The sequence below is a fragment of the Dialister hominis genome, assembly GCF_007164725.1.
GTDB lineage: Bacteria > Bacillota > Negativicutes > Veillonellales > Dialisteraceae > Dialister > Dialister hominis.
Map to the genome: position 1 here is coordinate 1,968,474 of NZ_AP019697.1, position 49,027 is coordinate 2,017,500.

Here is a 49,027-nt window from a genome sequence, read left to right on the forward strand (position 1 = left end):
GAGCCGTGAAAACGAGTGATCGTCATTCACAGCTCCTTTTGTGTTAGTCTTTTGGCGAAAAGGATCTGATATTTTGGAAACCCGTGTACTCCGTTATTTTCTTGCCGTCGCGCAGGAAGGAAGCGTGACGAGGGCGGCGCGGGCGCTGCACCTGACGCAGCCGACGCTTTCCCGCCAGATCAGAGAGCTTGAAGAAGAACTCGGGCAGACGCTCTTTTCAAGAGGCGGGCGCGAGCTGTCTTTAACGCGCGAAGGACTGCTCCTCCGGCAGCGGGCTGAGGAAATCGTGGGCTTGGCTGAGATCACGGAGAAGGAATTCCGTTCCCTTGGCGAGAAGACAGTAAGCGGCGATCTTTCCCTCGGCTGCGGGGAAAGCAAAGCGCTGTCCTTTGTGACAGATGCACTGAAAGTTCTGCAGGATGAGCACCCGCTGATCATTCCCCATTTCTTCAGCGGAAACGGAGAAATCGTCATGGACCGCCTCGACAAGGGCCTTCTTGATTTCGCCGTCCTCATGGGCGCGGAAAATACCGAGAGGTACTACTCCCTCCCTCTTCCAAACCATGACACATGGGGCCTTCTCATGGATAAGGATGATCCCTTCGCCTTCCGTCCCCTCACCTCGCCCCTTTCCCTCGTCTGGAAAAAACATCAGATCCTCTCCGCCCCGGCAGAAGCCTTCCTCGCAAAGATCCGGGAAGCAGGGGAGAAATAGAAAAATGCTGTGAAATCACGATTCGATTTCACAGCATTTTTTAGGCTCTTCACGGAAATTTGGGGGATGAATAATTTTTAGGTAAAGAATGGAATCGGATAAGGGTAAAGAAATAATCCATGTTTCGGTACCCATATCCGATTCTTTTTAGTACCTTGATCTTATTATTGAATCCTTCAAGCTTCCCCGTATTGATAGGATACAGGGCATGAGCAGCCAGTCCCTTGATTCGCTTCTACTTTTGCCGGGCAAACTTTACCAGGGCAGGAATCCCGCTCTCCAGTCCAGCCTGAATCCATTTTGTTTATCCGGCGAGAGCTTCTTCATAGTCAGTCAATGTGAACAGATGAGTCATCTCCTGCTTCATGGCATAACAAATCGCCAAAGCCCTATGCTCGCTCAGGATATCCAACAGATGAGTTTTCTGCCTTTCATTCAGGTGGTCGTCCTTCTTTAACAGTATCCATCGGGATTTCTTCAATTCGGTATAAAGCTTCCTTTCTTCATGGCTCTTTTCCCTGGACATCTTCTGGAGCTCTGGATTATTAGTTTCTTTCGTATATTCCTTTAATGCTTCTGCTTCCTGCCTATGCTTTTGTGCTTCCTCCAGGCGCACGGCTCCCATAACATCACGCCCAAACTGTGCCTGCATATGGTACCGGTCATAAACGATGGGGGCCTTCGGACAATATTTCTGGAACAGCCTGTTAAAGGATGCGTTCATATCCATGGCCACCGCTTTTAGCCTGGAAAGAAGCGAAAGGCCAATGCTCTTAAAGAAGTGCTCAAAATCTGCCATGGAGCGGCCCAGGCCGGCCCACAAGATGAATCCCGTTTCCAAATCCATAACGCAGGTGGCATAGCGATGGCCCTTATGGATAGCGAACTCATCTACGGCCAAATACCGTGGGCGATAGTTACTTTTCTTCAGGCAGGTTTCAAAGGCAGCCAACGCCTTATCCATGATATGCTTTTGTATTTTCTGTATGGTACTCCAATGTACAGAGAGCATGGCCGAAATGGCAGAAATGGATGTATGACACTTAAGCAGATGGATAATCCACAAGGCCATATCCCCAGTAACGCGTGTGAAAGGGCATTGGCAGGGGATATCTTCCGTTATGGTCTCCCCGCAGGATGTGCAGCGAAATCTGTGCCCCGAGAACTCTATATACTTCTTTTGCTTAGGAAGATCTGGAAAATCCTTGATGAGTACAGAAAAAGCCCCATAACTATACATACGGGAGTGACAGTGCGGACAGGAAAAATCTCTGGCAGTCCGTAGACTGGTAACTCGGGTATGGCAATGAGGATTTGGATGGTTAGTGATATTTTCTGTGCGATAATATTGACAATTAAAAGTGATTTCATTATGGTAATAAAAGAGCATTATTCGACCTCCGTGCGTAGTTTTAGGCAACTTACATTTTGGAGTAGATAATGCTCTTTTTCAATGCCAATTTTATATGTTATTATTTTTATCCCACAAGAAAGCGTGAAGAACCTAAAAAAAGAGCGGATCCAACGGCAAGAGCTTCCCCCGCCCTCACCATCAAAAAAAGACCACATCTCTGCGGTCTTTTTTGATTGATTTTATTTTTCTTCGTCTTCCGCTGCTTCTGTTTCAGCTTCTGCGAAGGATTCCTGTGCTGCGCCGTCGCCGAGGGGGGCTTTCATGCGGTCGAGTTCATCGATTGCTGCGAGGGCGAGTTCGAGGTCTTTTCTGATCTTGCCTACGTAGGATTTCATGTTGCCTTCGGTCTGCATCATGTTGTGAATGAGGGTGCGGCGGTAGTCCTGCGCGTCTTTGATCTGCTTTTCGCTGTCGGCCTTGGCGTTGGCGATGAGGATGTCTGCGTTTCTGCGCGCGTTCTTCTTCACGTTTTCAGCGGTGTCTTTGGCGAGCTGCAGGGTGGCAGTCATTGTTTCGGAGATCTTTTCATAATTGGCCAGTTTTGCTTTCATCTGGTCAAGTTTTTCTTCCATTTCGCGGTGTTCACGGTAAATGCGTTCGTAGTCAGCGACGATCTGGTTCAGGAAATCATTGACTTCCTCTTCGCTGTAACCACGGACGGTGGCTTTCGTGAACTGCTTATTATGGATGTCCATTGGTGTAATCATAATTTGCCTCCTTGGGGGGAATTCTTTCCCCATTTTACTGTCTATCCGGCGTTTCGGCAAATTCTTTTTTGTCAAAGCGTAAAGATAGCATGAAAATTACCCATCCCTTTTGCTTTTTCCCTTACAGAAATGGAAGTACTGTGCATTACTGTATTTATCGTCTTTCCAGGCGACAGCGCATGAAGATTTTCCCGAAGAGCCATGCGGTAGCGGCGGTATAGATCATGCCAGGAGCGGCTGCGATGAGCATGACTTCAAGCCCCTTCCCCAGGAGGAAGTACATGAGGACGCGGGCAGCGGCGCTTCCCACGGGACCGGAAATCACGTAGAATACGCGGCTGTCTCCAAGCGCCAGCCATACAAGGCCGACGACGACGCGGAATGTCATGGCGACGGCGACGTTCAGGATGGTCGCGGTCCCCATCGTCATGCTTAAGAGGGATGCGAGGATCCCTGCAATCAGGTATTTCTTAAATCCAAAGACGCCACAGATGGCGACGGCAATCGGGGCTGAGAGCTGGAACTCCGTCCCCGGGACAAGGCCCGGGATGCGGAAGACTCCGCTGACGGCTATGAGAACGGCGAGCATCGCTGTCTCACAGATATCCACGATCCATTGTCTCTCTCCTGTCACGGTCATAAGGTGCTCCTTTCGATGGCTAGGGCAGGGGGAAATGCGCTTTCATGACCGCAACGGCGCGGTCCAGTTCTTCTTTCGTGTGAGCCGCGGTCACGGTCAGGCGGATGCGGCTCGTCCCGGCGGGCACCGTCGGCGGACGGATAGCAGAGAGAAGGATGCCTTCCTCAATGCATCGGGAGGCGTATGCGAGCGTCTTTTCCTCTTCGCTCAGTATGATGGGAATGATCGGAGTGTCGCTTGGTTCTACGGGAATCCCCGCTTCTGCCAGCTTCTCCTTCATGTACCGGGTATTCTCCATCAAGCGTCCCACGAAGCGCTCCGGCTCGCGCTCCAGAAGGCGTAAAGCTGCCAGCGCCGTCATCCCGGTCACGGCTGAGATGGACGTAGAGAAAATGAACGGCCTTGAAACGTTCCTCAGGTAATCGCAGATTTCCCTTGAAGCAGCTGCATAGCCGCCCTCAGCACCGAGCGCCTTGGACAGCGTCCCCACCTGGATATCTATGCCAGAGACGTGGAAATGCTCCGCAGAGCCTCTTCCCGTCTCGCCGATCACGCCGACGCCGTGCGCATCATCGACGATGAGGCAGGCATTGTATTTTTCCTTAAGGCGGATCAGGTCCGGGACCGGCGCGATGTCCCCGTCCATCGAGAACACCCCGTCTGTCACGATGAAACGCTGCCCGCTCACAGGCGTATTCTTCAGAAGTTCTTCCAGAGCAGCCATATCCGAATGCGGATAAATGACCGTGCGGGCGCGGGAAATCCTGCATCCGTCGACAATGGAAGCATGGTTCAGTGCGTCCGAGAAAATGATATCGTCCTTGCCGCCGAGGGCATAGAGGACGCCCAGGTTTGTCATGTAGCCTGTATTGAAAATGACGGCATCTTCCGCATGCTTGAAGGAAGCGAGCTCCTTTTCCAGATCCGAGAGTTCAAAGACAGCACCCGATGTCAGACGCGCGCCGCCCGAGCCCGTGCCCCAGCGTACGGCATCCCTGGCCGCTTCCTGGACCTCCTGTTCATGCGTCATGCCAAGGTAATCATTCGAATTAAAGACAATGCACTCCGAACCGTCGCGGCGGACGCCCTTCGACGCCGTCACCATGCGGAGATCCTGCACTTTGCGGAAGCGCCCACCTTCGCGGATTTCATCCAGCACCTTTCCCATATTTTCAAGTTTCATTTGATAACCTCACCAATACCGTCTGATTCTGCATATAGTCTTCATAAAGAGCAACATCTGTCCCGTGCTTCACGAAGAAAACGCGCCCGCCGACCGGGTCGCCCTTGTCCTTCATCACCGTAATGCGGCCATAGCCGTGAAGCGGCGAGCCGACGTAGCCCGTCACATAGTCCGGATCATCCGACCAGCAAAGCTCGGCTACCGTGCCGGGTCCGTGAGCCACCTTCGATGCCAGGACAAGCGCTTCACGCGGATGATCGCCGCCAAGACCCTTGCCGCGCATCTTTGCTTCATACTCAGCCGTGTCAGCGCTGTCCATATTGCTGCAGCGGACCCCGCGCTCTCCGCGGCCATCGAGCCTTTCGCCCGTCTCCGCATCCATCACGATTGCGCCCCTCATGCTGTCTTCCAGTGCTTCCAGAGAAGCGATGCCCCGCCTGGCCGCCAAAGGAGAAACACCCGCGCGGATGAGCTCAGCCTCCGCTGCCCTGTGTCCCTCGGACTTCTCGCTCGTGTCGATCTGGTAAAGCGGAAGCATCAGGCAGTACGAAACCGCCGCATCCGGCACCTCTTCCACCTTCACCTGAATGAAATCCGCGCATCCTCTCTCATGCTCCCTTGCACGGCGCATCATGGAAATCACCGTCTCATCCACCAGATCCTCAGAAACAATCCGCTCCGCTCCAGAAATGTGGCGCCCGCCCTTGCCATGGGTCCCGCCCAGGCTCGAACGCATCTTCACACTGTACAACATTTACGGTCTCCTTTGTCAACTTGCATTGTTATTATTGTCAACCTTATGGGTAAAAAAATATGCCGAAGCATCGCTCCGGTTCCATATATCTACTTTATTTCTTTCTATTATTTAATAGTAACAGGACTCTTTTGTCAAGGTGTTTGAATGTGCGATGTTAACAAAATAACTAAAACGCATGTGCAGGGATTCAAAAGAGCCTCCATGTAAAAAGGACTTCCGCAGGCGTAGGAAGTCCTTTTTAAGGTGTGTTGCAGGCACCTTTGCTGCCCAGCCCTGGGGGAGGTTCTCCCGGCCGCGTCTCCGCCCTCGAGAAGGGAAGTGAAGCGAAGACCCCGCCCGGTAGATAGGGATGGACTTTATAGAATGCCCTTCAAATCCAGCGGGGATCGCCGCTGGATTCATTGGACTCATTCCCTGTACCAGTTTTTCTATTTCAAGAAATGAGCTTTCGCCATTTCATCATGTCATCTTCCATCCGCTGCATAGAACAAGAGCTTCCATGACAGCCGCTCTCATTCTGCAGGAACCGTCCCCCGCGCGGCGCATCCCCCGATGCACGCCGCGGACGATTTGTGGATGTTCTCCTTCTGACTAACGAAACCCGCTGGCAGGAAACAGTCGGCGCGTCCTTGCATGACACGGCCCGCCCCTGCCGCCTTCCCCCGGGATAAGCAGCAAGGCCATGTCTTGACGCTTCGTTGATACTAAGTATACATTTTCTTTACAAAAGCAGTCAATATGATATACCATACATTAATATTTGATTTAAATCTCCCCTTTTTTCATCATTTCCATGCAAGAATACGCATGTTAGAAATAAAATTCCCATTCTCAATAAAGTCAAAAATCGAATTATTTTGTTTGAATTTATTCTGGATAAACAGTCAGAAAGTATACGGCTTTATCAAAATGACGTTGCCTTTTAAATCTATTTTAAAATTATGTTTTAGAATAAAAGCCAGTATTCCCGTTATAGTTTGAAATATTTCCTTGATATTCCTAAATGCAGCATATTCTATATAGGCTCTTTTAAAAATAAGAGTACCGAATCATTTTTATCAAAATATCAATTAGAATCAGACATTTCGCGTAAAGTCTATGCCTCTTAGCCCCGTCTTTACCGGACTTTATCAAAAAATCAGATCAAAGTCCCCATTTTCATTTAGGTGAATACCATCGACTAAAACTCGTGTATATCCTGCAACCTATGAAATGAGAGGGATTGATAGAAGAAATCACAGAGCTATGAAAAAAGCAAACGATATTGGGAATGGGAGAGGAAGATGGAGGAAAATGCATTTCCACGAGCGAAGCGAGGTTTAAGGGTGTTAACCTTGCTCCGAAAGGAGAAGGTGGCAGCGTAGCTGACGAATGAGATGTAGTTCCATCAGCCGCCAGGCTGGTTTTGCGGTTTTTATGAGGTGGTTCATCTCCCAGGCTGCAAGCCGGCTGTATGGTTTTTCATCTTTTTCATATAAAATGCTAAAACCGCACAACCTCGCTCTGCTCGATGAACCTTTTATAAAAACCAATGAATACTGCACCCCTTTCGTCAGCAACAGTTAAATGATAGGCTGACCGCCCTTCCCCGCTGAGGCAGGGCAAAACCTTCCGCACCGGCACGTACCGCCATGTTACTGCGATGTACTGAGTTTTGATTTCCACGAGCCTTCCGAAATGAAATTCCACACAAAAAAGCCTCCCGCGCACTTGGGAGGCTTTTCTGCTTTTCCTTTGTTCAGAGTCAGGCTTTTTATTATTTTATACGCCGACTTTCGCGGCAAGTTTTGCGATGATCTGCTGCTGTTTTTCGTTGATTTCCTTCTGTTCTTTGAGCATGGTTTCGAGCTGGCCGATTCTCTGATCCTGGGAGACCAGTTTCTTGTCCTGTTCAGCGACGTGTTTCTTGAGGCTTGTCAGTTCTTTGGCTGCTTCACCTGGGTAGACCTTCTTTACATTTCCTCTTTCACCGACTTTGAAGGAGGCGCCGACGGTAACCATGTTATCGTTGTAACCTACGGTCGTTCCCAAAGAGAGAAGCGTGTCGTCATTCGGATGGTAGAAAGCGCCGAGGGCGAGGGCCTGCTGGTCTTTGTAGGAACCACCGGAGACGGCGACGTTTTACTTGCTGTCCGGATCATAGTCGACCGGATGAAGGCCCGCCAGAGCGGCTGCACCTGCGCCGACTTCATTGACACGGTGATCGAGGTCGCCTACGCGGTTGTCGAGCTGTGTCAGGTGGGTCGTGTTATTGGTAATGCTGCCCTTGAGTTCATGAATCTGCGAGCCGTTGACGGCGTCCGTGGACGATGCGGAAATTTCTCCAGTCGCGACGTTTGTCACTTTCCTGCCGCCTGCATTGATGCCGCCCGACGTCATGGACGGACCGCCCTTTATGGTGACGCCATCGTTATTGATGGTAGTATTTCCTGCTTTGACGCTGTCGACGGTGATGTCTTTCTTGAGCGATACTTTCAGCGAATCTCCGGAAATACTGGTTTCCGTATTCGTGCTGTCCCCAAGGATCGAGAGGGTGCCCTTCGGGGAAATCGATGCGCTGTTCCCGTCGTCTGCCTTGAAGCTGGTCGGGTCCGTGACGTTCCTGATCACGACGACTTCACCATTATCGACACTTGTATTACTGTCCGAGGTAATTGGAAGAATCGTCGTCCCGCCGGAATTAGCGCCCGATGTTCCTGTATTTCCTGCGCCCGCAGTGCCTGCCGTGTCTGCAGTGGCCAGGCTGGAATGCGTCGTGACTGCTGTTTTCGTATTCGTTCCTGCGGCCGTATTTCCTACGCTGGCGGATGTATGGCCCGTCTCGGATGTGGTGCCTGTGATATTCGCGCTGATGGTGTACATACCGTCAGACGTCTTGATGACCTGGATGCCGTTGCCTGCCTTGATATTTGGCTGCGTCGCATTCTGCCGGGCGAAGACAACCTTCTTCAGCTGCGCCACGTTGACGGCATCGGTGTCCTGCGTGCCAGCTGCGACGCCCGTGATCTGACGGGTGATGCCTTTGGAAATATCGCCGACAGAAACGGCGCCTCTTGTCGATTTCCAGGCCGGGGACGTATTCAGGGAAAGAAGATTTGTCAGCGGATCATAGCCTGCATAACCAGCTGCCGTACCTGCCACAGAGCCCGAACCGAAGGCCGCGCCGCCAGAGGCTGTCGCATAGGAATTGTAACCGACAGCGACGATATCATCGCTTGTCATCTGCGTCGCATTGCTGTCTGCCGACCCGATGACGACGGAACGGTCAGCGTTGGAAAGGTAACGGTTGTCGCCGATGACCTGCGACATCTTCGAAACAAGAACAGTATTGGCTGAACCTATAGAAGTGACATTCTGCACATTGATGGCTGAATTACCATAACCGATTTGGATATCTTTTGCATTTTCTGCTGCACCATCCGTAGTGGACAAAACATTATTCACGCCGAACATCTGCGACAGGTTTGTATTCGTTGCACGGTTCCTATCGCCCAAAACCTGCGTCTTATCTGCATTCGTCACGCCATTGACAGCGCCGAGGGCAGAAACATGCTGCACGGCGGATGCCGTATTTCCCACACCGGACAAGATATTGGATGCGCTTGGCGTCTTCTCTGTCCCGGTGATGGAATTCTTAGCGCCTGCTATCAGAGAGGAATTGACATAAGAAGCGCTGTTTGTATCACCAATCATGACGCTGCCTTTGGTGTTCTCCACATTGGCGTTGTCATCCATGACAATGGAGCTTGTTACATAGCTTCCCTTGCTGCCCGTTCCGATGACCGTCGTATTGTTTGCTCTCGTGAAACTATTGTTGTATCCGTCGATCATGACATACTTGTCGCTATCAAATAGGCCGTTTTGGCCCTTAAGTTCATTCCCTGTACCAAGGACCTGGGCAAAGGATACGCTGTCGACCTTGTTCCCATTTCCGATGGCCATGACAGCGCCGCCTGGATTTTTTTGGCTCCGTCAATGATTGCATCCTGCATGGCTTTTGGAGAATCAAGCGGCTGGCTCAGAATCATCGTTGCCGAAGTGACTCCCCATGTATTTTTCACCTCATTGCCCGTGCCGATGGCGATGGTTCCGCTGCTGTTATTGACACGGTTTCCCGTCCCGATGATGGAGTTTTCCGCGCCGGAATGAGGAAAGGCGGCAATCGATTCATTGGAGTTCAAGGAACCGACGACAGTGCCAAATGCATTCTTATATCCATCAAGAATGGTATCGACCACATGGAGTTCCTGATACTGGCTCGACTGCACATCGTAGCTGCCATAGGTCGTCGTGAACATGCCGTTTGCATACGAATTCGTGCCGACCGTCGTCGAGGCCACACCTAGCTGCCTGCCGGCTGCAGGGCTGAAGCCGTACGTGCTGAATTCCGATCCCTTCGTATCCCCGATCTCCACATCCGCTCCCAGATTATGCGCGCCGATTTCAATCGATCCTGCCCTTGCGAAAGAATTCGTGCCGATGGCAATTCCTTCCGGCAGATTTTCCTTCGCTTCCGTGTTGCCAGCTATGGTGTAACCAAATCTGTCATCATCTTTGCCTCTCTCCTTGCCATATCCGAAGGAAAGAAGTGCCTCCTCCGTTCGTGTGCTCAGATCGATCTTCGCATTATTTCCAATGGCGATACTCATGCCCTTCGGGCGGGTATTGACCGGATCCATGCCATATTAGATAAATGCCCCCTGGCCCTTTACGATATCATTGGAGGGTGCAGCCTGCGCAGGCAGCGCCGCACTCGTACAAAGCAAAAGGGCGCAGACAGAAGCAAGGAAAAGGCGTACCTTTTCCCCCTGACATCTGCTGCGTCTGGAAATACGTGCATTAAAACTACTCTTCGAAATCATAGTACATCCCCCCGGCGGTCCACAAACGATACCTTTCCAAATTAAGCAGCCGCCATGGACCCTTTCCCCCGAAAGAGTCCTTTCAAGGCGTACTGCCGGATCGGGGCGCCGCGTTTGCCAGTGACAAGCTCCATGAACCGCCTGAAATTCCCTGGTTCCAGGCCGGCCCATTCGTTGATAGAGAATCCCCCTCAAACGCGCGCTTTTAATCTCCCGTTCTCGTCTTAAATATATAGTAATTACGATATTAAGAGGAATACGAGTCAGAGATAAGAGGTTGACACTTTTGTTATAGGTATCAAGGAAATCAGGGTAAATTAAGTGTCCTATCCTATTCCGTTATATGCTTCCCATCGTTCCGCGATTGGATTCGGCACTTTTTGTAAAAAATAACTCGGTCTTATGAGAAACCCTCAAGAACGGACGCACTCTTCTTTTAAGAACATATAGAAAACTTCATGGACACATCCGCCCTGCTGTACGTGTATCTTATGTGATTCCTTGATAGAGTGATAAAGGAAATGAATAGGATACTAGAGGATATAAAGGAAATGGATGGGAAGATGATCTGACGAATGGTACACCGCGCATTTCCCAAGCGCCGCTAACCTCGCCTTCCCAGACGGGGAAAAAGGGCCGTAGGCCGGTCTTGACCTTGCCCTGGGGACGCGGACAAAAAGTTGGACCAATTGACAGAGGTGTCAGGAGGTCAATTTATGTATTCGCATGAAGAGCGCTTAAAGGCAGTCAAACTGCACGTCGATTCGGGCATGGGGCTCAAAGGCATTATGAGAACGCTCGGCTATCCTCACGACATAAAAGTGTTGCGTCAATGGTGCCGGGAATTCAAGTTCTCCAGAGAGATTCACGAAGTAGACGGATTTGATGACGGATATTCTCTCAAACAAAAAACATTAGCCGTCAAATACTTCGTAAATTGCGGCGATCTGCGGCGCACCATCAGGGAAATAGGCTATCCCAGCAGCACGCAGAGATTGAAAATATGGGTTGAGAAATACAACCTTAACGAAAACGATCATTGGCAAGCTGACCAGAACCCTGTAAAATGGGGGCAAGATCGACAGACGGGAAGCAGTCCACTGATTCAGGAGAATCCATTCGAAGAAATTGAGATAGCCTCTAACGCTATCTACAAGGACTTAGGCTTCCTCGAGGAATTGTTCCAAAGGAGGCTGGCAACAATGTCTAAAAAGGACTCGGAAGTAACGATTGAATCTTTAAAAGAAGAAATGCAAGTACTGCTTAGAAATATGGAAAACCTCCGCAAAGAGAATAAAGCATTGCTGAAAGCCAATCAGTCACTGGGAGAGAAGACGAAGTCTCTTGATGAAAAGTGCCAGACACTTGCGAAAGAGTATAAGGAGCTTGGCGAGCAGACTCTTATTAAACGGATCGAGTACGAAGCCCTCGAGATAGCTGCAGAAACAATAAAAAAAGAAGAGGGCATCAGTCTAAAAACACTGACCAATCGGGAAAAAGCCATCGTGATTGATGCCCTTCTGAGCCGCAGCAAGTATCCCCTGAAGAAACTGCTGACGGTGCTAAATATGGCTAAAGCCTCATATTTCTACCAGAAATCCGCTATGAAGGCGGGAGATAAATATGCGGAAATACGCGAAACCATCAAAGACAAATTTAAGAAGAACCGGTCGGTTTATGGTTACCGGAGAATCTGGTTAGCGCTCAGAAAAGATGGGAAAATTCTTTCTGAGAAGCTCGTCCGCCGCTTTATGAAAGAGGATCATCTGGTTCCATACCGCAAAAAAGCTAAAAAGTATAGCTCCTACAAAGGAGAAATTTCACCTGCCCCTAATCTCGTTAACAGGAATTTTCATGCCGACGAATTAGGAAAGCTGCTTCTCACAGATATTACGGAATTCCACATATCTGCAGGGAAAGTATACCTGTCAGCTATAACTGACGTCTTTGACGGCAAGATTGTCGCATGGACGATCGGCACGTCGCCGAATGCCAAACTGGTCAATACCATGCTGGTAAAAGCGAGAGAGGCCCTGGGCGATGACAAGCATCCTATCGTTCATTCAGACCGCGGTATACATTACCAATGGCCTGGATGGATCGCCTTGATGAAGAAATTCGGCTGGACAAGATCCATGTCGAAAAAAGGGTGCTCGCCGGATAATGCTGCTTGTGAAGGTGTCTTTGGAAGAGTAAAAAACGAAATGTTCTATAATAGAAGCTGGATAGGTGTATCCATTAAAGAATTCATAGCTTACCTAGACGATTATCTTCATTGGTATAATGAAGACCGAATTAAAATTACCTTGGGCGGCATGAGTCCAGTAGAATACAGAGAAAGCTTAGGGATAATGTAAGTACTACCAGAATGGTCCAAAAAAATATCCGCACCCCCCCTGGAAGGGAAGGTGTCGGTGGAGCCGACGGATGAGTTGCATTTCCTCGGACAGAGTCCGGTTGTATGGTTTTTAAAGGTGCAATTTCTAAAATCGGGGTGCAGTATTCATTGGTTTTTAAAATATGAAAAGGTTCCACGCGCAAAGCTGCGGTTGTATGGTTTTTCATGGTTTTTCATGTTTTTCCATGCTCCCCATCCCACGCAAAAAGGACTTCCTTGACGAGAGAAGTCCTTTTCACTCGAATAGGCCTGAATAGCAGGTTCTGCCTTTCGACTGTCCGTCATGCGGCCATCCGACTAGTATGGGAAGGGGGTCGGACCGGTCTTTAATTGGGAAGGTCATGACGAACTATATGGAATGCCCGATGAGAGGGGAAGGTTGGAGTTTGGAGATAGATGTGCCCCCTCATGCGATGCTGATTCCCGTATGGGATGAATGAAAAATTTCCTTAGAAAGTTCCCGGTACATGCCGGCAGCCGATCAGCCTGGGCTGGCGCTCTGCCGTAAAAAACAAAAATCGCAGTCAAACGCGGGGAAGAAGACGGACTTCCTTGCCTGGCGTTCGCTGCGAAAAAAGGTGCTTTGAAAACGTTTCAAAATCGTAAGAGCCCCCCTTGCGGCTTGCGAGTATATCGCCGCAGTGGTTACGGTGATTCCCTTTCCCCCGAAAGAAAATTCACGTCCGTCCCCCGGACCACTGCTTGATCGAGATGCTGATGCAGGATCTTCCGGCCGTTCCCTGGAAACTCCCCAGTCTCCTCGGATCTGCCTTGATGAAAGATCTCCGTTAATTATCAGCGTATTTAAATCTCCCGTTCTTTGACTTCAATATATAATAAAAGGGAAATTATAAGAAATACTAATAAGAGATAAGAAGTTTATACTTTTATTATAAGTCGATCGGTTTGTTCTAACTTCCTTTACTCCTATGCATTCCTGCGATAGGTTTCCTCTTTTCAGCTGCAAAAATACACTTGTTTTCCCTAAAATCAGATACTAATTCCCTATTTTCCCTAAAGGCAGACACTCGTTTTGCGATCTTCTTTCAGCAGATCATAGAAATATTTGTGAATGAGCCCGTCATTTCATACGCGCATCTTATAATCTTCCCTTACTCGCTTATAACAGATTCTGATTAGTAACGGCAATTTCATGGATATCAGAAGTATCAGAACTTCAACGAAAAAGGCCCTCAGGTAAGCTGAGGGACAGCGATATGACAAAATGTACAATCATTTCTCCACAGTCCTTTTTCTATTGGAATATTCTATTATCGGATTATCCAGCACTTATATGCGCCGGCTTTGTCTGAATACCAAAAAACCTCGCTTCGCTCGAGGAAATGAACCTCCTCAGGCGACTCTGTCGCCAGCTCCCCCTACGGGGCAAGCTCAAAAAAACCCTTAAACCGAACTTCGTTCGAGAAATGCTAAAGGTAGTATTTACATAATTTTGTCACAGCTTTTTTTTTGATGGCCATATTATGGAAAGCCCAAGAGAATGGAAATCTGGAAAAATCTTCCTCTCAGGCGTTTTCCCTTATTCCGTCACTCCGGTCTTTGCCATAAGTTTCCGGATCAGGATTTCCTGTCTGGCGAGTTTAATATCTGAAGCAGCATCCGTCTTTGAGTGTACGGAAATTTCCAAATCTTGCTGTCAGTATAAATGAAATCAGTCTCCAAGAGAAATCGTAATCACCAATAGGTTCTTCCCAGCCTGCTATAAGCGTTTGTGCCATCTTCAAGAAATCCCAGCAAAAAAGACTCCTAGTCGGAAACCAGAAGTCTTTTTCACCGCCGTCGTCCATGATGGAGAGTGGGACGATGGCACACCCGTCTGCAGCCGGGATTACGGGCTGCGCGGTATGGAGACGCAGCCGTCAAGGCGGAAGGTTCATCCAGGGAGGGAGCAGACGGGCAATATGGATGGTCCCGCAGCGGACCGGGGAGTGAAAACGTAAGTTTAACTGTCCTGCCGCGGGGCGGTCCTTCGGCAGGGCGCCTGACCCGGGAAGGATGCGCTGATAGATGCACTTTGTTTGCATCTCCTGCCATCTATAGTATAAACCAATTTTTTATTTAGATAAAATCGCAGTATTTCATAAGGTCCCCTCTCTTCTTGAATAAGCGTTAAAACCTAACGATTTTCACCCTATTTCTCCTGCTAAAGGCCAGAAAAGAGTGTATAATAAAAGGGATAATTTCTTCAGAAAGAGGGCTCACCATGAAAATCGCAATTGCAGGCACAGGCTACGTTGGCCTCTCCAATGCCATCCTCCTCTCCCAGCACCACAAGGTTACTGCCGTGGACGTCATCCAGGAAAAAGTGGATATGGTCAACAGGAAGGAATCCCCGATTGTCGACGATTACATCGAAGACTACCTGGCGCACAAGGATCTCGACCTCACCGCCACCATGGACGGTGACAGCGCATACAGGGAAGCAGACCTGATCGTCATCGCCGCTCCGACGAACTACGACACGGAGACGAACCACTTCGACACATCGGCCGTCGAAGCCATCCTCTCCCAGATCCAGCGCGTCGGTTCCAAGGCCATCGTCGTCATCAAATCCACCATTCCGATCGGATACACCCAGGAAATTTCTGCCGTCTATCCTGACCTTTCCATTCTCTTCGCACCGGAATTCCTCCGCGAAGGCAAAGCTCTCTACGACAACCTCTACCCGTCCCGCATCATCGTCGGGATCCCGAAAGGCAAAGAAGCCCTCCGCCCCGAAGCAGAAAAATTCGCAGCCCTGGAACAGGAAGGCGCCGTCCGCGAGAACATTCCGGTCCTCATCACAGGATCGTCTGAAGCAGAGTCCATCAAACTCTTCTCCAACACCTTCCTCGCCATCCGCGTCGCCTACTTCAATGAAATCGACACCTATGCCGAAGAAAAGGGCCTGAAGACCGCCGACATTATCAAAGGCATGGGCTACGACCCCAGAATCGGCGATTTCTACAACAATCCTTCCTTCGGCTACGGCGGATACTGCCTGCCGAAAGACACCCGCCAGCTCCTCTCGAACTTCGAAGGCATCCCGGAAACCATGATCCGCGCCGTCGTCGATTCCAACGAGACAAGGAAATCCTTCATCGCTGACCGCATTGCCGCCAGAAATCCGAAGAAAGCCGGCATCTACCGCCTCATCATGAAGAGCGGCAGCGACAACTTCCGCTCCTCCGCCATTCAGGGCGTCATCGAGCGTCTGAGGGACAAGGACATTCCCCTTCTCATCTACGAACCGTCTTACAAGGGAGACTCCTTCATGGGCATCCCCGTCACCAAAGACCTTCAGCAGCTCAAGGATGAATGCGACATCATCCTCACCAACCGCGAAGAAAAAGACCTCGAAGACGTCAAGGATAAAGTCTACACCAGAGACCTCTTTACCAGAGACTAAGGAACCCTATAGTAAAAGCAAAAAGAACTATTGTGAAATGAAAAATCACTTCGCAATAGTTCTTTTTATTGTCCAATCTTTATTTCTGCGTTTCTTCCTTTTTCAGCCTGTCATATTCCTTCTTCAAGGCCGCAAAGGTTTCATCGCTGATATCATGCTCGATCTTGCATGCATCGTCGAGGGCGTGCTTTTCGGAAACGCCCATGGATTCCAGAATGTAGGAAAGGACCTGATGCCTTTCATAGATCCGCTCGGCGATCGTCTGTCCTGCCTCCGTCAGATGGATGCAGTTGGATTCATCCACCGTAATCAAGCCTTCCTGGCGAAATTTCTTCATGGCAATGCTGATCGTGGGCTTGGAATACCCCATTTCATTGGCCACGTCGATGGATCTCACTGTTCCAAGGCGCTTCTTCAATACAAGGATCGTCTTCATATACATTTCCGTTGCTTCATGTACTTCCATGAGATCACCTGCTTTCGTCAAGAATCATTTTATCATCCATGCTGTATTTTACCATACAGTGTATCTATTATAACTTTTCGCCCCCTGTATAGCAAACCGATGGGCATGGGGCTTGGGCATGGAAAATCCCGGAAAATGCGCGTTCCCTAGTGCCGCTAATACTTGCCTTCCCAGACGGGGAAGGTGCCCGAAGGGCGGATAGGGTTGATTACCTCGCAGCGGAGCTGCGGTTTTGTGGTTCCCCTTCAGCTTATCATCTGCCTTCCAAGTTGATTAATTGGCTGAACGCTAGAATATATCCCATCAAAAAGGACCGCGGCAAAATGATGGCACATTTTGCCACAGCCCCAATTTTATGTTTCCAGGCGAACCGCCTGTCAGGAAACAGCACTATCCCTGTGCGGCGATTCTCCTGTGCTGGATTTCCGTTTCTTCTCCCATGAGATGGTTCACGCTTTCAAGGAGTGTCTGCGTCATATTGACCTGCCAGAACTGATTGGCTTCGGTCAGCTGGTACAGGTAGCCGTTATGCTTCCAAAGGCCGTAGTCTTCCCACAATGGTCCCAGGAATTCCATGCTGGCCAGTTTTTCTTCCCTCTGGATCAGTTTATCAAGGTCGAGCCTGCTCTGATTCATCTGCCCCTGGATATCTTCTTTTAGATGGGCATTGGGCGACTGGTTCATCAGGAACATCATCGGTTTTCTTCCTTCATCGATGGCCTTTTCATAGGCCGGAAGCCTGCGGTCGAGCATGGTGGAAAGACCGTCGACATGGCCGCCAGCCCCGCAGCCAAAGGGGAAGAGGTGCGTACCGAAGCGGGCCTGCGTATTGTAGAGGCTCCGCTCCCTGTTGTTCCTTGCCCAGTGGCAGAAACTGAGGCGCTTGTATCCCTTGTGCGTCGAGGTAATTCTTGCCGAAGGAGAACATGGCAGACTGCACCTGCGTCGGTGCGGCCGGAGGGAGTTTCCCTCTCTGGATGGCCAGATTGAGGTCGCTGTGTTCAAAGACATTCAGCTGGTAGAGATCAGCACCGTCGATGCCCGATTCCACGAGCGTTTCCACGTCCTTGTGCCACACGTCCATCGTTTGGTACGGCAGCCCGTACATGAGGTCGATGACGACAGCGCACTGGTTGTAGGACAGAAGCTCCTGCAGGTGGGAGAATACCGTCTCCCCGTCGTCGATGCGGCCCACGGCCTGACGGACCTTCGTATCGAAGGACTGCACGCCGAGCGACATGCGGTTCACGCCGTTTCTGAACCATACGTCCATCTTCTCCGGGACGAGGTCATGCACACGGCCTTCGAAGGTGAGTTCGTAGTCATTGGCAAGCGGCAGACATCTCTGGATCGTGGAAAGAAGGCGGCCTGCATTTTCAGGAGAGAGGGAGGTCGGTGTGCCGCCTCCGATGAATACGGCCTGAATCGGCGCGCTGGAGAGTCGCGGGGAATCCGCACCCATCTCGATGTCCTTTACCAGATGGTCGATGTAGCGGTCTTCTTCGTCCTGGTTCGTCCCGTTCTGGAAGAAGGGGGCAGTAGAGGCATTTCGTCTTGCAGAAGGGAATATGGATATAAGCCATCTGCGTCGGATGCCCTTCCACGGGCTTTGCCATGATATCCCGCCAGACCTTCTGCGCCATGGGAGGCGGCACCATGCTCCCTCCCATGGCGGCATGGACGACCCTCTTGCTGTCGAAAGCCAGACGGAGCGGCTCATCCGTCTTCCTTCCGAACTGCATCACCCTCTTCTCGGGCGTCAGCTGGTCAAAATAATTTCTTAAATCCATCGCACTCTCCTTACTTTTCAGCCTGGATGAAATTCATCACATTCCGGGCAAAAGCGGCTGCATTTTCAAGGTCTGCTGCATCCGGATGCGTGGAAGCTTCCTTGTGGCGCGCCTCGCTTTCCGGATTTCTTCCATGCGGATTGTCTGCCGGGAAACGCTTGTACATCGCTTCGATCAGCTGGGGATCGACTTTGCCCTGGCAGATAAATGTGCCTGCCGGTTTCTTTCCTTCCGGAAGAAGGGAGGCGCCGTTCTTGAGGCAGTCCTGTGCATGGCTGCTGGCCGGATTGACGCCGGCCGTCGCGAAGACAGCCACATGGCGGTTATGGAGATTTTCCAGAACCTTTCTGGATGCATCATCGGCCGTGCCCTTGTCGACCCAGAAGCCCATGAAGACGCAGTCATAATCAGAGAGAGACTCATTCATCTCGCGGATATTGCGGCAGGGCGTCCCCTCCGGCAGCGCAGAAGCGATCGCCTCTGCCACCATCTTCGCATTCCCGGTCCTTGTCGAATATAAAACGATACTTTTCATGAAGTCCTCCCTTAGAATTTAAATGTCACGCCGGTTCTCCAGGTGCGTCCGTAAATGGAGTAATCATCGTCATCGGAGAATGTCTTGTCGAAAATGTTGTCGACGCCGGCATAGATCTGTGTCGACTTGGAGATGTCCTTGGTAACGACGAAATTGGTCGTGCTGTAGGTGTAGTTCTTTCCTTCGCCGTCGAGGTAATCCTTGTACCAGAGGTTGTAGAGAGATGCGGTCCACGGATTTTCCTTCGCATCGGTCCAGGAAATCTGCACGAGGCCGTTCATGCGCGCGTTTTCAGAAATGCGGGCATTCGTTTCCTTGTCTCTGGCATCCAGGTAGGTCAGGTTCACCTTGGCATCCCAGTGCTTGTTGAAGCGGTAGCTGTATTCCCCTTCGACGCCGTCCATGACCGCATTGTCGATATTGACGTACTGGTAGCGGACGATTCTTCCGAAGCGGCCGAGCAGCTGGGAATTGATCATGTTCTTGATCTTATTGTGGAAATAGGTCACCTTGCCAGCGCCGTTTCCTCTTTCAAATTCAAGGCCGATATCAAAGGTTCTGGACTTTTCTGCCTCGAGATCGCTGTTGCCCCAGACCTGGATGTGCTTACCATCCATGCCGACGGCACTAGTCCTTCCTTTATGCGGAGCCGGGATGCTTCGAAGAGCGACCTGCTGGTGGCGGTGACGGCCATGGATGAGGTCAATATTATCGCCTGCATGCTGGCGAAGAAGAACGGCATTCCCCATACCATCGCCCGCATCCGAGATCCGAAATTCCTCTCGGAGCCGGTGGACTACATCAAGGAGAATTTCGACATCGACCTGGTACTGAGTCCGGAGCTCATTACGGCCCGTGAAATCAGCCGGCTGGTGATGACGCCCTCCGCCATTAACGTGGAGGATTTTGCAAAAGGCCGGGTGCGTCTTCTGGAAATGAAACTCAGTCCCCGCTCTCCCTTTGCCCATAAGGAATTAAAGGACATCACCCTGCCGCCATCCGTTCTCATCGCCCTCATCCTCCGGGACCACCACATGATTATCCCCCACGGCAGTGACAGGCTGCTGCCGCTGGACAACGTGTATTTCCTTGGAAATCCGGAATCCCTTGCAGAAATTTCATCCCACAGCCATGCCAAGTACCAGCGCCGAACGAAGAAGGCCCTCATCATCGGCGCCGGCCGCACGGGGCAGGCCCTGGCTCCCATGCTGGAGAAGCAGGGGATTTCAGTGAAGGTCATCGACAATAATGAAGACCACTGCCAGCAGATGGTGGAAAGGCTGAAAAAGGGCATGGTCCTCTGCGGCGACGGCACGGACATGGACATGCTTACCCAGGAAGGGGTATCGGAGGCGGACACGGTTATCTGCACCACCAAGGACGAAAGGCTGAACCTCATGATGGCCCTTCTGGCAAAACATCTGGGCGCCGGACAGACCATGGTGCGGGTGACCCGCACGGAATACATCGCCCTCATGCAGCAGGTGGGCATCGACATCGTCCTGTCCACCCGCCTTCTCGCGGCCGGTGAGGTGCTTGCCTTTGTGCGGAGCGGAAGCGTGGTTTCTGTGTCCCTGCTGGAAGGGGCCAGGGCAGAGGCTTTGGAAATCGTCATTCCCGAAGGTTCCAAGGCCGCCGGAAAGCCCCTCATGAAGGCGAATCTCCCCAAGTCCTGCCTGGTAGGCGCCTATGTGCGGGATGGCAGGGTTTACATTCCTGACGGCCATTCCGTCCTTGCCGCCGGTGACAGCGTCATTCTCATTGCAGAGGCGGACAGGGCGCAGGACGTGATTTCCTATTTCAAAGGCAGGGACTAGTATGAACATCCGCATCATCCAATCCATGCTCTCCCGCATCCTTCTGGGCGCCGGCGCCGTGCTCCTTCTTCCCCTCCTTCTGTCCCTTTATTACGGAGGGCCGGTGCTTTCCTTCCTCATCCCTGCCCTGCTGTCCCTTCTTCTTTACCTTCTTCTCCGCAGAAGAAATCTATCTCCCAATGTGAGCCTCACGCCCCGGGAGGGCACCGCCATCACCGCCCTTTCCTGGATTGCCGTGTCCCTGCTCTATGCCATTCCCTATATCTGTTCCGGCACCCTCTCCCCGCTGGACGGACTGGTGGAAAGCGTGTCCGGCCTCACCGGCACCGGGGCCACCGTCATCAATGACCTTTCGCCCCTGCCGCCGTCCATTCTTTTCTTCCGCGCCATGACCCACTGGCTGGGAGGTCTGGGCATCATCGTCATCTTCGTGGCCCTCTTCCCCCAGGCCGGACGGGGCACCACGAAAATGGTGAATGCCGAAAGCACAGGACCCACCTCTTCCAAGCCCCTCCCCCGCATCAAAGAAACGGCACTGGCCCTTTTCTGCGTGTACTTTTGTTTCACCGCCGCTGCCACGGCGGCCTTAATGCTATGGGGCATGGGTTTCTGGGAAGCATTGGACCATGCCTTCTCCACCATTGCCACCGGCGGTTTTTCCACCAGAAATGAAAACATTGCCTACTATCACAGCTTTTCCCTGGAAATGATACTCACCTTTTTCATGGTTATTTCCAGCGCCAACTTCGGCCTCTACGTGGACGCCTGGAAACGGGGTCTCCATGTACTCCTGCAGGATACGGAATTCAAAGTCTACCTCCTCATGGTGGCAGCGGCGGTCCTTCTCATCACCGCCTCCCAGGTGCTTCAGGGCCATATGCCCCTTCCGGAATCCCTCCGGGAAGCCCTCTTCCAGTCCGCCTCCCTGTCCTCCACCACCGGCTACGTATCCGCCGACTTCGACCAATGGCCTTCCTTTGCTAAATTTATCCTTCTCCTCATCATCATAGCCGGAGGCTGCGGCGGCTCCACCGCCGGCGGGCTGAAGGTAATGCGCCTCATTCTTCTCTTCAAATGCTTCTCCGCCATTCTGAAGCTCCACATGCACCCAAGGGCGGTTTTCCACATGACCGTGGGAAAGGAAAAATTCTCCCGGAATACGGTACTCTAGGTGCTGGCCTTCTTCTTCATCTACATGGCCCTCTCCACCCTGTGGGCAGGGGCCATGATGTTTGACGGCCTTGCCTTCATGGACGCCCTGGGCGTGGCCTTCTCCACCATGAGCTACGACGGCCCCGCCTTCGGTGCATTCGGCGCCACCTGCACCTACGCAGCCCTGCCGGATTTCTCCAAGGTCATCGTCTGCCTGTCCATGCTCTTCGGAAGGCTGGAATCCGTAACCCTCCTCTCCATTTTCATCCCTTCCTTCTGGAAAAAGAGCGGATGGTGAGGATGAGATGATAGAAGATAGACGATAGATAATAGAAATTAGAAGATAGAAGGTAGACAGTCAGACTTCAGACGGTCAGACAATCAGACACCTGCGACCCCCTACTGTCATGTTGAGCGGGGCTGCACGGCGGTATTGGCGGTAAGTGTTTTATTTCCTATTGATACTCTGAGCCCAGAAATCTCCCGCCACAATGTTGCTTGTCCCGTTTCGGAGTGAGATTTCTCCACTCCACTTCTTTCCGGTCGAAATGACAGGGGCGGCGGGCTGTGTACAGGCGTTTGAGGAAGAAACAGAATGGCACAGGTGCTGCCCCACCTCTACTGTCATTTCGAGCGGGGCGGCATGTCGGTATGAGGGTAAAGGTTTTATCCTCTATTGATACTCTGAGCCCTAAAATCTCCCACCAATAGGGCTTGTACTATTTCGGAGTGAGATTTCTCCACTCTGTGGAGACTCTGCATAGAGTCTCCAAGTCAGCCGAAGTTGGCCTCCAGCCTGCCCGATAAGAGGCTTTCCTATTGGCGGCTGACCGGCTCCGGTTGAAATGACAGGGGCGGCGAGCTGTGTACAGGCATCTCTGAAAGAAGCAGAATGGCACAGGTGCAGCCCCCTCTACTGTCATTTCGAGCGGGGCTGCATGTCGGTATGAGGGTAAAGGTTTTATCCTTTATTGATACTCTGAGCCCAGAAATCTCCCGCCGTCATGAGGCTTGTACCATTTCGGAGTGGGATTTCTCCACTTCGCTTCGCTCCGGTCGAAATGACAGGGGCGGCGGGCGAAGATAGAAGATAGAAGTTAGAAGTTAGACAGTCAGACCTCAGACGGTCAGACTTCGGACACGCTGCCCACTCTACTGTCATTTCGAGCGGGGCTGCATGTCGGTTTTGGCGGCAAATGGTCTGTGTCCTATTGATGCTCTGAGTCGAGAAATCTCCCGCCACAATGCAGCTTGTCCCATTTCGGAGTGAGATTTCTCCACTCCACTTCGTTCCGGTCGAAATGACAGAGACGGCGGGCTGCCGACGGTCATTCACTCCAAATACGGGCATTCAAAAAAGCGTGGAAACGAAGCTCCACGCTTTTTTGATGTCCCTATTTCTTCTCGCCGAAGAGGCGGAGGAGGTAAATGAAGATGTTAATGAAATCCAGGTACAGGGTGAGGGCGCCCATGATGGCTATCTTCTGTCCTTCGTCGGTGGCCCGGGAATGATAGGTGAGGGCCAGGCGTTTGATGGACTGGGTGTCATAAATGGTGAGGCCCGTGAAAATCAGGATGCCGGCGTAGGAAATAAGCATCTGCAGCAGGGTGCTGTCGAAGAAGAAACCCACGACCGTGGCCAGGATGATGCCGAAAAGTCCCATGAGGCACATATTTCCCAGCTTCGACAAATCCGCCTTCGTCACATAGCCGTACACCGACATGATGCCGAAGGTGCCGGCGGTCATGAAGAACACGCCGCCGATGGAAGAAAGGGTGTAGGTCAAAAATACCGCCGACAGGGTAATGCCGTTCAGCACCGAATACACCAGAAACATGACCGCCGCCGTTTTCAGAGACATTTTCCCCATGGCAGAGGACAGACGCCATACCAGGGCAAAGGTGGCCACGATGAGCACCAGGGTGCCGGTGCGGCTTCCCATGAAAAGCCCCCGGAGCAGGGCATTATCCGCCACGAACCATGCGCTGAATCCCGTCACCACCAGGGCGATGGCCATCCAGGCATACACATCCTTCATGAGACCGGGCATATTGATGGAAATACTTTTCTCCCGTTCCGCTGTCAATTCGTCATACATAGAAAGACTCCTTTCTGAATGAAATATCTTATATCGATTTATTTGAGAAAAGAAGCGGCCTTCGCAAAGAATGCCGCCCTTTTATGGCCTTTTATATTTATATTGTAACACAGCCTGTACAGTGTCACATCATCTGTACATCCTTATACAGGGGAGATTTCACCCACTGCCCGTGGATATCCACAAGCCCCCAGAGTCCGTGGGATTTCACCGGTGCCAGGCCATGTCGGAAAGGCCGCGCCGCCTCTCCTTCCGGAAGGGTGAACAGAATCTTTCCTTCCCGGTCCAGGGCATGGATTTTCTTTCCCTCTTCCAGCCAGGCCAGCCCCTCTTCCGAATAGGGCTGCATGACGGCGCCGGAGGGAAGCTCACGAATGACGCCGCTTTCTCCGGAAAGCACCGTCTTACCGCCCATTTCATAAAGCACGCGGTCTTTCCCGAGGAATGTAATCCGGTCATACAGGAAATCCATGACCTGCCTGCCGTCCTCCAGACGGAAGGCACCCATCTTTCCTTTTTCCTTATCCCTCAGAGTCACCAGCCCTTCCTCTTCATAGAGCCTGCCGCCGGAAAGGTCATAGCGCCCCGGCGGGATGATGTACTCTCCCTTCCGGTTCACGAAGCCCAGAAGGCCGTGGTCCTTCACGAAGGTGCCCCATTCTGTCATGGGATATACCTCGTCGGAGCGGCTGTCCACCACGATACGTCCCTGCCGGTCCAGATAGCCCCGCTTCACGCCGTCATAGGAAAGAGGAAGCATTTCATCGCCTCCGCCGCTGCCGCCAAGGCCCCCAAGCACGGCCCCTGCCAGGGTGCCCCAGTTGAAACGGTTCACCTTCCGCCGGTACTCCGCCAAACCATCCTCATAGGGTCCCACGCTGTCAAATTCCGCGGTAAAAAGAAGTTTCCCCGACCCGTCGATGCCGCCCTTCCGTCCGTCGGAAAGCTGCACAAAAGCAATGCCCTCGCTGAAAGGCGCCAGCACCTCCCTATACAGCGGCGCCGTCACCCGATTTCCACGGTCATCAAGAATACCGTATTTCCCCTTTTCCCTGTAAAAAGAAGGGCCCTCTTCTCTATCCGGAAACGCCACGCGGCCATCTGCGGTGATATAGGAAATCTTCTTTCCCTTCTTCACCTGAAACAGCCCATTTCCTTCATAGGACATGGAATCCCAGAAAGCAGGAACGATTTCATGTCCCTCCCGGTTCAGGAGCCCCCAGCCCTTTTTATTCCGAAACGCAGCGGTGACACCATAGCCATAAACATCACTTTCCCCCCTGCGCCGGTGAACATCGCCGGGAAGGCCGTTCTTTGCCAGGTAGGGATACAGCAGGCCTCCCGCCGCCGGCGAAGAAGGCAGGTTCACCGATATATCGTAATGGGTGGTCTTTTTCGATGATTTTTCCCTCGTCTCCACCCTGCCTGTCTCCATAGTGGAAACAGAGCCCTCCCGATGGATATGGGTATAAGAAAAAGCCGGTTCCTCTCCCCGGGCAGGAGAAAATGCAGCCGGCAGAAGCAGGAGGGATGTGATAAGCAGAATCTTTCCGGTTCTGTAGTTCATAGAGCGTCCTTTCTATTTAGTGCATGCTGAATAACTATTTATGATAGAATATATTAGATAACTACTGAGATTTAACATGTAATATTGTATAATATATGCATAGTTAATTTTAGCATCCCCAGATTTTCTTTGCACATAGGAGCTCTATTCATGTATAAACTCACTCCCCAGTACCAGCAAATTTCTATTTTTGACTTCAATCAGCCGGGTGGGCTCCAGCTTTCCTCCGACAATAGATGGGTTCAGCTGGCGGATTCCCTTGAGTGGAACAAGTATGAAGAACGCTATGCTGAACAGTTCCCTTCTAAAACAGGACGTCCGGGAATTCCTTTTCGTATTGCCTTTGGCGCATATATTATCCAGAAGGCAACCGGAGCTTCCGACAGGAAATTATGTGAGCTCATTGCAGAAAATTCATATTATCAGTATTTCCTTGGGCTCCCATCTTTTCAGCCTGAATGCCCGTTCACCTACTCTGCTATGGTGTATTTTAGAAAGAGATTCACGCCTGAGTTCCTTATGGAAGTCAATGAAATGATTCTGGCAGCGTTTGATGTAACGCCGGAACACAGGGAGGATAAGTTGGAGGTGCCTAATGGCACTGCTCTCCCCGACAATATGGGGACCTTGATTCTGAATGCGACCTGTTCTCCTTCGAATATCCGGTATCCTCAGGATTTCTCGCTTCTCAATGAAGCTAGGGAGCATCTGGAGGGGATGATTGACTATTTCAATGATACCTACCATCCCTGGGCTAAGCCAAGGACTTACCGGGAAATCGCAAGAAAGGACTATCTGAAGCTGGCAAAGTCCAAGAGAAGGTCTGCAAAAGCTGTCAGAATGCAGATTCGGCGGGAGTTATTCAATCTTGCCCGTGATATGCGCTATATCGAACAGTACCTTGCGGCAGGCTATGAGCTTCCGGAGAAGTATCGGCAGTTGTACCAGACCATTCAGAAGCTGTATGAGCAGCAGAAGTACATGTATGACCACAAGACACATCGAATCGAGCATAGGATTGTCAGCCTGCGTCAGCCCCATCTGAGGCCCATTGTACGCGGCAAGGTCAAGGCACCGGTAGAATTTGGCGCCAAGTACGATGTGAGCATTGATGAAAAGGGACACGCCCGGATGGAAAAGCTGTCATTCGACCCTTACAATGAAGGCGGCGTTCTGACTGATGCAGTGGAACGGTATAAAACCCGTACCGGCCATTATCCTACGAAGGTGCTGGTCGATCAGATTTATCGCACTCGCACAAACCGAGAGTTCTGCAAGCAGCGTGGAATTCGCATGTCCGGGCCTCGCTTAGGGCGTCCGCCAAAAGAGAAACCGAAGCCAACAAAGGAAGAATACCAGGACAATGTCGATATAATCGAGGTTGAGCGCTTCTTCAGCTTAGATAAGCACTGCTATGGTGCCGGTCTTATCATGACTAAACTGCCGGAGACGACGTTGTCTTCTATCGCCATGTCTGTTCTTGTGGGGAATCTGTTCAGAATCCCCACGGGGTCTCTTTTTTTGCTCTATTTTGTGGATTCAGGGGTAGAATCAGAGTCTCAGCACTATATGGAGTTAGCAGACTGAGGTTCCAAGGCATTCTCAAGGTCAAAAATGCCTTCTGAGGGGTGAATTTTCACATTTTGAGGGTGTTTTAGGTTATTTTTGCAAAGGGTGGTTTTTTAACAGCCACTAAATAGCTCGCTATTCGCGTCGACTGATTCCTTGCATTAAATAAAAATACAAGAATGAAATTCGATAACGATTTAATCAGCGCTTCCCTAACGTGAAATAACGTGAGAATGTTAAATTAAAACCGTCAGAGATTGGCTGCAGGTTATGCTTTTGAAATCAATTTGCAGGGAATGGCGACGGAAGAGATATGTTCAGACCCAGCGAATATGACGCTGCTTCAGAGCCGCTCCATACGCATGTGAGAGTCATGGGATACGCAATAGAGAACCGGTGAATATGCAGAAGAGAGCCATTCGTTTTATGGGTATGATTTCTTCCGGAATTCCCTGTATTTATGGGCTTAGTTATACTTATCGCAAAGACAACAGGCCGGCTCTCCATTTCGTATTGGAGTTTAAAAAGCAGGCGGCTTCGGTCAGGGTATCATGTGGCTCTCGGCCGCGTATTGGGACTTATGGCGCATAATACTCACAATGAAATAAGCAGGATGAAATCAGGCATTTTTACATCGAATAGGATGTTAGAATGCCTGATTTCATGTGGCGAATCATTCTTGAATTAAACTATTAAGCAGCATACTGCACGAAAATGCTTTTGAAATGAATTTGCAGGGAATGGCGGCGGAAGAGATATGTTCAGATGGTGTTTTTATTGAAGCCTTGTTATTTGTGTAGGGAAATATGGGAAATCCTTGCTTATTGATGGAATACATATATAATAAAAAAGATAAGCAAAACGTTATTTAATATGATGAATTTTTGGCGGTTCTGCGTTATGGGCTGCGGAGCAGTGTCTGTATGGTTTCAGGAGACCGCAGGGAATGTTTATTACGAGAGAGGGCTTCAGCATCAGAGGCCTGCCGAGGCTGATTGCGGGTTCTGAAGGGGAAGTTGTTTTTAGGTGATTATTCTATGAAAATTGTACTGGCTTATTTTGAAAAGTTTATAGAGATGAGCGGCGGCATTGAGCGGGTGTGCTGCAATATGGCGAATGCTATGGCAGCCCGGGGGCACGAGGTTTCTATTGTTTATTGCTATGGCAGGTCGGGCAGGCCTTTTTATGCGCTGGATAGTGCGGTAAAGACGTATAATCTCATGGCGGAGCACCCGGATAAATGGAAGAATCCATCTCTGGGGCAGTGTGTGTCCGGATTTAATAAGGTCGTCAGGGAAGTACTGCGCATTTTCAGTAAAAGTCAGGCACGGGAATGGAATGAGTCCTGCAAAGGCCGGATGATACAGCAGGAAATAAAAAATAGGATAGATACTATTCAACCTGACATTATTGTTTCTTTCCGTTATGAGACCAGTAATTACCTGCTTCATTTTGCCCATGTGAAGGTACCGGTTATTACTATGTTTCACATGAGTCCGGATTTCATTCTTCCTGGAGCGCCTAAAGGGGAGATTCGGGCTATAGCAGAAAGCAGCCGAGCCCAGGTGCTGTTGAAACGGGATATCCCGGTGGTGGAGAGGTTTTGCCCCGGTGCCCATGTGGTCTGGATTCCCAATGCAGTGCCGCAGTATGAGGAACATGCAGATCCGGGAGCAGAGAAGAAGACTTACACCATTATCAATGCGGCACGGCTGAATAAACCGCAGAAGCGTCAGCATCTGCTGGTGGAGGCTTTTGCCGGATTGGCGAAGGACTATCCGGACTGGCGTGTGGAGCTTTGGGGCGGTGGCAATGATTCCGGTGCTTCCTATGCCAAAGAGCTCAGGGAGCAGATTCGGAAGTATTATCTGGAAAATCAGGTGTTTCTTAAAGGTGAAAGTACTCATATCATTAATCAGTATAAGAAATCTGATATATTCTGTTTCCCCAGTGCTTATGAGGGGTTCCCTCTTGCGATGACAGAGGCTATGAGCTCCGGTCTTCCTGTGGTGGGATTTAAGAGCTGTACGGCGGTGGTGGATTTGATTGATGACGGCAGGACCGGAGTCCTGGTGGATGATGGAGCAGAATCTTTTGCCAAAGGAATGAAGATACTGATGGACAGCAGGGAAAAAAGAGAAAAAATGGGAGCGCAGGCCAGAGAGGCTATGAAGGGGTATGCTCCGGAAGCTATATGGAATATGTGGGAAAAGTTGTTGAATGAGGTGGTCAGCGGTGAGTAATTTACAGGAGCAGAAAGGAATTTCTTCATTTGATGGGGCTATCCTGAAAAAAGAGGAAATAGGGGATACTTCGGGCGAGGTTTATCACATTGCCTTTTCCGGAACGTCTAATTATCTTGTTCATACAGGTATTTCCATGGTCTCTATTCTGGAAAGCAATCCCAAGAGGGCTTTCCATTTCCATGTATTCATCAATGGCATTGAGCCGGAAGATAAGGAAAAGATGGAGATCGTGGCCCATCGGTGGAACTGCCGGATTACTCTATATTATGTGGATGATTCTTTTTTCAGGGAAATGCTGCATCGTGACGGTATTGCTGCCTTTTTCTACAGGTTCCTTGTTCCTCCTCTTCTGGGAGAGGAGCAGATTCAGCGGGTGCTGTATCTGGATGGGGACATTATGTGCCAGAACTCGCTTGATGAGCTGATGAATGTTGATTTGGGCGGTAATATAGCTGCCTGTGTGGAAGATACCAGCCCTGCCTATGCAGAAATGCGGAGAAAAAAGGTGGGGACGAAGGCTTACTTTAATTCCGGAATGATGCTGATTGATATAAATAATTGGAATGAAGTGGCTGTTTCTTTCAAGGCTGCCGATATGGCGGTTCAGAGGAAGGCATCGGGGAAACCGCTGGCGTCCCACGACCAGGATATCCTGAATATCCTGCTGGATGGTCGTTTCCTGATGATGCCTAAGAAATATAATTATATTTACAACATAGACATGAAGGGCTTTTTCCAAAAGCAGGAGCCCCTAGTTTATGATCAGTCAGCGGTACTGGTTCATTTCGCCGGTATTGTCAAACCATGGCGCAGCTGGGTGCAGGATTTGCCGGGAGTTGAGAAGTATCACAGTTTTGCACAAACTTCTCCCTGGAAGGATGTTCCGCTGGTGGGCTTTCGGAGGCATAAGGATATCCATCAGGCGGCCCGTCATGCACGGCGTATGGGAAAATATGGAAAAATGGTGCAGATGTATGGCAAGTATTTATCTGATAAATTTGTCAGACATGAGTGAATAAAGAATGGGGAATTTTATGAATCACGGAGAGGAATTCATGTGGCCGGCAGCGGTTACTGCTGCGGTGATTACATGGGGGGCTACGGCCTATAATTACACGAATACAGGGTTTTCAGTGGCAATGATTATATTTGCCCTTTTTGTCATTTATACCTTATTTAAACGGGAAAAGGTCCCGGCCATACATCTTGATAGAAAACTGGTTGGAGCTTTTGCAATTCTTTATGGGGCTCTATTCATAGCCACACTTTTTCATCTGGACAATATAAAAAATCTGTATGGTGGATATTTCTGCGCTGTCGGCTTTGTGCTGTATACTCTTCCTTTGTGGATGCTGCTCTATGTGGGATGGGATAGGGATATCCGGAAAATAGCCTGCTTGACGTTATATGCTGTTCTCTATGCCCTGTGTCTCTATGGTATAGGCAAATATTTTGCATTGGGAGAGAGCAGATTGAGCAGCTTTTATCATTTTTCAACACGCATCGGCATGATGTTGGATATGTTTATTCCCTTCACTGTGGCCATTGCAGTGTATTACCGGCGGAAATGTCCGTGGATTTTTAAGGCGGGGGTTATACTTCTTCCGCTGGAAATGGTCACCTTATATCTGGCAGAAGTCCGTGGTTCCATGATGGGGATTTCGGCAGCCGTGGTGGTTACACTGACCCTTTGGCTTCATTATAGGGGAAAAGCATTTTCTGGAAAAACGCGTTTCCTGCTGATTGGAGGAGCGGCGGCGTTTGTTCTGGCAGCGGCTGTTTATGCAGTCTTCCTGCGCTGGGGAAATATGAACGCCATGATGGGCGGTGAACGTTTCCTTATGTGGGAAAGCAGCTGGCATATGTGGCTGAATCATCCTCTGACCGGCATCGGGCTGAACGGATGGCAGGCATCCTATGCATCAGGTCCGTATCATCCTTTGAACAGTTTAGAAGCAGGGCAAATTATGCCTCATAATGTATTCGTCTATTTTTTTGCAACGAGTGGGCTGCTGGGTGGACTGGGATACATTGCGTATTGTATATTGGTTATGGCATATCTTCTTTGCCGTGTTAAAACGCATACCGATGACATTTTTGGCTGGGCAATGCTTTTTGCCTTTGTTGCGGCCACAGTGCATGGACTGACCGACCAGACTTTTATTTTGAAACTGACTGGGCGTATACTTTATATGCTGATGGGAATCAGTCTGCTTTTTGAAAGATGGGAGTATAAAAGAACATAAGTCATTACTGCTTATATGGCTTTAATGGATTGAAGTGGTATGTCGGTATGGGGAGATTTTTATGGCTAAAAATATACCTGCAGTGTCTATGATTGTTCCTTGCTACAATGCGGAAAATTTTATACAGAGAGGCATTTCAAGTATTATTCATCAGACATGCCCTGATTGGGAACTGATTCTAGTGGATGATGGCTCTACTGATTCTACAGCTGCTATTTGCCAAAGGGCGACAGCAGAAGATGAAAGAGTACATTTTGTGCGCCAGAAAAACCAGGGAGTCAGCGCTGCCAGAAATAGGGGACTCGATATGGCAAAGGGACAGTATGTCATGTTCATGGACTCGGATGATTATGTGAACCCGGATATTCTTGCTTTTACATTAAAGGAAGCTGCCAAATATGATGCGGATATCGTCATGGTAGGACATAATCGGGTAGAAAAGGATGGAAATATTCATTCTGACTCAAGCCATTGGTCAGATACTGAAAACAGCGACAAAATCAAAGAAGATATACTCCTTAACCGGCTTCCCAATTTTGTGTGGGGGAAGTTGTATAAAAAATCTTTATGGGATGATATCCGACTGCCGGTGGGGCAGGTCATGGAAGATTTGTACATTATGCCTGAAGTGTTCTACCGGGCGGGACAGGTTATCCTTCGGAAAGAACCTTATTACTACTACAGCCATGAGAATGAACATAGCATTATGTCGGAAGCCGGCACTCATTACATACGAAGGAAATATGATCATTTCCTGGCGTGGAAGAACCATGAAAAGATTGCTGACCATTACAACAATAATGGTGCCGCTTTTTTCTGTGCGCAGAAGTCCATGCGCTCAATCATCAGGGCATTGTCTTTAGATGCAGGGGTTAATGCATTATCAGAAGCTGAGAAAATTTATGGACGTACGTATATTAGGGAATGCAGGGTACCTTTGCCATTCCTTACATGCGTTGTTCGAGATGTTCTGCTATCCAATCATACAGGCCTGTTACATTTTATGGGTAAAGCACAGCGCATGTTAATAGAGCGGCAGCAAAAGAGAAGAGCAAGAAGATAAGTAGCGAATTTGCTGTCAACTTTGTCAATACTCCTTGAAGGAGTTTAAAAGATAGTAAAGAATAGCTGATATGAAGCAATCATAACTATGGAAATTACAGAAATTAGCTGTACGATGCTTTTATCGTAGATGATTATAAAAGAATTAGTGCTCAAATAAGTTATTCATGAATAGAAAGAGAGGACATATGTCTGAAATCACACTAGTCACAGCATTTTTTGAGATAAATAGAAGTACTTGGGTTAAATTTTCTAGGACTGAAAAGACATATTTTAAGCATTTTGATCACTGGGCCCGAATGAAAAATAGGTTAGTGGTATATACTATGCCAGAGATGGTCTCCGAAGTTCTTGCAATTCGACGGAAGTATGGTCTGGAAGATAGGACGATAGTTGTCCCTATAAATGACGTAACTAAGGAAGTGCCTGATGTATATCAAGATATAAAGTATGCAATGGAGAATAAGGACTCTTGGTTATTTCATGATGCTTTGGCAAATCCAGAAAGTTGGAATTACAGATATAATTATATAACTTGCATTAAGTCGTATTGGGTACAAAAAGCTGTCAAGGACGGATTTGCCAAAGGTACAGTTGCGTGGATAGATTTTGGATTTGATCATGGTGGAGAGGATTTTCCTTATTCTGAAGATTTTAACTTTTTGTGGTCGTATGATTTTTCATGGCGGATTGTATAATTAAGTTGAACACTTAAAAATCCATAGCGAACCCTTGTGGTAAAATGTAGTTGCACAAAAAACACAACCACAAAGGAGAATCGCTATGGATCAAAATCATTTTACCACGGATACGTTACGCAAAAAAGGGGCTCATTTAACTTTTGAGGAACGAGTCATTATCCAAACGCGTCTCCGCGACAAGCAATCGTATCGGAGCATAGCCCGTGAGATTGGGTGCTGTGTCAATACGGTACGCAACGAGGTGAAGCGTGGCAAGGTTCTTTGCTATAACGGCAAGGTGGAACGCTATCGCGCAGCAGACGGGCAAAGCACCTATGAGGCGCATCGCGAAAACTGTGGTCGCAAATGCGACGCCATAGCAAAGGGAGCATTCCTCGACTATGTGCAGAAGAGACTTCAGGAACATCACTGGTCGCTCGATGCCTGCTTTGGCAGGGCACTGGTTACGGGAGAATTTCAACGTGGCGAGATGGTCTGTACGAAAACCCTGTACAACTATGTCACGCTGGGGCTCCTAGGAAAAATCAAGAGTATTGACCTGCCCTTGCGCGTCAAGCGAAAAAACGCCAGGAAGCGGGTTCGTGAGCGTAAGAAGAAGTTCGGCCGCAGTATAGATGAGCGCGATCCTTCTGTGGATGAGCGTCAGGATTTCGGGCATTGGGAGTGTGACCTTGTACTGGGATCTCGCTCAAAGGACGAAGTACTGCTGACTCTGGTTGAGCGCAAGACACGCTGTTCCCTCATCAGAAAACTGCCCAACAAGGAAAGTGCCTCTGTAATAGCAGCCTTCAGAAAATTGAAGGATGGAATGTTCCGCGGCTGTTTCAGCCGAGTGTTCCTCAGCATTACGACAGACAATGGCAGTGAGTTTTCTAGCCTGTCGGAGCTAGAGAAACTAAGTCACACACGGATCTATTATGCGCATCCGTACTGCTCCAGCGACAAAGGTACGAATGAGAATCACAACGGCTTATTCCGTCGATTTCTTCCCAAAGGGAAGAAAATCCAGGATTACCCAGTGGAATACATTTCCAGAGTAGAGTGCTGGGCCAACACCCTGCCAAGAAAAATACTCGGCTATAAGACACCCGAGGAGTGCTTTAGGGAAGAAATGCTTGCAGCACTTACTGCATAAAGGTTCGCCGGGTGTTCAACTTATTATTGCAATTCGGGGTATGATTTTTCACCGAAAGTTCATATTTTTCTTCTTTGTCCTCTGAATAACGATCCTATTTTTAAGGTTGTTCAGGCAATGGGGACTTACATTCGAGGCAATATTACCGTAGCTCCAGATAGGTTATGGCTTATTCTTTGGCAAGATACTTACGAAGCTCTTAAATCGCTCACGGAATGTGGCATGGCAGATGATGACCAAACTCTCATGCTGATGGCATATCGTCGACATCCAGAAAACTTTGAACCACATATGGCGTCCTACTGGGGCGAAGGACTTGGTGCTTATGGTGGCGATACACTTAGAAGACGTATTCACAAGCCGAAAAGGAATAATGCTTTTCATAGACTCTGGCGTAAGCAGAGGGCAAGATGGAAGGCTAAAATTCAAGAATTGAAAACTAAACATCGCATTAAGAAGCGACATGCGGAACGAATTGAGAAGGAATATTTTAATAAATAGTACTTTGGCATAACAATTTCTTTTTCTATGGCGGCTGCCTATCAGAGGATCTGATTGAAACCATTGTGAAATCGAACTGCATAAGAAAGGATTTTATCGCCAACCGGGTGGGCTCCAGCTTTCCTCCGACAATAGATGGGTTCAGCTGGCGGATTCCCTTGAGTGGAACAAGTATGAAGAACGCTATGCTGAACAGTTCCCTTCTAAAACAGGACGTCCGGGAATTCCTTTTCGTATTGCCTTTGGCGCATATATTATCCAGAAGGCAACCGGAGCTTCCGACAGGAAATTATGTGAGCTCATTGCAGAAAATTCATATTATCAGTATTTCCTTGGGCTCCCATCTTTTCAGCCTGAATGCCCGTTCACCTACTCTGCTATGGTGTATTTTAGAAAGAGATTCACGCCTGAGTTCCTTATGGAAGTCAATGAAATGATTCTGGCAGCGTCTGATGTAACGCCGGAACACAGGGAGGATAAGTTGGAGGTGCCTGATGGCACTGCTCTCCCCGACAATATGGGGACCTTGATTCTGGATGCGACCTGTTCTCCTTCGAATATCCGGTATCCTCAGGATTTCTCGCTTCTCAATGAAGCCAGGGAGCATCTGGAGGGGATAATTGACTATTTCAATGATACCTACCATCCCTGGGCTAAGCCAAGGACTTACCGGGAAATCGCAAGAAAGGACTATCTGAAGCTGGCAAAGTCCAAGAGAAGGTCTGCAAAAGCTGTCAGAATGCAGATTCGGCGGGAGTTATTCAATCTTGCCCGTGATATGCGCTATATCGAACAGTACCTTGCGGCAGGCTATGAGCTTCCGGAGAAGTATCGGCAGTTGTACCAGACCATTCAGAAGCTGTATGAGCAGCAGAAGTACATGTATGACCACAAGACACATCGAATCGAGCATAGGATTGTCAGCCTGCGTCAGCCCCATCTGAGGCCCATTGTACGCGGCAAGGTCAAGGCACCGGTAGAATTTGGCGCCAAGTACGATGTGAGCATTGATGAAAAGGGACACGCCCGGATGGAAAAGCTGTCATTCGACCCTTACAATGAAGGCAACGTTCTGACTGATGCAGTGGAACGGTATAAAACCCGTACCGGCCATTATCCTACGAAGGTGCTGGTCGATCAGATTTATCGCACTCGCACAAACCGAGAGTTATGCAAGCAGCGTGGAATTCGCATGTCCGGGCCTCGCTTAGGGCGTCCGCCAAAAGAGAAACAGAAGCCAACAAAGGAAGAATACCAGGACAATGTCGATATAATCGAGGTTGAGCGCTTCTTCAGCTTAGATAAGCACTGCTATGGTGCCGGTCTTATCATGACTAAACTGCCGGAGACGACGTTGTCTTCTATCGCCATGTCTGTTCTTGTGGGGAATCTGTTCAGAATCCCCACGGGGTCTCTTTTTTTGCTCTATTTTGTGGATTCAGGGGCAGAATCAGAGTCTCAGCACTATATGGAGTTAGCAGACTGAGGTTCCAAGGCATTCTCAAGGTCAAAAATGCCTTCTGAGGGGTGAATTTTCACATTTTGAGGGTGTTTGCACTGGTCAACGTATTTTGGACACAAAATCTCAAAAATTAGATGTCAAAAAAATAAATAAGTGAAATTAAATGAAATTGTGTAACTCTTAATTTGGACAAAAGGCATTAACCTGCTTAAAAACCATATTTTTCTCTGTACTGCTTTGGTGTAAGGTACTCCAGTGCATATGCCGGGCGCTCTTCATTAAAGAACTTGACGTATTCATCAATCTGACCCGCTACGCCCTCTGTTGAAGTAATATGAAAATCTGAAAACAGCTCGGCTTTCATCCATCCATTAATGGATTCCATGGCTGCATTATCCGTTGGCGTTCCTGCTCTGGACATGGATCGTGTGATGTTATACGCCGGGAGCAGCTGGTTGAAATCCTTTGATGCATATACTGATCCCTGATCAGAATGAAGAATATGCTTAACGCCGGGGAATTTCTTCGTAAATTCAAGGTAGTCGTGCAGTCCGTTAATATATGTCATACGGTCTCCACGCCTTGAGGAAAGTGCGTGGGCGACAATCTCGTTATTCCAAAGATCCATATATATCGTCAGCTCATAGTATGTGTTCTTTACGTAGAATGCAGTCATGTCAGACACAATACATTGCGAGGGCCCATCTATGTTAATCCCTGCAAGCAGCAGATTTGGATAAGTCCTGGATTCACCAGGCTTTTTGTACTTATAGTGTTTGGAAACACTCTTGATCCCGGCCAAACGACAGCATTTATAGGCGTATGATTCAGACATGAAGAGGCCTGTGTCAAGCAGAAGCTTGGCCCTTAGCCAGCGGTATCCGTGGGATGGATACTTCTTATGCCATTCCTTGAGCAGTTCTATGGTATCCAAAAGACGATTCTTTTGTTCAGAAGGATGCCTGGTATGATACAGCCAATAGTAGAAGCTGCTACGCGGAATACCCAGCCTTTCACAAAGCAATTCGACAGGGAAGGAGCCGGAAAGCGCGACGATTACTTCGCAGTCTTTTTGACGTAAGTAATGAGCTTTTTTTTTGAATCATCTTCTTCTACTACTTCGTAACCAAGCTTCAGCCGCTCTTCTCTTATCCTGGCATCAATCAAGGCGCTGATGAGATCTTCCTTGGACATTTTCTGGTATTCATCGAGTTTGGCCGCTTCAGGAATAACTTTTGCTTTGGCAAGACCGTAATCACGGGGCTTGGATGTTTTAGGTGGAAGATGGTTTGTGTTCCTATACATCCTCATATATTCTCTAGCAGTTTGAGCACTGATGCCGTATTTGCCTGCAGCTTCGTATTTATTGATTTGATCCTCATAAATCTGGCGACCAATGTTCATACGCTCTTTCTTTGTGTACTTCATAAGACTGCCTCCTGTATGAAATCTGAATGTGGCGTCCAATGTTTTTAATTCTGATTCCAATATACTACAAAGGCTGTCTAAATTCTTATCCCACCCCTGTCCAGTTTTAGCATAGCACTCGAGTTTTAGGTTATTTTTGCAAAGGGTGGTTTTTTAACAGCCACTAAGTATAGCACGGGTTGTTGTGCCCCCGCTTGCGGGGGAAAGGTGGTGGCGCCAGCCACCAAAGGAGGGCGCCGCCGTAAGGCGGCATTTATATTGGCGCCGCAAGGCGCCGTACCTCCCCAATCGGTCAGCCGGCTAAAAGGAAGGCCTCTTATTGGGCAGGCTAGAGGCCAACTTCGGCTGACTTGCGTATCCCATGCGGGATACGCACAGAGCGGTACTATATAACTCCCCTGGGCGGAGCCCTCAAACCGTCCGGAAGGCGAAGCCGATCACAGGCAGAACCCTTGGCGCCCAGGGCCGAAGGCCCGGCGGCGCCATCAACCCTCGCGGCGAAGCCGCGTCAACCTTCGGGAATACCGCCAAGCGCCGATTCCCCCTCAAAAGCCCATGGCATCAAGTATCGCACACAGCAAAAAGGGGATGTGACAAAATTCATCCCAACAAAAAAGGCTCTGCCCCGGATCATTTGGTCCGGGGCAGAGCCTTTCGTGTTATAATTTTTTACAATGAAAAATAACAACACTAGCAATCATTTTACCGCAGAACAAGGCATTTTGCCAATGTTTCCCTCTGAGATTCTCAATGTCGATGATCCTGTTTTAATGTATGACAGATTTATGGAGGAAATCGATCTTAAAAAGTACCTTCGTTACATACCGACGCGTGGCGCTGGCAGACCCAGGTATAATCCCGTCAACATGCTGAAAACGATCATCTATGGTTTCGCAGAAGAAGGATATTGCTCTTTTAGAAAACTTGAAGATAATTGCAGGGTTAATATCAGATATATGTACCTGATGAATTATGAAGCCCCATCCTATCGGACATTCTGTCATTTCGTGAAGGGCTTTCTTAAGTATTCTCTCAAGGATATCTTTTATTCAATTACGAAAGAACTCTGCGGCAAACTCAACGTGGATTTGCAGCATATATATATTGACGGTTCCAAGTTTGAAGCGAACGCAAATAAATACAGCTGGGTATGGAAGAAATCCGCTGAAAAATCCCGCTACAAGCATTTTGCCAAGATTACCAGCCTTTTTGAGTTACTCAATGATGATCTTAAGTATGACCATATGAGTGTAAACATCAATACAGAATACGCTCCGGACTATCTGCGTCTGGTATTGGATAAATTAAAAGAAATCTGGCAGATTGATGAGACGGCCTTTGTTCATGGAAGCGGGCATCGCAAGTCCGATCATCAACGCAAGTATGAGCAGCTTAAGGCATATACATCAAAACTTGAAGAATATGTTGAGAAGATACAGATATGCGGTACTTCCAGAAACAGTTATTCGAAGACCGATACGGATGCAACATTCATGCGAATCAAGTCGGACTACATGGGAAATGATCAGCTTCTGCCTGCATACAATGTCCAAATAGGTGTTGCCGATGAATTTATTGCCGTAATTGATGTTAACCAGTATCGTTCAGATATGGATTGCTTCGTACCGCTGATGGAGGAATTCCACGAAGTCTATGGGGCTTATCCTAAGTATCCTGTGGCAGATGCAGGATATGGATCTTTCAACAATTACATCTATTGCGAGCAGCACGGTATGGAAAAGTATATGAAATTCCCCATGTACAAGAAAGAAACGAAAGACAAGAAATACCATACCAATCCGTTTCGGCCAATAAACTTTAGAGTTGATGAGAATGGAACCATCCGTTGTCCAAATGACAGGGCTTTCAAATTTATCTATAGACATCTGGTCAGAGGGAACTTATACGGCAGGCAGGAGGAAGTATTTGAATGCGAAGACTGCCAAGGATGCCCGCTGGCAGAGCAATGTAAAAAGACCCCGAAGAACAAAAGAATCTCATTGAGCAGAGAACGGAATAACATGTACCAGGAGGTTCAGGATAATCTGGAAAGCATCCATGGAGCCCTGCTAAGAATGAACCGGTCAATCCAGGCTGAAGGAACTTTTGGAATCATGAAACATGACAGATGGTACAAAAGAATCGTCAGAAAAGGGATAGATTCTGTAAAAGCCGAGTTATACCTGGTAGCACTTGGCTATAATTTAAGGAAATACATCACAAAAATAATGCGTATAAGGATTGCCGCCTAAGACAATATAATTAAAAGTCTTATGGGGGTAAGGGGGCTTACGCGCATTTTTACGTAAAAGGCTTACAGCAGAGCTAAAAATGATGAAATAAAGACGCAAAAAAGAGGCTGCAACAAAATGATTAACCATTTTGTCACAGCCCCTTTTTTATTATTCCTGTCCATGCAGGGCTTCATGGCCGCCATGGCCATGTACTCCGTGATGTTCGTCCTCCTCTCCCTCTGCAAATTTAAAGAACTGCACATAGGCCTCAATGTATTCCCGGCCCGCCTCAAGGTCATTCACGTCGAAATCCCTGAGGGCCATGACCCGCTGGAAACGGCGCTCCAGCTCCGGCTGCTTATCCTTATCCACCAGATGTTCCAGGGGCTTCAGATTTCCTTCTTCAATGCTCCTGTCCGCCGCCTTCACCCTCTCATCAATCGGCGTTCCATGGGGCTTCACCCCTTCAAAAGGCGCCCCCTCTCCGGCCCGGTGGTCCCGGAGGAGGATTTCAAAGAAATACTGCTCTGCCAGATTTCTGGTATCTGCATTGATATCCATCACCTTCATGCTCAGATTAAATGCCCGGGTCACTTCCCCCTCATACCGGGGCTGCACCCACTTCAGCGCATAATTCACATTATCCGTTTTCATGGCCTTCAGGGCATCCTTCACCGTCGGCCCGTCCATGGTATCGCAGTGGGCCTCCGCCGCCACCGGCGCCAGCAGCAGCATTCCCACCGCCAGCCCAAGGGCCGCTTTCCTCGCCAGACCTTTTATCGCTGTCATTTCCATAATTGTGTTAATCATAATTATCGTCCTTTCCTGTTTATACGAGCATTGATTGATGAAATTTGAAATTTATTTGTAGATTCTCACCATGGAGAACTTGAACTTCGTCACCGCCTGCAGATGGTGAAGGGTGCCTTCCTTCAGATAGAGGAAATCTCCCTTCTTCACGTTGAGGTCTTTTCCTCCCACATGAAGCACCGCTTCCCCTTCCAGGGCCTGGAAAATGAGGTCCGACGGCGCTTTGTGGTCCGGAATCAGCACTCCCTTATCCACTGCCATGAGCACGTGCTCCGCCTTGTCATTGCTGTCAATCACCAGCGGATGGAAAGCACCGTCCTGATAATCCACCTTATCTGCCAGATTGAAAATTTCGTTTTCCTGAATTGTGTCCATCATTGGAATCATCCTTTCCTGTTTCACTGGAGCTCTGTAAGCTCGGATTTCTTTATCTGTAAATAGTATAAAGAAACGGGGCATCTAAAACATTGATACATATCAAGAAATGTAAATATTTCTTTTTTTCATGTATAATAGAAGAAAAGAAATAAGAAAGGATATCCCATGAAAGAACATCACTGCACATCCATCGTCCCCCTTTTCAACCACCTTTCCGAAGAGGAACAGGACAAAATCGAAAGCCTCGTCATTCACCGCCACTTCAACAAAGGCGAAACCGTCTGGCAGCCGGGAGACGACCCCCTCCTCATCATCGTGGCATCGGGCTCTATGAAAGTCTACATGATTGCAGGAAACGGGAGGGAACAGCTCCTCCGCCTCCTCACCCCCGGCAGCTACGAAGGCGCCAACGCCCTCCTAGGCGCCAGAGCCCAGGACCTCTTCATCGACACTTTGGAAGCCACCGACGCCTGCCTCCTCCGGAAAAGCGACTTCACCGCCCTCCTTGAGAAAACCCCAAAGCTGGCCCTGAAACTTCTGGAAATCAACGCCCAGCGCATGGCGGACACAGAAAACCAGACCCGCTTCCTCATGATGGAAAGAGTAGAAACCAGACTTTCCGCCTACCTTCTGAGCCTCTCCCTCCTAAGCGGCGGCGCGGCGGACCTGGAAATCCCCATGAAAATGAAAGACCTCTCCGCCTACCTGGGCACCACCCCCGAAACCCTCTCCCGTAAACTCCACCTGCTGGAAGAAACGAACCTCATCAGCCGGAAAGGGAAGAAATCGAGTGCTATGCTAAAACTGGACAGGGGTGGGATAAGAATTTAGACAGCCTTTGTAGTATATTGGAATCAGAATTAAAAACATTGGACGCCACATTCAGATTTCATACAGGAGGCAGTCTTATGAAGTACACAAAGAAAGAGCGTATGAACATTGGTCGCCAGATTTATGAGGATCAAATCAATAAATACGAAGCTGCAGGCAAATACGGCATCAGTGCTCAAACTGCTAGAGAATATATGAGGATGTATAGGAACACAAACCATCTTCCACCTAAAACATCCAAGCCCCGTGATTACGGTCTTGCCAAAGCAAAAGTTATTCCTGAAGCGGCCAAACTCGATGAATACCAGAAAATGTCCAAGGAAGATCTCATCAGCGCCTTGATTGATGCCAGGATAAGAGAAGAGCGGCTGAAGCTTGGTTACGAAGTAGTAGAAGAAGATGATTCAAAAAAAAAGCTCATTACTTACGTCAAAAAGACTGCGAAGTAATCGTCGCGCTTTCCGGCTCCTTCCCTGTCGAATTGCTTTGTGAAAGGCTGGGTATTCCGCGTAGCAGCTTCTACTATTGGCTGTATCATACCAGGCATCCTTCTGAACAAAAGAATCGTCTTTTGGATACCATAGAACTGCTCAAGGAATGGCATAAGAAGTATCCATCCCACGGATACCGCTGGCTAAGGGCCAAGCTTCTGCTTGACACAGGCCTCTTCATGTCTGAATCATACGCCTATAAATGCTGTCGTTTGGCCGGGATCAAGAGTGTTTCCAAACACTATAAGTACAAAAAGCCTGGTGAATCCAGGACTTATCCAAATCTGCTGCTTGCAGGGATTAACATAGATGGGCCCTCGCAATGTATTGTGTCTGACATGACTGCATTCTACGTAAAGAACACATACTATGAGCTGACGATATATATGGATCTTTGGAATAACGAGATTGTCGCCCACGCACTTTCCTCAAGGCGTGGAGACCGTATGACATATATTAACGGACTGCACGACTACCTTGAATTTACGAAGAAATTCCCCGGCGTTAAGCATATTCTTCATTCTGATCAGGGATCAGTATATGCATCAAAGGATTTCAACCAGCTGCTCCCGGCGTATAACATCACACGATCCATGTCCAGAGCAGGAACGCCAACGGATAATGCAGCCATGGAATCCATTAATGGATGGATGAAAGCCGAGCTGTTTTCAGATTTTCATATTACTTCAACAGAGGGCGTAGCGGGTCAGATTGATGAATACGTCAAGTTCTTTAATGAAGAGCGCCCGGCATATGCACTGGAGTACCTTACACCAAAGCAGTACAGAGAAAAATATGGTTTTTAAGCAGGTTAATGCCTTTTGTCCAAATTAAGAGTTACACAATTTCATTTAATTTCACTTATTTAATTTTTTGACATCTAATTTTTGAGATTTTGTGTCCAAAATACGTTGACCAGTGCAGAAAATCCATATTGCAGATAGGGACGGGCTGAAGCAGATGGCGGAGGGGTAACGTTTAGAGGGTTCAGAGAGAGCAGAAGGTTCTTAAGATTGATGGGCCCTTTGGGCCCAAAGGTTCTTAAGATTGATGGGCCCTTTGGGCCCAAAGGTTCTTAGGTTTGACGGGCCTTTGGCCCGAAGGTTGTGGTGGCGCCATTGGAGCCGCACTGCGGCTCAGGTTCAGAGGGTTGTGGATAGCCGCTTCGCGGCTATGTTTATAAAGACAGCGTTACGGGATTCCCTTCCCACCCTACGCGTCATTCTGAACGAAGTGAAGAATCTCGGTGCAGGCAGCCTATGAGGCAAATGCCGGTAAATACCAGTCGGCGGCGGTGGTGGGCGGCCTATAAATGATGTAGGCCGCCTCTTATGATTAAACCAAACAACCGCGCCTTTGGCGCGAAGGGAAAACAAGCAAACCGGGCTTCGCCCGTGGAAATGCACCGGGGGTGCGGATATTTTTTTGGACCATTCTGGTAGTACTTACATTATCCCTAAGCTTTCTCTGTATTCTACTGGACTCATGCCGCCCAAGGTAATTTTAATTCGGTCTTCATTATACCAATGAAGATAATCGTCTAGGTAAGCTATGAATTCTTTAATGGATACACCTATCCAGCTTCTATTATAGAACATTTCGTTTTTTACTCTTCCAAAGACACCTTCACAAGCAGCATTATCCGGCGAGCACCCTTTTTTCGACATGGATCTTGTCCAGCCGAATTTCTTCATCAAGGCGATCCATCCAGGCCATTGGTAATGTATACCGCGGTCTGAATGAACGATAGGATGCTTGTCATCGCCCAGGGCCTCTCTCGCTTTTACCAGCATGGTATTGACCAGTTTGGCATTCGGCGACGTGCCGATCGTCCATGCGACAATCTTGCCGTCAAAGACGTCAGTTATAGCTGACAGGTATACTTTCCCTGCAGATATGTGGAATTCCGTAATATCTGTGAGAAGCAGCTTTCCTAATTCGTCGGCATGAAAATTCCTGTTAACGAGATTAGGGGCAGGTGAAATTTCTCCTTTGTAGGAGCTATACTTTTTAGCTTTTTTGCGGTATGGAACCAGATGATCCTCTTTCATAAAGCGGCGGACGAGCTTCTCAGAAAGAATTTTCCCATCTTTTCTGAGCGCTAACCAGATTCTCCGGTAACCATAAACCGACCGGTTCTTCTTAAATTTGTCTTTGATGGTTTCGCGTATTTCCGCATATTTATCTCCCGCCTTCATAGCGGATTTCTGGTAGAAATATGAGGCTTTAGCCATATTTAGCACCGTCAGCAGTTTCTTCAGGGGATACTTGCTGCGGCTCAGAAGGGCATCAATCACGATGGCTTTTTCCCGATTGGTCAGTGTTTTTAGACTGATGCCCTCTTCTTTTTTTATTGTTTCTGCAGCTATCTCGAGGGCTTCGTACTCGATCCGTTTAATAAGAGTCTGCTCGCCAAGCTCCTTATACTCTTTCGCAAGTGTCTGGCACTTTTCATCAAGAGACTTCGTCTTCTCTCCCAGTGACTGATTGGCTTTCAGCAATGCTTTATTCTCTTTGCGGAGGTTTTCCATATTTCTAAGCAGTACTTGCATTTCTTCTTTTAAAGATTCAATCGTTACTTCCGAGTCCTTTTTAGACATTGTTGCCAGCCTCCTTTGGAACAATTCCTCGAGGAAGCCTAAGTCCTTGTAGATAGCGTTAGAGGCTATCTCAATTTCTTCGAATGGATTCTCCTGAATCAGTGGACTGCTTCCCGTCTGTCGATCTTGCCCCCATTTTACAGGGTTCTGGTCAGCTTGCCAATGATCGTTTTCGTTAAGGTTGTATTTCTCAACCCATATTTTCAATCTCTGCGTGCTGCTGGGATAGCCTATTTCCCTGATGGTGCGCCGCAGATCGCCGCAATTTACGAAGTATTTGACGGCTAATGTTTTTTGTTTGAGAGAATATCCGTCATCAAATCCGTCTACTTCGTGAATCTCTCTGGAGAACTTGAATTCCCGGCACCATTGACGCAACACTTTTATGTCGTGAGGATAGCCGAGCGTTCTCATAATGCCTTTGAGCCCCATGCCCGAATCGACGTGCAGTTTGACTGCCTTTAAGCGCTCTTCATGCGAATACATAAATTGACCTCCTGACACCTCTGTCAATTGGTCCAACTTTTTGTCCGCGTCCCCACCCCTTCTGCCTACGGCACCTCCCCCGGAGGGGAAGGTCAGCTCTCCGCTTCCTTGTAGAGTCATGTGGCACAATGCTGAGTACCCATAGTCCCACCAGCGAAGCTGGGGGGAAGGTGGTGGCGTCAGCCACAAAAGGGGGGCCGCCGCCGACAGGCGGCATACAAAATGGCGCCGCAAGGCACCGTACCTCCCCAATCGGTCAGCCGACTAAAAGGAAGGCCTCTTATTGGGCAGGCTAGAGGCCAACTTCGGCTGACTTGCGTATCCCATGCGGGATACGCACAGAGCGGTACTATATAACTCCCCTGGGCGGAGCCCTCAAACCGTCCGGAAGGCGAAGCCGATCACAGGCAGAACCCTTGGCGCCCAGGGCCGAAGGCCCGGCGGCGCCATCAACCCTCGCGGCGAAGCCGCGTCAACCTTCGGGAATACCGCCAAGCGCCGATTCCCCCTCAAAAGCCCACTGCCTCAAATGATACACACAGCAAAAAAGCACCAGTCATCAGACTAGTGCTTCTTTCTTAATCAGCAGCTTGTTCCTCCCGGCGATTCCAGCCAAAACAGCACAGGTGCCATAAATGCTAAGCATGCAAAAAGCACCAGCCTTTCGACTAGTGCTTTTTCCACTTAATCAGCAGCTTGTTCCTCCCAGCCATTCCAGCCGAGATGACACAGCAGGTATCTGCACAAATAAAAATAGCACTTACAATTAAGTAAGTGCTATTTTCTAGTTAATCAGCAGCTTCCTATCCTCCCAGGCCGCTTCCAGCCAAGTACTTTCGGCGTTTGTGAGCTTAACTACCGTGTTCGGCATGGGTACGGGTGTATCCTCACAGCTATCGCCACTGAATCTGAGAGTCTGTTCTCTCAAAACTATATAAAAGAAGTTCCGAAGGCTCTTTCAAGCCGGTCGTGCTTTTGTGAAATTAAGTTAAGACCTCGACCTATTAGTACTGCGTCGCTCCAAGCCTCGCGGCTCTTCCACTCACAGCCTATCAACCTCATCGTCTTTAAGGGGTCTTACTCATTGCTGATGAGAAGTCTCATCTTGGGACGGGCTTCACGCTTAGATGCTTTCAGCGTTTATCCTTTCCGGATGCGGCTTTCCAGCCGTGCCACTGGCGTGACAACTGGTACACCGTTGATCCGTCCACTCCGGTCCTCTCGTACTAGGAGCAGCCTCCCTCAAACTTCTTGCGCCCGCGATGGATATGAACCAAACTGTCTCACGACGTTTTGAACCCAGCTCGCGTACCACTTTAATGGGCGAACAGCCCAACCCTTGGAACCTACTCCAGCTCCAGGATGTGATGAGCCGACATCGAGGTGCCAAACCTCCCCGTCGATATGAACTCTTGGGAGAGATTAGCCTGTTATCCCCAGGGTAGCTTTTATCCGTTGAGCGATGGCCTTTCCACGCAGTACCACCGGATCACTAAGCCCGACTTTCGTCTCTGCTCGACTTGTCTGTCTCGCAGTCAAGCTCCCTTCTGCCTTTGCACTCTTCGGCCGGTTTCTGTCCGGCCTGAGGGAACCTTTGGGCGCCTCCGTTACTCTTTCGGAGGCGACCGCCCCAGTCAAACCGCCTACCTGAGATGGTCCGCAAGGTTGTTAATCTTCGCGTTAGAATCCCAGCAACAGAAGGGTGGTATCCCAACGTCGGCTCCATAGCAACCGAAGTCACTATCTCAAAGCCTCCCACCTATCCTGTGCGTCTGCCACCGGGATTCAATCTCAAGCTGCAGTAAAGCTCCATGGGGTCTTTCTGTCCAGTCGCGGGTAACCTGCATCTTCACAGGTATTTCAATTTCACCGGGCCCCTCGTTGAGACAGCGCCCAAATCATTACGCCTTTCATGCGGGTCGGAACTTACCCGACAAGGAATTTCGCTACCTTAGGACCGTTATAGTTACGGCCGCCGTTCACTGGGGCTTCAGTTCAAAGCTTCGCTTGCGCTAACCTCTCTCCTTAACCTTCCAGCACCGGGCAGGCGTCAGCACCTATACTTCAGCTTTCGCTTTCGCAGGCACCTGTGTTTTTGGTAAACAGTTGCTTGGGCCTCTTTTCTGCCACCCTTTTCTGTTCCGTGCGTTTCTGCACTTCGCCTACTCAGGGCCATCCTTCTCCCGAAGTTACGGATGCAATTTGCCGAGTTCCTTAACGAGGGTTTTCCCGCGCACCTTAGGATTCTCTCCCCGCCTACCTGTGTCGGTTTACGGTACGGGCGGATTTCGTCTCGCTAGAAGTTTTTCTTGGCAGTGTGGGATCCATGAGTTCGTCATAATCGCTTATAACTCCCCATCATGTCTCTGCTTTCAGAATCGGGGATTTGCCTCCGATTCAACATACGCACTTGGACGCGCTCTTCCAGTCGCGCGATCATGTGCCCTCCTGCGTCACTCCATTGCTCAAATGACTCCATCCGGTACAGGAATTTCAACCTGTTGTCCATCGCCTATGCGTCTGTGCCTCGGCTTAGGTCCCGACTTACCCTGAGACGACGATCGTTGCTCAGGAACCCTCGGGCTTTCGGTGGAAAGGATTCTCACCTTTCTTTTCGATACTCATACCGGCATTCTCACTTCTTATGTGTCCACATCTCCTTACGGTAATGCTTCTTCCCCATAAGAACGCTCCCCTACCCATTGCTTACGCAATGCCATAGCTTCGGTTCCGTGCTTGAGCCCCGGACATTTTCGGCGCAGCGTCTCTCGACCAGTGAGCTATTACGCACTCTTTAAATGGTGGCTGCTTCTGAGCCAACATCCTGGTTGTTTATGAAACGCCACATCCTTCGCCACTTAGCACGGCATTTGGGACCTTAGCTGATGATCTGGGCTGTTTCCCTTTTGACCACGGCCCTTATAAGTCGTAGTCTGACTCCCAGGTATAATTGCAGCCATTCGTAGTTTGACTGGGTTTGGTAACCGGGTAGGTCCCTCTCCTGATCAGTGCTCTACCGCCTGCAATCTTTACCCTGAGGCTAGCCCTAAAGCTATTTCGGGGAGAACCAGCTATCTCCACGTTCGATTGGAATTTCACCCCTACCCACACCTCATCCTAACCCTTTTCAACGGATATAGGTTCGGTCCTCCACACATTTTTACCTGTGCTTCAACCTGGACATGGGTAGATCACTGTGGTTTCGGGTCTATGCAGTCCAACTACTCGCCCTGTTAAGACTCGCTTTCGCTTCGGCTCCGCATTTCCTGCTTAACCTCGCTGGACCTCATAACTCGCCGGTTCATTCTTCAATAGGCACGCCGTCGACCTGATATA

The 49,027-nt window shown here is 49.2% G+C and carries 38 protein-coding genes, 2 rRNA genes and 1 pseudogene (1 of these 41 running past the window's edge); 19 read left to right on the top strand and 22 right to left on the bottom strand.

Translation table 11 applies throughout. From position 1 onward, the window contains the following. Window positions 1-73: 73 nt before the first annotated feature. Window positions 74-715 carry a LysR family transcriptional regulator gene (locus Dia5BBH33_RS09140; RefSeq protein ID WP_108850472.1) on the top strand — a complete coding sequence of 214 codons (642 nt, stop codon included), beginning with the start codon at window positions 74-76 and terminating at the stop codon, window positions 713-715. A gap of 49 nt (window positions 716-764) precedes the next feature. Here Dia5BBH33_RS09140 and Dia5BBH33_RS09150 read toward each other — a convergent pair. The 8 genes and pseudogenes from Dia5BBH33_RS09150 to Dia5BBH33_RS09185 form a co-directional block, all read right to left on the bottom strand. Next, window positions 765-2,105, bottom strand: a pseudogene (locus Dia5BBH33_RS09150) (ISL3 family transposase). Between the two features lie 203 nt (window positions 2,106-2,308). Beyond that, window positions 2,309-2,836, bottom strand: coding sequence for a DivIVA domain-containing protein (locus tag Dia5BBH33_RS09155; protein WP_022382865.1), 528 nt, complete (start codon window positions 2,834-2,836; stop codon window positions 2,309-2,311). A gap of 154 nt (window positions 2,837-2,990) precedes the next feature. Next, window positions 2,991-3,476 (bottom strand): hypothetical protein, encoded by a 486-nt coding sequence (locus tag Dia5BBH33_RS09160; protein ID WP_143332853.1) that lies wholly within the window; start codon window positions 3,474-3,476, stop codon window positions 2,991-2,993. Between the two features lie 19 nt (window positions 3,477-3,495). Then, window positions 3,496-4,659: an 8-amino-7-oxononanoate synthase gene (bioF, locus tag Dia5BBH33_RS09165; protein WP_143332854.1), complete on the bottom strand. Its 1,164-nt coding sequence runs from the start codon at window positions 4,657-4,659 to the stop codon at window positions 3,496-3,498. Then, complete coding sequence (locus tag Dia5BBH33_RS09170; RefSeq protein WP_108850467.1) at window positions 4,649-5,413, bottom strand: 6-carboxyhexanoate--CoA ligase; 765 nt, start codon at window positions 5,411-5,413, stop codon at window positions 4,649-4,651. The genes bioF and Dia5BBH33_RS09170 overlap by 11 nt, the downstream gene beginning before the upstream one ends. 1,764 nt (window positions 5,414-7,177) lie before the next feature. Beyond that, entirely contained in the window at window positions 7,178-7,447 is a 270-nt protein-coding gene (locus Dia5BBH33_RS09175) for a hypothetical protein (protein ID WP_143332855.1), read from the bottom strand. Between the two features lie 90 nt (window positions 7,448-7,537). Beyond that, window positions 7,538-9,358 (bottom strand): hypothetical protein, encoded by a 1,821-nt coding sequence (locus tag Dia5BBH33_RS09180; protein WP_143332856.1) that lies wholly within the window; start codon window positions 9,356-9,358, stop codon window positions 7,538-7,540. After that, a complete protein-coding gene (locus Dia5BBH33_RS09185) occupies window positions 9,244-10,095 on the bottom strand; it encodes a hypothetical protein (protein WP_143332857.1) in 852 nt (283 codons plus the stop codon). The genes Dia5BBH33_RS09180 and Dia5BBH33_RS09185 overlap by 115 nt, the downstream gene beginning before the upstream one ends. An 899-nt stretch (window positions 10,096-10,994) precedes the next feature. On the opposite strand from Dia5BBH33_RS09185, the gene Dia5BBH33_RS09190 reads away from it, so the two are divergent. Next, window positions 10,995-12,635, top strand: a complete 1,641-nt coding sequence (locus Dia5BBH33_RS09190) for an IS3 family transposase (protein WP_108850122.1) — start codon at window positions 10,995-10,997, stop codon at window positions 12,633-12,635. Window positions 12,636-14,900: 2,265 nt separating this feature from the next. Then, a complete protein-coding gene (locus Dia5BBH33_RS09195; protein ID WP_143332858.1) occupies window positions 14,901-16,085 on the top strand; it encodes a nucleotide sugar dehydrogenase in 1,185 nt (394 codons plus the stop codon). 79 nt (window positions 16,086-16,164) lie between these two features. Here Dia5BBH33_RS09195 and Dia5BBH33_RS09200 read toward each other — a convergent pair whose 3' ends face one another. From Dia5BBH33_RS09200 to Dia5BBH33_RS09215, 5 genes are all read right to left on the bottom strand, one after another. Next, window positions 16,165-16,551, bottom strand: a complete 387-nt coding sequence (locus Dia5BBH33_RS09200; RefSeq protein ID WP_022381705.1) for a metal-dependent transcriptional regulator — start codon at window positions 16,549-16,551, stop codon at window positions 16,165-16,167. Window positions 16,552-16,941: 390 nt separating this feature from the next. Then, complete coding sequence (locus Dia5BBH33_RS11200) at window positions 16,942-17,304, bottom strand: hypothetical protein (RefSeq protein ID WP_198419604.1); 363 nt, start codon at window positions 17,302-17,304, stop codon at window positions 16,942-16,944. Further along, window positions 17,276-18,271, bottom strand: coding sequence for a radical SAM protein (locus Dia5BBH33_RS09205; protein ID WP_198419605.1), 996 nt, complete (start codon window positions 18,269-18,271; stop codon window positions 17,276-17,278). Before Dia5BBH33_RS09205 ends, Dia5BBH33_RS11200 begins: the two co-directional genes overlap by 29 nt. Window positions 18,272-18,351: 80 nt before the next feature. Next, complete coding sequence (locus Dia5BBH33_RS09210) at window positions 18,352-18,876, bottom strand: flavodoxin family protein (protein WP_108850462.1); 525 nt, start codon at window positions 18,874-18,876, stop codon at window positions 18,352-18,354. 11 nt (window positions 18,877-18,887) lie between these two features. Continuing rightward, complete coding sequence (locus Dia5BBH33_RS09215) at window positions 18,888-19,493, bottom strand: TonB-dependent receptor domain-containing protein (protein ID WP_143332859.1); 606 nt, start codon at window positions 19,491-19,493, stop codon at window positions 18,888-18,890. Between Dia5BBH33_RS09215 and trkA the strand changes: the two genes are divergently transcribed. The 3 genes from trkA to Dia5BBH33_RS11335 are packed head-to-tail and all read left to right on the top strand — an operon-like array spanning window position 19,377 to window position 22,143. Then, complete coding sequence (gene trkA / locus Dia5BBH33_RS09220; RefSeq protein ID WP_370807155.1) at window positions 19,377-20,693, top strand: Trk system potassium transporter TrkA; 1,317 nt, start codon at window positions 19,377-19,379, stop codon at window positions 20,691-20,693. The two genes, Dia5BBH33_RS09215 and trkA, sit on opposite strands and share 117 nt — an antisense overlap. A 1-nt stretch (window position 20,694) precedes the next feature. Then, complete coding sequence (locus Dia5BBH33_RS09225) at window positions 20,695-21,864, top strand: TrkH family potassium uptake protein (protein WP_232518043.1); 1,170 nt, start codon at window positions 20,695-20,697, stop codon at window positions 21,862-21,864. Further along, complete coding sequence (locus Dia5BBH33_RS11335; RefSeq protein ID WP_231939264.1) at window positions 21,865-22,143, top strand: hypothetical protein; 279 nt, start codon at window positions 21,865-21,867, stop codon at window positions 22,141-22,143. Between the two features lie 1,096 nt (window positions 22,144-23,239). Here the strand turns inward: Dia5BBH33_RS11335 and Dia5BBH33_RS09230 are convergent. Together Dia5BBH33_RS09230 and Dia5BBH33_RS09235 are read right to left on the bottom strand one after the other, a co-directional pair. Beyond that, window positions 23,240-23,944, bottom strand: coding sequence for a Bax inhibitor-1/YccA family protein (locus tag Dia5BBH33_RS09230; protein WP_108850460.1), 705 nt, complete (start codon window positions 23,942-23,944; stop codon window positions 23,240-23,242). Between the two features lie 124 nt (window positions 23,945-24,068). Further along, window positions 24,069-25,511: a WG repeat-containing protein gene (locus Dia5BBH33_RS09235; protein WP_143332860.1), complete on the bottom strand. Its 1,443-nt coding sequence runs from the start codon at window positions 25,509-25,511 to the stop codon at window positions 24,069-24,071. A gap of 150 nt (window positions 25,512-25,661) precedes the next feature. On the opposite strand from Dia5BBH33_RS09235, the gene Dia5BBH33_RS09240 reads away from it, so the two are divergent. From Dia5BBH33_RS09240 to Dia5BBH33_RS09280, 9 genes are all read left to right on the top strand, one after another. After that, window positions 25,662-27,098 (top strand): IS5 family transposase, encoded by a 1,437-nt coding sequence (locus Dia5BBH33_RS09240; protein WP_143332861.1) that lies wholly within the window; start codon window positions 25,662-25,664, stop codon window positions 27,096-27,098. A gap of 1,019 nt (window positions 27,099-28,117) precedes the next feature. Continuing rightward, a complete protein-coding gene (locus tag Dia5BBH33_RS09245; protein WP_143332862.1) occupies window positions 28,118-29,323 on the top strand; it encodes a glycosyltransferase in 1,206 nt (401 codons plus the stop codon). Further along, the gene (locus tag Dia5BBH33_RS09250) at window positions 29,316-30,341 is read left to right on the top strand and encodes a glycosyltransferase family 8 protein (protein WP_162501788.1); all 1,026 of its coding nucleotides are present in this window, start codon (window positions 29,316-29,318) and stop codon (window positions 30,339-30,341) included. Before Dia5BBH33_RS09245 ends, Dia5BBH33_RS09250 begins: the two co-directional genes overlap by 8 nt. Before the next feature lie 19 nt (window positions 30,342-30,360). Then, window positions 30,361-31,572 (top strand): O-antigen ligase family protein, encoded by a 1,212-nt coding sequence (locus Dia5BBH33_RS09255; protein ID WP_162501789.1) that lies wholly within the window; start codon window positions 30,361-30,363, stop codon window positions 31,570-31,572. 61 nt (window positions 31,573-31,633) lie between these two features. After that, window positions 31,634-32,635, top strand: a complete 1,002-nt coding sequence (locus Dia5BBH33_RS09260; RefSeq protein WP_143332865.1) for a glycosyltransferase family 2 protein — start codon at window positions 31,634-31,636, stop codon at window positions 32,633-32,635. Between the two features lie 187 nt (window positions 32,636-32,822). Next, window positions 32,823-33,332 carry a WlaTC/HtrL family glycosyltransferase gene (locus tag Dia5BBH33_RS09265; RefSeq protein WP_162501790.1) on the top strand — a complete coding sequence of 170 codons (510 nt, stop codon included), beginning with the start codon at window positions 32,823-32,825 and terminating at the stop codon, window positions 33,330-33,332. An 85-nt stretch (window positions 33,333-33,417) separates the two neighbouring features. After that, entirely contained in the window at window positions 33,418-34,470 is a 1,053-nt protein-coding gene (locus tag Dia5BBH33_RS09270) for an IS30 family transposase (RefSeq protein WP_143332537.1), read from the top strand. Window positions 34,471-34,587: 117 nt separating this feature from the next. Further along, window positions 34,588-34,971, top strand: coding sequence for a hypothetical protein (locus tag Dia5BBH33_RS09275; RefSeq protein WP_162501791.1), 384 nt, complete (start codon window positions 34,588-34,590; stop codon window positions 34,969-34,971). Between the two features lie 70 nt (window positions 34,972-35,041). Next, on the top strand, window positions 35,042-36,457 hold the full coding sequence (locus tag Dia5BBH33_RS09280; RefSeq protein WP_143332868.1) for an IS5 family transposase: 1,416 nt from the start codon (window positions 35,042-35,044) through the stop codon (window positions 36,455-36,457). Between the two features lie 184 nt (window positions 36,458-36,641). Here the strand turns inward: Dia5BBH33_RS09280 and Dia5BBH33_RS09285 are convergent, their stop codons facing one another. Both Dia5BBH33_RS09285 and Dia5BBH33_RS09290 read right to left on the bottom strand, forming a co-directional pair. Continuing rightward, window positions 36,642-37,490 carry an IS3 family transposase gene (locus Dia5BBH33_RS09285; protein WP_117899158.1) on the bottom strand — a complete coding sequence of 283 codons (849 nt, stop codon included), beginning with the start codon at window positions 37,488-37,490 and terminating at the stop codon, window positions 36,642-36,644. After that, window positions 37,490-37,861 carry a hypothetical protein gene (locus Dia5BBH33_RS09290; RefSeq protein WP_022381565.1) on the bottom strand — a complete coding sequence of 124 codons (372 nt, stop codon included), beginning with the start codon at window positions 37,859-37,861 and terminating at the stop codon, window positions 37,490-37,492. Before Dia5BBH33_RS09290 ends, Dia5BBH33_RS09285 begins: the two co-directional genes overlap by 1 nt. A 674-nt stretch (window positions 37,862-38,535) precedes the next feature. Here Dia5BBH33_RS09290 and Dia5BBH33_RS09300 point away from each other — a divergent pair. Beyond that, window positions 38,536-40,113 carry an IS1182 family transposase gene (locus tag Dia5BBH33_RS09300; RefSeq protein ID WP_143332110.1) on the top strand — a complete coding sequence of 526 codons (1,578 nt, stop codon included), beginning with the start codon at window positions 38,536-38,538 and terminating at the stop codon, window positions 40,111-40,113. A gap of 150 nt (window positions 40,114-40,263) precedes the next feature. On the opposite strand, the gene Dia5BBH33_RS09305 is transcribed toward Dia5BBH33_RS09300, so the two are convergent. Together Dia5BBH33_RS09305 and Dia5BBH33_RS09310 are read right to left on the bottom strand one after the other, a co-directional pair. Next, window positions 40,264-40,905: a DUF6448 family protein gene (locus Dia5BBH33_RS09305; protein WP_143332870.1), complete on the bottom strand. Its 642-nt coding sequence runs from the start codon at window positions 40,903-40,905 to the stop codon at window positions 40,264-40,266. Window positions 40,906-40,956: 51 nt separating this feature from the next. Continuing rightward, complete coding sequence (locus Dia5BBH33_RS09310; protein WP_162501792.1) at window positions 40,957-41,283, bottom strand: cupin domain-containing protein; 327 nt, start codon at window positions 41,281-41,283, stop codon at window positions 40,957-40,959. 165 nt (window positions 41,284-41,448) lie between these two features. Here Dia5BBH33_RS09310 and Dia5BBH33_RS09315 point away from each other — a divergent pair, with 165 nt between their 5' ends. The 3 genes from Dia5BBH33_RS09315 (at window position 41,449) to Dia5BBH33_RS09325 (ending at window position 43,411) form a co-directional block, all read left to right on the top strand. Continuing rightward, window positions 41,449-42,114, top strand: a complete 666-nt coding sequence (locus Dia5BBH33_RS09315; protein ID WP_143332872.1) for a Crp/Fnr family transcriptional regulator — start codon at window positions 41,449-41,451, stop codon at window positions 42,112-42,114. 77 nt (window positions 42,115-42,191) lie between these two features. Then, window positions 42,192-42,563: a hypothetical protein gene (locus Dia5BBH33_RS09320; RefSeq protein WP_022381565.1), complete on the top strand. Its 372-nt coding sequence runs from the start codon at window positions 42,192-42,194 to the stop codon at window positions 42,561-42,563. After that, a complete protein-coding gene (locus tag Dia5BBH33_RS09325; RefSeq protein ID WP_117899158.1) occupies window positions 42,563-43,411 on the top strand; it encodes an IS3 family transposase in 849 nt (282 codons plus the stop codon). Before Dia5BBH33_RS09320 ends, Dia5BBH33_RS09325 begins: the two co-directional genes overlap by 1 nt. Window positions 43,412-44,050: 639 nt before the next feature. Here the strand turns inward: Dia5BBH33_RS09325 and Dia5BBH33_RS09330 are convergent. From Dia5BBH33_RS09330 to Dia5BBH33_RS09345, 3 genes are all read right to left on the bottom strand, one after another. After that, a complete protein-coding gene (locus tag Dia5BBH33_RS09330) occupies window positions 44,051-45,811 on the bottom strand; it encodes an IS3 family transposase (RefSeq protein WP_143332873.1) in 1,761 nt (586 codons plus the stop codon). Between the two features lie 670 nt (window positions 45,812-46,481). Next, window positions 46,482-46,598 (bottom strand): 5S ribosomal RNA (rrf, locus tag Dia5BBH33_RS09340). Between the two features lie 77 nt (window positions 46,599-46,675). Beyond that, window positions 46,676-49,027: ribosomal RNA gene (locus Dia5BBH33_RS09345) — 23S ribosomal RNA — on the bottom strand; it runs 573 nt beyond the window's last position.

Bases quoted from the DNA above. Each gene is read 5' to 3' on its own strand.
- Dia5BBH33_RS09245 (WP_143332862.1), top strand. From the start codon at position 28,118: ATGAAAATTGTACTGGCTTATTTTGAAAAGTTTATAGAGATGAGCGGC.
- Dia5BBH33_RS09255 (WP_162501789.1), top strand. From the start codon at position 30,361: ATGAATCACGGAGAGGAATTCATGTGGCCGGCAGCGGTTACTGCTGCG.
- Dia5BBH33_RS09290 (WP_022381565.1), bottom strand. From the start codon at position 37,861: ATGAAGTACACAAAGAAAGAGCGTATGAACATTGGTCGCCAGATTTAT.
- Dia5BBH33_RS09215 (WP_143332859.1), bottom strand. From the start codon at position 19,493: ATGGATGGTAAGCACATCCAGGTCTGGGGCAACAGCGATCTCGAGGCA.
- bioF (WP_143332854.1), bottom strand. From the start codon at position 4,659: ATGAAACTTGAAAATATGGGAAAGGTGCTGGATGAAATCCGCGAAGGT.
- Dia5BBH33_RS09270 (WP_143332537.1), top strand. From the start codon at position 33,418: ATGGATCAAAATCATTTTACCACGGATACGTTACGCAAAAAAGGGGCT.
- Dia5BBH33_RS09310 (WP_162501792.1), bottom strand. From the start codon at position 41,283: ATGATGGACACAATTCAGGAAAACGAAATTTTCAATCTGGCAGATAAG.
- Dia5BBH33_RS09170 (WP_108850467.1), bottom strand. From the start codon at position 5,413: ATGTTGTACAGTGTGAAGATGCGTTCGAGCCTGGGCGGGACCCATGGC.
- Dia5BBH33_RS09300 (WP_143332110.1), top strand. From the start codon at position 38,536: ATGAAAAATAACAACACTAGCAATCATTTTACCGCAGAACAAGGCATT.
- Dia5BBH33_RS09225 (WP_232518043.1), top strand. From the start codon at position 20,695: ATGAACATCCGCATCATCCAATCCATGCTCTCCCGCATCCTTCTGGGC.
- Dia5BBH33_RS09160 (WP_143332853.1), bottom strand. From the start codon at position 3,476: ATGACCGTGACAGGAGAGAGACAATGGATCGTGGATATCTGTGAGACA.
- Dia5BBH33_RS09185 (WP_143332857.1), bottom strand. From the start codon at position 10,095: ATGGATCCGGTCAATACCCGCCCGAAGGGCATGAGTATCGCCATTGGA.
- Dia5BBH33_RS09330 (WP_143332873.1), bottom strand. From the start codon at position 45,811: ATGACTCTACAAGGAAGCGGAGAGCTGACCTTCCCCTCCGGGGGAGGT.
- Dia5BBH33_RS11200 (WP_198419604.1), bottom strand. From the start codon at position 17,304: ATGCTCGACCGCAGGCTTCCGGCCTATGAAAAGGCCATCGATGAAGGA.
- Dia5BBH33_RS09265 (WP_162501790.1), top strand. From the start codon at position 32,823: ATGTCTGAAATCACACTAGTCACAGCATTTTTTGAGATAAATAGAAGT.
- Dia5BBH33_RS09180 (WP_143332856.1), bottom strand. From the start codon at position 9,358: ATGGCCATCGGAAATGGGAACAAGGTCGACAGCGTATCCTTTGCCCAG.
- Dia5BBH33_RS09155 (WP_022382865.1), bottom strand. From the start codon at position 2,836: ATGATTACACCAATGGACATCCATAATAAGCAGTTCACGAAAGCCACC.
- Dia5BBH33_RS09240 (WP_143332861.1), top strand. From the start codon at position 25,662: ATGTATAAACTCACTCCCCAGTACCAGCAAATTTCTATTTTTGACTTC.
- Dia5BBH33_RS09195 (WP_143332858.1), top strand. From the start codon at position 14,901: ATGAAAATCGCAATTGCAGGCACAGGCTACGTTGGCCTCTCCAATGCC.
- Dia5BBH33_RS09200 (WP_022381705.1), bottom strand. From the start codon at position 16,551: ATGGAAGTACATGAAGCAACGGAAATGTATATGAAGACGATCCTTGTA.
- Dia5BBH33_RS09305 (WP_143332870.1), bottom strand. From the start codon at position 40,905: ATGATTAACACAATTATGGAAATGACAGCGATAAAAGGTCTGGCGAGG.
- Dia5BBH33_RS09230 (WP_108850460.1), bottom strand. From the start codon at position 23,944: ATGTATGACGAATTGACAGCGGAACGGGAGAAAAGTATTTCCATCAAT.
- Dia5BBH33_RS09320 (WP_022381565.1), top strand. From the start codon at position 42,192: ATGAAGTACACAAAGAAAGAGCGTATGAACATTGGTCGCCAGATTTAT.
- Dia5BBH33_RS09210 (WP_108850462.1), bottom strand. From the start codon at position 18,876: ATGAAAAGTATCGTTTTATATTCGACAAGGACCGGGAATGCGAAGATG.
- Dia5BBH33_RS09275 (WP_162501791.1), top strand. From the start codon at position 34,588: ATGGGGACTTACATTCGAGGCAATATTACCGTAGCTCCAGATAGGTTA.
- Dia5BBH33_RS09260 (WP_143332865.1), top strand. From the start codon at position 31,634: ATGGCTAAAAATATACCTGCAGTGTCTATGATTGTTCCTTGCTACAAT.
- Dia5BBH33_RS09315 (WP_143332872.1), top strand. From the start codon at position 41,449: ATGAAAGAACATCACTGCACATCCATCGTCCCCCTTTTCAACCACCTT.
- Dia5BBH33_RS09190 (WP_108850122.1), top strand. From the start codon at position 10,995: ATGTATTCGCATGAAGAGCGCTTAAAGGCAGTCAAACTGCACGTCGAT.
- Dia5BBH33_RS09205 (WP_198419605.1), bottom strand. From the start codon at position 18,271: ATGAGCCGCTCCGTCTGGCTTTCGACAGCAAGAGGGTCGTCCATGCCG.
- Dia5BBH33_RS09235 (WP_143332860.1), bottom strand. From the start codon at position 25,511: ATGAACTACAGAACCGGAAAGATTCTGCTTATCACATCCCTCCTGCTT.